A 56537-nucleotide genomic window follows, 5' to 3' on the forward strand; every position below is an offset into this window, starting at 1 on the left:
CTCATTGCCCTGGCCCGACGACGCTGCGACACCCTCTACGCCATGCTCCGCGACGGGACCCTCTACCAATCCCCAACACCCACAACCACTTGACGAAAAACATAGGGACACTCTCACTTCCCTCGGGTTTCCAGCCGGACGCTCGCTCGCTTTCTTGATGAAAGTGAGCGAGCGTCCGGTTGAAGGGCTCGGGATGTGAGAGAGCATCCGGTCTGTCAGGATGGAGCCATGGCTTCGAACTATGACGTGGTAATCGTTGGCGGCGGCATTGGTGGGCTGTCGTTGGCGGCGGCTCTCGCGGGCAAGTGCACTGTGGCCCTCGTCGAGGCCGAACAGTCACTGGCTTTCCACACTTCTTCACGGTCTGCCCGGCAACTGATTCCCAGCTACGGTCCGGCAGTGGTCCAGGACCTGACCATCCGCACACTCGAAATGTTGGCCGCCCGGGACGCGGAGGCAGGAACGCCGATCCTCACTCCCCGGGGCTTCATGCTGGTGGGCGATGAGACCACGGTGAGCGCCGAAGCCAGTGGAAACATGCACCCCATCCCGCACGATGAAGCCATGCGTCTCTGCCCGGCCCTGAATCCCGCATCGTTCACCGCCGCGGGGCTGGACAACGGCTCCTTCGGCTGCAACGCGCCCCTGCTTCTCGAGGAGCACCGCCGGACAGCAGAAACGGCAGGCGTGGACATCATCACCGGAGCCAAAGTGCACTCTGCCCAGCGGCTGGGGAGCGGCTGGCAGCTGGGCGCGGGTACGGAAGGTTTCCAGTCCGGCGTCGTGGTTAACGCCGCAGGTGCCTGGGCGGACGAGCTGGCCGTCATTAGCGGTGTGGAGAAGCTGGGTCTGCAGCCGTACCGCCGAACTGCGGCAATTGTGAACGTTGAGAGTCCACTGACGCCGGAAACGCCCATGGTGTGTGCCGCGGATAACTCGTTCTACTTCCGCGCCGAGGGCAACCAGGTGTTGATTTCGCCGTCGGAAACCGTGCCTAGCGGAGCCGAGGATGCCAAGCCCTACCCCGGGGACGTAGAGACCTTGATCAACAAACTCAACACGGTCACGTCCTTGGGAATCCGCTCCGTGGACCGTTCGTGGACGGGCCTCAGGACAGAAGCGGCGGACGGAATCCCTGTAGTGGGTTTCGACGCCGAAGCGCCGGGTTTCTTTTGGCTCGCCGGTCAAGGGGGCTACGGTTTTCAAACATCCTCTGCCATCGCCGAGCTGGCCGCCGCACTGATCCTCGGCGAGGTAAGGGATGGCAGTCTGGAATCCCGGACAGCGGAGCAGCTCGCGGCCGCGCGCTGGTCCATCCGACGCTGAACAATAGGGTCATGACTGGAATCACGAACGGGAACAAAAACAGCACGGTCATCACCAGCATCGGTGAACTGATGACCCAGGACCTGGAGCGCCGGGTCCTGAAGGACGCCGCCGTCGTGATCGAAGGCGAGCGCATCGCTTGGTTGGGGTCCAGCAAGGACGCGCCCGCCGCGGACGAAAGGATCGACGCGGAGGGTCGCGCCGTCCTGCCCGGTTGGGTGGATTCGCACTCGCATCTTGTTTTCGCAGGAGACCGCACTGCCGAGTTCGAGGCGCGAATGGCCGGCGAAAGCTACAGCGCCGGAGGGATCGCCGTCACCACGGGTGCCACGCGCAGCGTCAGCGATGACGAGCTTACGCGCCTCGTGCGGGATCGGGTGGTTGAGGCAGTTTCGCAAGGGACCACGTACCTGGAGAGCAAAACCGGGTATGGGTTGGACGTGGAGAATGAGGCCCGCAGCGCCCGTATCGCAGCAGCTGAAGTGGACGAGGTCACCTATTTGGGCGCGCACCTGGTTCCCAGCGGCTCCGATCCTGAGGATTACACGGACTTGGTGTGCGGCCCCATGCTGGACGCCGTCCTGCCTTATGTCCGCTGGGCGGATGTCTTCTGCGAGCGTGGTGCGTTCAGTGAGGATCAGTCACGGCGGGTCCTCACTGCTGCCCGTAACGCAGGGCTGGGCCTTAGGGTCCACGGCAACCAGCTCGGGGAGGGCCCCGGTGTGGCGCTGGCTGTTGAGTTTGCGGCTGCGAGCGTGGACCACGTGAACTACATATCGGGCAAGGATGTACAGGCGCTTGCGGAAACGTGGGCCCGCTGGGATGTGGCCTCCGGAACGGGCGTGCGCGGTACCGTGGCCACGTGCCTTCCCGCTTGTGACCTTTCCACCCGGCAGCCGTTGGCGCCCGGCCGTGAACTGATCGACGCGGGCGTACAGATTGCCCTTGCGGCCAACTGCAACCCGGGGACCTCGTACACCAGCTCCATGGCCTTCTGCGTCACCACGGCGGTGCTTCAGATGCACTTGAGCGTCCACGAAGCCGTCCGCGCGGCGACGTATGGCGGCGCTTTGGCGTTGGGCCGGGAGTCAGGGAACGACGTCGACGGCGAACGGGCCGTGGGTTCGCTCGCCGTCGGACATCGCGCAGATTTGCACATGCTGAAGGCTCCGTCGGCCACGCATCTGGCGTACCGTCCCGGTATTCCGTTGACTCATTCGGTGTGGCGGGCAGGTCTACGGGCTGTCTAAGGACGAGTTAAAGAGAATAAAGAGGGGCTGCGTTCCGGTTGGAACGCAGCCCCTCTTTTTTGGGTTTCTCGCTCCCCGCCGATGATGCGCAAGTAATGAGCAGTCTCAGCGCACCGATGATCCTTGTTAGATCGAAAATGATCGTTTAGTGTTTCTATAGATCAGAAAACGTCATCACCATGAGCGGGAGCGATACAACACGATGAGCGAGAACACACTGGGTGCCTTCATGGAAGAAGAGCTGGTTTCCCAACCCGAGGTTTGGCAGCGCGCCGTAGAGCAGGCACGTGGGGAGCAGTTGCTTCCGGCGGACGGCAAGCGCATTGCCGTCATCGGCTGTGGCACATCGTGGTTCATGGCTCAGAGCTACGCCGCTGCCCGCGAATCCGCCGGCAAGGGGGTCACGGATGCCTTCGCCGCGTCGGAGGCTTTCCTGAACAGCAACAGCGCCGATCGCCAGTACGACGCCGTTGTGGCCATCACCCGGTCAGGTACCACCACTGAGGTGCTGGAGATTCTGGCTGAGTTGAAGGGGATTGTCCCCACCGTAGCCATCATTGGCGACATCTCCTCCCCAATCGTCGGGCTGGCAGACGCCGTCGTGGGCCTCCAATACGCCGATGAGCGTTCCGTGGTGCAGACCCGCTTCGCCACCACGGCGTTGGTCTACATGCTGACCAGCCTTGGCATCGACGTGCAGGAGGCAATCAATGATGCCCGTGATGCAGTGACTGCGCCGGTCTCCCAGGAGCTTTTGGACGCCGAGCAATTCACCTTCCTCGGCACCGGCTGGACCGTTGGACTGGCCCACGAAGCCGGCTTGAAAATGCGCGAAGCCGTGCAGGGTTGGACCGAGTCATACCCTGCCATGGAATACCGCCACGGCCCCATCTCCATCGCTGCCCCCGGCCGGGTCACCTGGCTGTTCGGAACCCAGCCCGAGGGTTTGGACAGTGACATGGCCGCCACCGGCGCCCTTTACATCCACACGGACAAGCACCCCCTGGCCGAACTGGCACGTGTTCACAAAGTCACCTTGGAGCGTGCTCGCGTCCGTGGACTGAATCCGGACCTGCCCCGAAACCTGACGCGCTCCGTCATTCTCGACGCCTCGGCCTAGGCAGCCGATTATGGTTCTCGGAGCCGCGGAGTCGCCGGTCCTGTCGTTCGATGTTGGCGGGACAGACATCAAGGCTGGTTTGGTGGATGCCCATGGAACCGTCCTGGGCATGCGCCGCGTCCCTACGCCGTTGGATCCTGCCCGTCCGGGCGAAGCGGTCTTGGACAGGCTTGCAGAACTTAAAGCCGAGTTGGCCTCGGAGTTTCCTGAAGCTCCCGCCAAAGCAGCAGGCATCATCGTCCCTGGAATCGTGGACTCCGTGGCCGGAGTGGGAATCTATTCCGCCAACCTTGGATGGCGTAACTTTCCCTTCACCGCCGAAGCTGAAAAGCGGCTTGGCATCCCTGTCGCGTTCGATCATGATGTCCGGTCCGCTGCAGCTGTGGAACACAGCTTTGGCGGTTCCAAAGAGTTCAACGATGTTGTGGTGATGGTGGTGGGAACGGGCATCGCCGCAGCTGTGTTCTCGGGTGGCAAGGCCGTTACCGCAGGCGGTTTCGCCGGCGAGCTCGGCCACGCCCAGGTTCCGGACCCCGACGCCACAGGCTCCACCATCCTGGAAGCAGTGGGCTCAGCAGGGGCAATTGCCAAGCGTTACCACCGTGCATCGGGAAACCCGGTGAACGGTGCACGTGGGGTGCTGCTCAGGGCAAACGCAGGAGATGTGGTCGCAGCACGTGTTTGGGCCGACGCTGTTGATGCACTGGCCTTCACTATCTGCCAGTGCGTCAACATCATTGGAACAGAAGCCGTGGTGATCGGCGGAGGCCTCGCTGAAGCAGGCGACGAGCTGCTCGAGCCACTCCGTAAGCGGGTTGACGCCATCCTGGACTTCCAGCGCAGGCCCCATCTCATCCGTGCCCAACTGGGGCAGGACGCCGGCTTGCTCGGCGCAGCACTGAACGCCCGGGCACTTTTGGGAGGCACACCATGAAGCGAGCCAACGTGAACCGAATTATTACCGTCACTCCCAATCCGGCCATCGACATGACCTACACCGTCCATGGGATCTCCGAGGGCTCCAGCCACCGGGTACCCACACCCTTAAGCCGCGCGGGAGGCAAGGGCATCAACGTAGCTCGTGTCACTCACCAGCTGGGGTACCCCGTGCTAGCCATTGCCCCCACCGGCGGTGCGGCAGGGCAGACCCTCGCAGCCGAACTGTGGACCAGCGGCGTACCGCACACCCTGGTGGGAGTCGCAGCTGAAACCCGCCGCAGCATCGCGCTGGTGGACACCGTTGCAGGGGAAACGTCCATCTTCAACGAGGAGGGCCAAGCCCTCCTGCCGGATGACTGGCGCTCACTGCGGATCGCCGTAGTGGAGGCCGTGAGCGGGAACCGAAACCTGCCGGCCTCCGTCCTGGTCGGTTCGGGAAGCCTGCCGCCGGGCGCTCCCGCGGATTTCTACCCGGAACTGGTGCGCCTGGCCCACGACGCCGGTATCCCCGCCATCATTGACACCTCCGGTCCGGGCATCATCGCGGCGGCGAAAGCCGGCGCCGACATCCTCAAACCAAACCATCACGAGCTTGCCGAAGCGACGGGGGAGTCCAGCCTGGAAGCTGCCGCCCTCGCCCTGATCGACATGGGTGCCCGCACCGTCCTCGTCAGTGCCGGCGCGGACGGCATGCTCGCCTTCGACCACGCCGCCCCGGGCGGCTACTGGAGCGCCCGCTTACCGGAAGCGCTCAGCGGCAACCCCACAGGGGCAGGCGACGCCGGTGTGGCGGCTGCCGCCGTCTCACTCGCCGAAGGCATCACCGAGCCCCGCGAAATCCTCCGCCGGGCCACCGCATGGTCGGCCGCGGCCGTGCTCATGCCTGCCGCAGGTGAAATTTCGCCGCGATACCAGGAACTCCAGGACCAATTGATCGTGACATGGAAGGAGACCCGGTGACCCTGGTCAACACTCGGGAACTCATGGAAAGGGCCGCCGACGCCGGCACAGGCCAAGGTGCGTTCAACATCATCCACATCGAAACTGCCGAGGGCCTGGTGGCAGGGGCCGAAGCGGCCGGCGTCCCACTGATTCTGCAGATTTCCGAGAACTGCGCCAAGTACCACGGCGGACTCGAACCCATCGCTTCGGCAGCCCTGGCAATCGCGCGCTCCGCCGCTGTACCCGTTGCCCTTCACCTGGACCACGCAGAATCCGAAGACCTCGCGATCGCCGCCGTGGACCTTGGTTTCGGTTCCGTCATGTACGACGGCGCGCACCTGCCGTACGAATGGAATGTGGAAGTCACGCAACGGGTGGCAAAGTATGCCCACGAGCGCGGTGTCTACATGGAGGCCGAGCTTGGAAAAGTGGGTGGCAAGGACGGAGCCCACGCTCCCGGTGTCCGAACAGACCCCGGCGAGGCCCACTCATTCGTTGAGGCAACCGGCGTGGACGCGCTCGCCGTTGCTGTCGGCTCCTCCCACGCAATGACCGAACGCAGCGCCGCGCTGGATCTGCACCTCATCACCAGACTGAAGACCGCGGTGGGAAAACCACTGGTCCTCCACGGCTCCTCCGGTGTGACAGATGACATGCTCATAGCCGCTATCCGCGCGGGTATGACTAAGATCAACGTATCCACACATTTGAACGGGTTCTTTACCCGCGCCGTCCGTGAGTACCTCGATGCCAACCCTGCAGTGGTGGATTCCCGGAAATACGTCAAGGCCGGCCGGGATGCCCTTGTGCTGGAGTCCGCACGTATGCTGACGCTGTTCGCCAAAGCGAATTAGCAGGAAACCCGCGAAAGGCTCGTCATGACCCGCACCGATCGGCTCACTGCCATACTCGACCTCCTGGCCGAGTCCGGCCATGTGGAAGTCGAGGACATCGTGACCCGCCTGGGCGTCTCACCTGCCACGGCCCGCAGGGATCTTGACAGCCTTGCCAAGCAGCGGCTGCTCAGCCGCACCCGCGGCGGCGCCACCACTGGTTCCGTGGCCTATGACCTCCCAGGGCGCTACAACAGGGACGACCACGCCGTGGCCAAGCAGGAAATCGCACTGGCTGCGTCGGCACTGATCCGCCCTGGAGCCGTGATTGGCCTCAGCGGCGGTACCACCAACACTGCTTTGGCCCAGCTTCTGTCCACCCGCGAGGACCTCAACGCGCCTTCAAACCGGCCCACCCTGACTGTGGTGACCAACGCGATCAACATCGCCTCGCAGCTGGCAGTCCGGCCAAACATCAAGATCATGGTCACCGGCGGCATCCTCAACCCGCGCTCCTACGAGCTGGTGGGTCCCTACACAGACGTCATCATGCAAAAAGTTGCCCTGGATATTGCGTTCATCGGCGTCAATGGCGTCGACCCGGACCTCGGCCCCACCATCACCGACGAGGGCGAAGCCATGGTCAACACGGTGATGGCACGCCGTGCCACCGAGTCCTACGTCGTAGCTGACTCTTCCAAAGTGGGCCGCCGCTCCTTTGCCGCCATGGCAGGCTACGACTTCAGGCACCTCATCACGGACTCCGGCATCAGTGCCGAGCATAAAGCTGCGTTCGAGGCCAAGGGCACCGAAGTCATCGTCGCACCTGCAGGTTGATCAGGTCACGCTAGAAGCGCATCCTCGGTGCGTGCAGCACTGAGTCGTCTACCTCCCTGGGCACCCACTGGCTGAACGGTATATCCAGGCTGTACTGGTCGTCGTCGTTCTTAACCAGGGTCCGCAGCTCGGCGTTGTCCGGGTTGTTGAGCGACTCGAAGTACTCCACCGTCCAGTGGAACCAACGCATGCAGAAAAGGCGCATGGTCAGCCCATGCGTGACCAGGAGCGTGTTTGGTGCGTAAGTAGGCTTCTGCCAGTGCCGGTACAGCGTCTCCATGAAGGATGACACCCGGTCATAAACATCTGAACCGGACTCGCCCTCGCGGAACCGATAGAAGAAATGGCCGTAGAGGTTGCGCAGTTCTTTTTGGTCCTCGATCTCCCCTGCGATCTGGAAGTTGGCCCAGTCCTGCTCGCGAAGCCTGGGTTCCTCAATCACCCGTTCGATCAAGGGGCCGAGGTCCATGGCTTCGAGGGTCTGGTACGCGCGAAGGTAGGGGGAGACGTAGACGCAGACCTGCTCTCCATCGAGCTTCCGGCGCAGGTCTTCGCCGGCGATCCGTGCCTGCTCCACTCCGCGATCCGTCAGCGGGATCCGGTAGTCCGGCACGCGGTTGTAGATGGACGTGTCGGCATTCGCGGCAGACTGGCCGTGCCGGATCATGAAGATTCTCTCAGGGGCACCCATCCCACCAAGCATAGGGTGGGTACATGTTCCTTGCTTCCCGCCGTCGGCTGCGCGCCGAAGTACTTATTGTGCTGGGCCTGTCCTTGGGCCAGTCGGCTGTCTACTCCATAGTTCAGCTGCTGGACAAGATGACGAGGGCACCATTGGCTGATGCCACGTCAACCCTGAACAGGTCACAGAGCACGCGCGAGTACTTTGACCTGACCTACCAACTCCTGGACATTGTGTTCGCGCTGGTGCCCGTGGCCTTGGTGTTCTACTTTCTGTCCACCCATGCACCCGGCGGCAAGGAAGGCGTGGGCGGCTCGGCATTCGCCCGGCTCGGCTTCAACTTTGCCCGGCCCGGCAAGGACCTGCTCCAGGGTGTTGGCTTGGCCGCTGCGATTGGCATACCCTCGCTCGGCCTGTACGCGGCCGGTCGTGCGCTGGGAATTACCACTGCAATTGTGCCTAGCGGCTTGGACGCTTACTGGTGGACGGTGCCGGTGCTGGTCCTTTCGGCCATGCGCCATGCGATCGTGGAAGAAGTGATCGTGGTGGGGTACCTCATGGACCGCTTCGGTAAGTTCGGGTGGAGCATGCCGGCGGCCATTGTGGTCAGTGCCGTCCTTCGTGGAAGCTACCACCTGTACCAAGGCTTTGGACCCTTCATAGGGAACGTGGTCATGGGCCTGCTGTTCGCATGGATCTACACCAAGACCAAGCGGGTAATGCCCTTGGTGATTGCCCACGCGTTGCTGGACATTGTGGCGTTCGTTGGATTTAGCTTGTTCGGAAAGGCAATCGGCCTGGGATAGCGGTCCGTTAAAGGTATTCGGCCGCCATCGGTGGGTGACGTCATTGGCACCCGCTGATGGCGGCCGAAGCTTAGCCCGGACATGACTGACCGGGGCCGGGACAAGCCCGTATGGATGGATCGGTCAGATGGTGACGGCTCCGGAGGCGGTTTCGAAAGTTACAGCGAGAATGCCAGGAGTGCCGTGCGGTGCCATCCACTGGACGGCGACATCCTCCAGCGGCTTCTCCACCGGTTCGCCCAACCATTCGGTGACGCGTTCAGCCGAGCCCGCTATGGTGAGGCTGGACATCTTGACGTCGCTCTCGTAAATCCTGGACGGGTGCAGCGAGGGGTCGCCCTCCCATTTGAGCAGGTAGGGCACCTGGGGATCGGCGATCAGGCCGAGGATGCCAATCTGCTGCCACACCAGTTCGCGCCCGTCGGGGAACTTGCGGTTGCCCGGAACGGCCGAGCGGCCAAGGCGGTCTTCGAACGGTGCAAGGTCGTCAACGGCGACGCACCAGCCCATCCATCCACCACCGGCAGCCGAGCGGGCACGGACGGCCTGGCCAAAGGGTGCTTTGTCGGAAGCGGGGTGATCCAGGACCTCCACCACTTCCAGGTACTTGTTATCCGCAAGGGGAATGATCATGTTCCGGGTACCGAAGCGCGGGTGCACTCCGCCCCGGACAGCGTCCACTCCCAATGCCGCGGAAATTCGTTCGGTAGTGGCCAAAAGGCCATCTCGTTCACAGGCGTAAGAGACGTGATCCATGCGCATGGCTTCATCTTGGCACTTTGTGATCGGGGTCTCAGCTAAGTCAAGCCTAACTAAGGTGGGATGTGTATAACCGTTCGGCGGCGGGCGTCATGGAGGCACTCGGGAAGTCCGAAAGATTCCTCTGGCGTCACAAAGCTGTCTTCGCCTCCGGACAGTTCTTAGACTGGCCCCAGCTCACACCGTTTCACATTGCCTGCTAATCCCATGCGTCACGAACAGGAGAACTCCATGTCCCAAGGATGGTCTTTCGAAACCCGCCAGATCCACGCAGGCCAGGAGCCTGATGCCGCCACCGGAGCGCGCTCGCTTCCGATCTACCAGACCACGTCCTTCGTGTTTCCCAGTGCCGAGAGTGCCGCAAATCGCTTTGCCCTGGCCGAGCTCGCCCCCATCTACACCCGGATCGGCAACCCGACGCAGGATGCAGTGGAACAGCGCGTCGCGAGCCTTGAAGGCGGACTGGGTGCCCTCTTGCTCAGTTCGGGACAGGCTGCGGAGACGTTCGCCATCCTGAATATCGCAGAGGCGGGCGAGCATATCGTAGCAAGCCCCAGCCTGTACGGCGGCACGTACAACCTGCTGGCGCACACGCTGAAGAAGTTTGGCATTTCGGTCACGTTCGTGGAGGATCCGGACAACCTGGACCAGTGGCGTGACGCAGTCCAGCCGAACACCAAACTGTTCTTCGGTGAGGTCGTGTCCAACCCCCGCCAGGATGTGCTGGACATCGAGGGCATCGCCCGCACCGCCCACGAGGCCGGCGTGCCGCTCATCGTCGACAACACGCTGTCCACGCCCTACCTGATCCGTCCCATCGAGTGGGGAGCGGACATCGTGGTCCACTCGGCAACCAAATACCTGGGTGGTCACGGTTCCGCAATCGCCGGTGTGATTGTGGACTCCGGCAACTTCGACTTCGGCAAGGACCCGGAGCGCTTCCCTGGATTCAATACCCCTGACCCCAGCTACAACGGTCTGGTCTACGCCAGGGACCTCGGCAAAGACGGTGCGCTGGGCGCCAACCTCTCCTACATCCTCAAGGCCCGCGTCCAGTTGCTTCGCGACCTAGGCTCTGCCGTATCCCCGTTCAACGCCTTCCTTATTGCGCAGGGCCTGGAGACCTTGAGCCTGCGCGTGGAACGTCATGTTGCCAACGCCACCAAGGTGGCGGAATGGCTTGAAAACCACGACGACGTCGAATCGGTCGCGTATGCGGGCTTGCCGTCCAGCCCGTGGTATGACCGTGGCCGGAAGTACGGTCCCAAGGGCACAGGCGCCATTGTGGCCTTCAATATCAAGGGCGGCGTAGAAGCGGGCAAGCGCTTCGTGGACGGCCTGGAGCTGCACTCACACGTGGCAAACATCGGTGATGTCCGCTCGCTGGTCATCCACCCGGCGTCGACCACGCACAGCCAATTGACAGTGGAACAGCAGGTGGCCGCAGGCGTCAACCCTGGCCTTGTGCGCTTGTCCGTGGGCATCGAGCACGTCGATGACATCATCGCCGACCTCGAAGCCGGCTTCCGGGCCGCCAAGGGCGCCTAACGCCGCGGCTTAAGAGTTTCAGCCCGACTGCCGCCCGCGTCGACGATTATTCGCCGGGCGGCAGTTCCGGGTGCTCGTTCGTGAACGAAGTCACCCCAAACCGTCACACTGTTGTCACATTCTTCGCCAGAACCGCCCTGCGTTTCCTAGACTCTTCGTATTAGGTCATGAGTGCCAGCACACAGCCCCGGCTTGCTGGCCGGCAACCCTCCTCCGCGGTGGGGTGCCCCGGGTGAAGACCTGGCCTGTTCGCACGCAAGGCGACGGGCAAGCGCGAGGTTAAGGTGTCAAAGGAATGACCATTACTGCTACAGCCCTTCCAAAATCCGGAGAAGCAGACGGAACCGTCAAGTACGCCGGCATCGGACCGCTGGAACTTGAAGCGGGCGGATTCCTCCCCGACGTTGTCCTGGCGTATGAGACCTGGGGGCAGCTGAACGCCGATGCCTCCAATGCCGTACTCATCCAGCATGCGCTCACGGGCAGCACTCACGTAGCCCGTGGAGCCACTGACGAGGAGGGTTGGTGGGAGCAACTCGTTGGGCCGGGTGCCACGATCGACACCAACAAGTTCTTCGTCATCTCCATCAACATCGTGGGCGGCTGTTACGGTAGCACCGGCCCATCATCAGAGGCACCGGATGGACGCCCTTGGGGCTCACGTTTTCCGTTGGTCACGCTGCGCGACAGCACGGAGGCTGAGGCGCGCCTCGCCGATGCCCTGGGAATCGATGCCTGGCATGCCGTGTTGGGCGGTTCAATGGGCGGTGCCAGGGCCCTTGAATGGGCTGCCACGTTCCCCGACAGGGTTAAACGCTGCGCCGTAATTTCGGTGGGTGCCTACAGCACGGCCGAGCAGATTGCTTTTGCCCAGGCCCAAACCTTGGCCATCAGGCAGGACCCGAACTTCAATAATGGCGACTATTACGGTGGCGCTGCCCCTGAACATGGTTTGGCGCTGGCCCGACGCATCGCCCACATCACTTACCGCTCAGCCTTGGAGCTGGATTTCCGCTTCGGCAGGGAAGCCCAGCATCAGGAGAAACCGCTCGCCGCTGCGGTGTTGGGGGAGCGTGGCCGTTACCAGGTGGAAAGCTACTTGGACCACCAGGGAACAAAGCTGGTCCGCCGTTTTGATGCCAATAGCTACATCGCCATCACCGAAGCTTTGATGTCCCACGACGTCACGCGTGGCCGCGGCTCCTTGGAACAGGCGTTGTCGCGCACCACGGCTGAGTTCTTCGTGGCGGCCGTGGACAGTGACAGGCTCTACTTCCCTGCGCAGTCGCGGGAACTTGCCGCGGCGCTACCCGGGGATGTACTGGTCCACCTCATAGAGGCGCCGATTGGTCACGATGGCTTCCTCACTGAGATTGGCCAGCTCTCGGCGCAACTCCGCGAATCATTCTTCGCCTAAGGCTCAGCCGTTCATGATTTCGCCGCGCTGCTTCATGTAGTCCTCCATGGCGATCTCGCCGTTGCTGAACTTCGTGTCCAGCTCGGCGAGTTTGCGCGCCCGGTAGCCCTGCGGTTCCGAACCACCCGTTGAGGGGAACGGTGCCGGGGATGACGGGTTCGACGGCGGACCGGCCTGCGGTGTCGTATCCGCGGGGCGGATGACGGTTGGTTCGGGCGGGTACCCGGGGTAATTCGGCGTCGGGTATCCCTGACTCGGATAACCCTGGTCCGGGTATCCCTGACCTGGATAGTTCTGCGGCGGGTAGCCGGGGCTGCGGAAGTTATTATCCTGAATCCGACGCGCCCGGGATCGGTTGTACATGCGGATCCCGAGTGGAATCAGCCACGAGCAGACGATGATCCAGAAGATCAGATTGTTCACAGTGCAGGCCTCCTAGGTCTCCTACCAGCTTAGTCCTGCCCCGCGAAAGCAAAACGGCTACCTCAGACCAGCTTGGTCTCCATACCGAGGGAACGGCCGTAGCGATCCACCTCGGACTGCAAGGCCTCCTGCTCTTCCGCAGTGGGGGGACGGTTCATTCGGACGTCCAGTTCGCAGGCCCCGCCGGAGAATCCGTGGCGCCACCATCCGGCCAACCTGCCGTCCAGCAGGACCACGTGCATGGGCCCGCTGTCCTCGGGGAAGTACGGCGCCGTTCCACCAAGGAAATGACGCGACTGTGAGTAGCCCATCACGTATTCGTCGTAGCACTGGATGAGGTCCATGCGGGGAACCACGGGATCTTCCGCGGGCGAAGGTTGAACACCACTCGCCAGAGCTTCCACCTCCTCCGAGGCCAGATGGAACTCGAGACCCTCCAACTCGATAACGCCCAAACTCCCGGGAGACATCTCACCTGCCACCTCGATTCCCCGCTTTACGTCCTTCATGGTCAACCCGGACCACGCCGCGCAGTCTTTGACGGTGGCGGGTCCCCGGCTGGTGAAGTAACGGAGTGCCAACCGTCCAAGAGCCTGTTCGCGGCCTTCTGCGGTCAGCGGTGAAAGAACCCGGTCCGGTACGCGTTCGTCGAACAGGGCATAGGTCTGTTTCAGGGCGCCTCCTGCGGAGCGTACGGGTGAGCCGCTGACCAGGACACCGCGGATCTCCGCGTGCATGAGGTGGTAAATGAGGCCCAGGCCCTTGCTGGGAAATCCTGACTGTCCCAAGACTCCCGCCAGCTCCTCGCGCGTCTTGTGAGTTCCGTCCGCCACGGCAGCGGCCAGGATCCGGCCACTCTTGGCGGCAGACTCCTCATCGATTCCTGTTTGGCGGTACATGCCCTTGTTGCCTTGGTGAAGGCGGTCTGCGGACAATGCCATCAACCAGCCGAGATCGTCCCGGTGCACAAAGTGCCACGTAGGCCGGAGGATATGCGTCCGCAGGATGGTCCCGTCGGCTACGGCCTGCTCAACGTCTGCCGCCGTGACCATCGATGAAGCGCTGGAGCTTCTCTGCGCAAGAGTCCACCTGGCATAGGGAAACTCCTGTGACTGGACGGCCAGGAGGTTGCGGACCACATCCCCGGGACTTCCGGCGTAGGGAGCCCGCAACTGCTGCCGCCGTAACCGGATCCTCCGGACTGTCTCCGTGGAGAGAGAGCTGTCACCCGGCACGGCGGACCTCATGAAGCATGTACATCACAGCAGCCGACGTCACGTCAGCGGCGCGGCAGCAAGGTGCCGGTGGAGCCAAAGACGGGTCCCGGCGTCGGACGCTTTGGCATGATTCCGTCGCCGGAGGACTGGTGCCGAAGCCGCCGGATCACCCATGGGACAAAGTACTCACGTGCCCAGACAAGGTCGGAAGACCGGGCTTCACGCCATGTGCGCGGCGGAAGGGTCTTGGGCATCAGGGGCTCAAGCGTGTGCTGGACGTTCAACGCCTCCAAAACCATCATGGCGATGGTGTGGTGGCCCAGCGGCGAGAAGTGAAGGCGGTCAACGTCCCACATCTGGGGATCGGCCAACTGCCGCAAGGACCACATGTCCGCGATGATGGCATCGTGCCGTGCAGCTACCGTCCTGAGGTTCTCGTTGTAAATGGCCACCTTGCCACGGATACGCCCCAGTACTGATGCTGCCGTGTCCGGGCCATTAAAAAGCACCACGGTAGCGCCACCCGAACTCAGCTCCGCGACTGCGGCGTCGAGCTTTTCGGCCAGCAGATCGGGATCGCCGCCGGGACGGATGAGGTCGTTTCCACCAGCTGAAATGGACACGAGGTCAGGCTGCAGTTCCAAACAGGGGCCCACCTGTTCATTAATGATTTGCTGCAGCAGCCTGCCACGGATTGCAAGGTTGGCATAGGCGAAGTCTTCCTGGCTGCGGCCCAGTTCCTCGGCAACCCGATCCGCCCAACCACGGTGACCGCCGGGGTTTCGGGGTTCGGGGTCGCCGATGCCCTCCGTGAAGGAGTCACCCAGGGCCACATAACGGGTCCAGGGGTGCTTTTGGACCGGCTCGCCCGGCTTCAGTAAAGGATTGTTCTCACTCACGCTCATATCCTGCACCGTGACGCCGACCCTACGCCACCGTAGGTTGTTACTGGTGGGTAACTGCAAGAATGGACCCATGACTGAAGCACCCGCGTTTCCCGCCCCTGTTGTCCTGTGGTCCCACGACGAATCAGAGCGTGCAGGCAAGCCGCTCCTGGTCCTGTTGCACGGTTACGGCTCCAACGAGGACGACTTGTTCAGCTTGGCCGGATTGCTGCCCGACGGCTTTGTGGTGGCCGCCCTTCGGGCGCCGATGCCTATGGGGCCGGGCTTCACGTGGTTCCCCCTTACGGCGTCCATCGACTATTCGTTGGAAGCTGTAAAGCAGGCAGCCGAGTATGCCCTTGAGTGGCTGGACACAGTCAAAGCCAACCACTCCTCCGTGACGTTGCTGGGCTTCTCCATGGGCATGGCGATGGCCACCACCATGCTCCGCTACCGTCCCGCGGACTTCGCTGCCGTCGTCGGACTTTCAGGCTTTGTGATCGACGCCGGCGCTGACGCCGCCTTCCGGGACGACGAATTGGATGGAACGCTACCGATGTTCTGGGGCCGCGACCAGCAGGATCCAGTCATTACCCAAGACAAGATCGAATACACCATGGGCTGGGTGCGCAAGCACGTTGACCTCACCAAAGTGCTTTACACGGGGATGTGGCACGGCATCAACCAGCAGGAGATCGGACATGTGGGCGAATTCCTCACCCACAAGGTGCTCACCGACTGAGGTTCCGGTGTGTCAGGCGGCGGTGATCCGGACCGTCTGGCCATTGACTGTCACGGTATCGCCAACGTGGAGCTGGCGTCCGCGGCGGTCGTCGATTTCGTTGTTGACCTTGACCAAGCCGTTCTTGATGAGCTCCGTGGCTTCAACGCCGTCCTCCACCAAGTTGGCGAGCTTCAGCAACTGGCCAAGTCGGATCATGTCGTCGCGGATGGGGATCTCTTCAATTTCGGGGTTGCTCATACAGCAATGATGCCTGAAGTAGTGTGGTGACGGTGCCGCAGTCTTCTCCCCGTCCCGCCCTTCCGCTGGTCATTGGCCTTCCCATAGCAGTAGCGACTGGCCTGGTCATCCCGCTTCAAGGGAGGATCAACGGGGCCCTCGGCGCCAAACTGGACGACGGCATTGCCGCGGCTGTGGTGAGCTTCACCACAGGACTGATCCTGATCAGTGCCATCTCACTTGCCACATCCAAGGGCAGGGCAGGGCTCCAGCGCATCATTCCTGCCGTCCGGAACCGCAGCTTTCCCCGGTTCTATGTCATGGCCGGTGCCATCGGGGCGCTGTTCGTCTTTGCCCAGTCGTTCACGGTTGCCCTGTTGGGTGTGGCGTTGTTCACAGTCGCAGCGGTGACCGGCCAGACGTTGAGCGGACTGCTCGTGGACCGAATGGGCATCGGCCCGGGAGGAAAACGTGCCATCACGGGAGTCCGGGTCCTGGGCAGTGTCCTGACGGTGGCCGCCGTCGCCTGGGCAGTTTCCCCGCGGTTCAGCGGCGACACCGACATCGCCTCGCTTGTGTTGCCCGTCCTCCTGCCGCTGGCCGCCGGGTTCTTCATGAGCTTCCAGCAGGCAATGAACGGGACTGCCACAGTTCATTACGGGACGCCCATCGCTGCCACGCTGGTCAACTTCATTGCAGGAGCGCTCATTCTTTGGATCGCGTGGACTATCAAGTTGGCTGTGGCCGGGCCGGGAAATCCGCTTCCCAGCGAGTGGTGGTACTATCTTGGCGGCCCCATGGGCTGCCTGTTCATCGGTCTGGCGGCGCTGCTGGTCCGTAGCCTTGGGGTCCTGATCACCGGTTTGGGCATGATCGCCGGGCAGCTGGTGGGGTCGCTGGTGCTCGACGTCGTGATCCCCAGTCCCGGCGCAGTGGTCGCCTTGCCCACGGTGCTGGGTACGGTCCTGACGCTCGCCGCGATCATCGTGGCCACATTGCCCTGGCCGAAGGGAGCTTTCGCACGAAGAGTCCCTTCCAAAGGCCGGTAGGGTAGGAATCAACAAACTTTCCCCACACCCCGCCCGACAACCCTGTCTGGATTCCGGGGCAAACCACCGCGGACCGCACCCAGCGGCCCTGTAGAACAAATGGAGTTACCCATGGCAGCAAAATCCGTCCTTGACCAGGTCATTTCCCTCTCCAAGCGGAGGGGCTTTGTCTTCCAGGCCGGTGAAATCTATGGTGGCTCCCGTTCTGCATGGGATTACGGTCCCCTCGGCGCTGAACTGAAGGAAAACATCAAGCGCCAGTGGTGGCAGAGCATGGTCCGCGGCCGTGAGGACGTTGTAGGCCTGGATTCCTCCGTCATCCTTCCCCGCCAGGTATGGGAAGCATCCGGCCATGTGGAGGTCTTCTCCGACCCCTTGGTTGAATGCCTTTCCTGCCACAAGCGTTACCGTGCCGACCACCTCGAAGAAGAGTACGAGGAAAAGAAGGGCCGCCCGGCAGAAAACGGCCTGGCGGACATCGCCTGCGCAAACTGCGGCACCCGCGGCCAGTGGACCGAGCCCCAGGAATTCTCCGGCCTGCTCAAGACGTTCCTCGGCCCGGTGGCCAGCGACGAAGGCATGCACTACCTGCGTCCGGAAACCGCCCAGGGCATCTTTGTGAACTTCAACAACGTCCTCACCACCTCGCGGAAGAAGCCGCCGTTCGGCATTGGCCAGATCGGCAAGTCGTTCCGCAACGAAATCACCCCGGGCAACTTCATCTTCCGTACCCGCGAATTCGAGCAGATGGAGATGGAGTTCTTCGTCGAGCCCGGAACCGATGAAGAGTGGCACCAGTACTGGATGAAGGAGCGCATGTCCTGGTACACGGACCTGGGCATCCGTGAAGACAACCTCCGTTTCTTCGAGCACCCGCTGGAGAAGCTCAGCCACTACTCCAAGGGCACCACGGACATCGAGTACCGCTTCGGTTTCCAAGGCTCGGAATGGGGCGAGCTTGAGGGCATCGCCAACCGCACCGACTTCGACCTTTCCACGCATGCCAAGGCTTCCGGCACGGACCTGAGCTACTTCAACCAGGCCACCAACGAGCGCTACACCCCGTACGTGATCGAGCCCGCTGCCGGCCTGACCCGTTCCTTCATGGCCTTCCTCATCGATGCGTACACCGAAGACGAGGCACCCAACGCCAAGGGCGGCGTCGATGTCCGTACAGTGCTGAAGCTGGATCCGCGCCTGGCGCCGGTCAAGGCCGCCGTCCTGCCGCTGAGCCGCAACGAGGACCTGTCCCCGAAGGCCAAGGCGTTGGGCGCCCAGCTGCGCAAGAACTGGAACATCGACTTTGACGACGCCGGCGCCATCGGCCGCCGCTACCGTCGCCAGGACGAGATTGGTACCCCGTTCTGCATCACGGTGGACTTCGACACCCTTGAGGACCAGGCCGTCACCATTCGTGAGCGCGACACCATGAGCCAGGAACGCGTGTCCCTGGACAAGGTTGAGGGCTACCTGGCCGCCCGCCTGATCGGCGCCTAGCCGTGGCTTTGGAGTACCGCGAATGGAAGGAGGGCGACGACCTCGCCCTCTTGGAGATCTGGGGTGGCCCGGAGACCCTTCCTGCTGAGCAGTTCCGCGCAGCCCTTGCGCCATCCAGCAACCAGCCCTGGCGCCGCTGCATCGTGGCCGAGGACGTGGTGGATGGCGTGCGGATTCCCGTTGCCGCGGGCGTGGTCCACGAAGCGTCCTTGCACCCGGAGCGACTCTGGGCGTACATCGAGGTTGCCAAGGACCATCGCCGAGAAGGCGTGGGCGCGACTCTCCTGACCATGCTTCGCCGCGAAGCCGGGAACTCGCCGTCGGGCGTTTCCAAGCTGCGCAGCAAGGTGGAGCCGGATACCGCCGGCGCGGCCTTCGCAGCGGCAGCGGGACTTGCGCCCATTCAGCGTTCGCAGTTGGTGGTGGTGGAACCTGAACCCTTGTCATTGCCGCGCTTTGGCGACGGTTCCGAGGAAGCCGCTTCCGAGCGTGTGGAGGACCTGGCCACGGGTTCGGTGGAGCTGAGCGATGTGGTGGGCAAGTACTACTCGCACGTCCACCATTGGGACAGCCCGGGGGAGCTCAGCATTCCCACGGTGCAGCGCTTGTTCCTGCATGACCTGACCGGTGCCCACGGCGCAATCGTCCTGCGGGCGCCCAAGGCCAGTGCCTTTGGCCAAGGCATTCCGGCGAGCCGCAAGGGTAAAATCCAGGCGTTCGCCATCAGCTACGCCCAGGGCGACTCCGATGAGCCTTCGGATGTCTTCCTTGGACACGACCCCCAGCTCTCCGCCGAGGAGGCAGCTTTCGCAGTGCGGGACCTCTTGGCGCTCATTGCGTACCAACACCCCGTGCTGCTGGAAGTCGATGAGTCCATGAAGGCGCTGCGCGCAGTTCTGGAGCCGCTGCTGGAATCCGGAAAAGCCCACGTGCGGGGTGCGGACACCTTGATCGTTAGCGACTGATTGTATTTTGCGTATCAGGATCCCACTCCGCCCGTGATCCGCGGGCCGCGTGGGATCCTGTGTTTTTAAGCCTGCTGTGGTTTAAGTCCGGCCGTGCGACACCCATGTTCGCCAGGGCCGCCGCAGAGGGCCAGCGCCACCCACATATGGGTGGCCAATGGCGGTCTCGGCGGCTTCACGGAACTTGCGCGTCCTGAGTATGCGGGGGGATTGAGTCCTCGGGGGCACTGACTCGGCAGGTGTCGTGGTCCCGCGTAGGGTTAAGGGCATGAGGTTTTGCTGCTGATGGGCCACTCCCACGGTCATTCTGAAAATTCCGAGCCAACGCCGCAGGCTCTTGCATCGCGGAAGAGAGCCAACTGGATTCTGGCGGCCATACTTGTTCCGCTGGGCGTCCTGACGCTCGTGGCCATGATAATCATGTGGCCCTCAGGCAGCCGGGAAGGGATCTCGTTCTCGAGCCCGTACCAGGCTGCCCCGGGGGTCACGTTCGATACCGGCCGGATTCAAAGCGTGGTGGTGGAAAGCTGCACTCAGACGGGCCAAAGCACCACGGGCCAGCCCAACACCGGCCAGAGTGATACCGGACAAAACAATCAGTCCGGCGGATCCCAATGCACTTTCGCGTTCACCGAGCCGGACAAGGGCGGGGACGTGGTCAAGGTTGTCATTAACCCTGACGTCGCCATGTCCCACGGCGTGGACGTGGGGGACTCCATCCGGTACCTCAACCTTTCCGCGGTTCAAGGTACGAACGCCGGAAATGGTGCTCCTGCCTACGTTTTCGTGGACTTCGTCCGCAGCATCCCCATCGCGCTCCTGGCCGTCCTGTACGCAGCGGTTGTCATCGCTGTGGCCCGTTGGCGAGGCTTCCGGGCACTTCTTGGTTTGGTGGGTGCCTACTTCGTCCTGGTCAGCTTCATCCTGCCGGGTTTGGTGGAGGGCAAGCCGCCACTGCTGCTGGCCCTCGTGGGATCCACGGTGATAATGATCGGGGTCCTGTACTTCGCGCACGGATTCTCGGCGCGGACGTCCACGGCCTTGTTGGGCACAATTTTTGGGCTCAGTATCACTGCCCTGCTGGCAGCGTGGGCTACGGACGCAGCCAATCTGGCCGGAGTGGGAAACCACGACGCCTCCACGCTGGTGAACATGTCACCCCAGATCTCGATCTCAGGAATCATCCTCTGCGGTCTCATCATCTCCGGCCTGGGCGTTCTCAATGACGTGACCATCACGCAGTCCTCCGCGGTGTGGGAACTCTACGAACTCGCCCCCGATACCAGTGCCCGCAAGCTGTTCTCATCAGCCATGCGAATTGGTCGGGACCATATCGCTTCCACGGTCTACACCATCGCCTTTGCCTACGCAGGGGCCGCGCTTCCAATCCTCATCATCGTGATGCTCTATGACCGCCCTCTGGATGAAGCGCTGACCAGTGCGGAGCTTTCCGAGGAAGTCATTCGTACCCTGGTAGGCTCCATCGGCCTTGTCCTCGCCATCCCTGTCACTACGCTGATTGCCGTCCTGGTGGTCAAGGCCACCGGCATGAAGCGTCTCGCGGCAGCGGGCGGGCCTGCTGTAACTGCGGATGAGCTCCACGACACCGGTTCCTTGGCAGCAGCAGCCGCCGTCGTGGGTTCCGGTGCGCACGACAAGCACGACGCCGGTAGGCGCGTTGACGATTCCGGCAAGCCATCGCGGCCAGGCAGTCGCCGCGCCCAGCGGGAAGCTGAGCGGCGCGGAGGGTCTAGAGGCGGAGCCAGCTAACGTTGGTTTCGCCGGGCTGTCCGCCGATTTGCCTCACTTTGCAACAATGGATAGGTGACTGTAGTAGCGACGCCCCCAGCACCAAAGCTCGAGCTCCCGCCTTTGAAGCTTGGTGGGATCACCGTGGACACCCCGGTAATCCTTGCCCCCATGGCGGGCATCACCAACTCTGCCTTCCGCAGGCTCTGCCGTGAATACGGTGGCGGCATGTACGTGGCTGAGATGGTGACCTCGCGTGCCTTGGTGGAGCGCACGCCGGAGTCGTTGCGCATCATCTCGCATGATGAGGACGAGAAAGTCCGTTCTGTGCAGCTCTACGGTGTTGATCCCGTGACGGTAGGCGCCGCGGTGCGGATGCTCGTGGAAGAAGACCGTGCGGATCACATCGACCTTAACTTCGGCTGCCCGGTGCCCAAGGTCACCCGTCGTGGCGGAGGCTCGGCCCTGCCCTGGAAGATCGATCTGTTCACATCGATCGTCCAGACCGCGGTCAAGGAAGCGTCCAAGGGCGATATTCCACTGACCATCAAGATGCGGAAAGGCATCGACGAGGACCACCTGACGTACCTCGACGCCGGTCGCATCGCCCGCGACGCCGGAGTGGCCGCTGTTGCCCTCCACGGCCGGACCGCAGCCCAGTTCTATTCCGGCCAGGCCGACTGGTCCGCCATTGCCAGGCTTCGTGAGGCGCTCCCTGACATTCCGGTGTTGGGTAACGGTGACATCTGGTCAGCTGAGGACGCTGTCCGCATGGTGCGGGAGACCGGCGTTGACGGCGTGGTGGTGGGCCGTGGCTGCCAAGGCAGGCCGTGGCTGTTCGGTGATCTGCAGGCGGCCTTCGAAGGCAGCGACCAGCGGCATCGTCCGGGCCTCCGCGAAGTTGCTGAAGGCGTCTATCGTCACGCTGAGCTCATGGTGGAAACGTTCGGGAACGATGAATATAAAGCGCTCCGCGAGATCCGCAAGCACATGGCCTGGTACTTCAAGGGCTACGTCGTGGGCGGCGAGCTCCGGGCCAAGCTGGCAACCGTACCCACCCTTGAGGTGCTGCGCGAATACCTTGATGAACTGGACATGGACTCGCCTTACCCGGGAGTCGATTCCGAAGGCCCCCGCGGCCGCGCCGGCTCGCCCAAGAAGCCTGCTTTGCCCAAGGATTGGCTGGTGAGCCGTCAGCTGAACGCTGAACAGAGCGCGGATATCTCAGCCGCGGAGCTGGACGTTTCGGGCGGCTAGCCTCACACGTGTAAGACTGACTCAAGAAGCTCCACACCCCGGCGCTTGAAGGAGGCAGATACCCATGGGAACCGAAGCGATAATTGGCCAGGACGGGACGGCTCACGACTTTGTGCTGGCCATCCCCGGTTACGCCGAGGCAGATTCCGCGCGGTGGGTCGAAGAGCCGCGCAAGAGCAACTATCGCTCGGATTTTGAACGGGACCGCGCAAGGGTCCTGCACTCCTCCGCGTTACGCAGGCTCGGTGCCAAAACCCAGGTAGTTGCCCCGGACACGGACGACTTTGTCCGCACCCGGCTCACACACAGCCTTGAGGTAGCCCAGGTGGGCCGCGAACTGGGCCGCTCCCTCGGCTGCGATCCGGACGTAGTGGACACTGCGTGCCTGAGCCACGATCTTGGGCATCCACCCTTCGGCCACAACGGTGAGTCCGCCCTGAACGAAGTAGCCCACACCATTGGTGGTTTCGAGGGCAACGCCCAGACCCTGCGGCTGCTGACGCGCCTCGAACCCAAGGTACTCGCCGAGGACGGCAGGCCGGCAGGACTTAACCTGACCCGCGCCAGCTTGGATGCTGCGTCCAAATACCCGTGGTCCGCCGTCGACGCCCCCGTTATCCATGGCCACCGCACCAGTAAATTCGGCGCGTACGAAGACGATCTTCCGGTGTTCGAATGGCTCCGGGAAGGCGCCCCGGGCAACCGTTCGTGCATCGAAGCCCAGGTGATGGACCTTGCCGACGACATCTCGTACTCGGTCCACGACGTCGAGGATGCGATCGTCGCCGGCCATTTCCAGCTCAAATGGATGGAAAACCCGGACCACCGGGCACGCGTAGTGGGCTACACCAAGCAGTGGTACCTGCCGCACAACGACCCCGCCGAAATTGATGCTGCCCTGGCCCGGCTGGAGGCGACCAAGGTCTGGGTCCGCGAAGCTGATGGCAGCCGAAAATCCATGGCTGCCTTGAAGGACATGACCAGCCAGCTGATCGGCCGGTTCTGCCAAAGCGCCATGGAAACAACGCGTGCCCACTTCGGACCAGCTAATCTGACCCGCTACGACGCGGAACTCATGGTCCCCGAGGACACCGTCACGGAAATTGCGGTCCTCAAGGGATTGGCCACCACCTTCGTGATTTCCACCGATCACCGTCAGCCGGTGTACGAGCGCCAACGTGAAGTGCTGCATGCACTGGTAGGTGTTTTGAACGCCACTGGCGACCGTCACCTGGAGCCGATGTTCGCCGCGGACTGGCGTGACGCCGTCGACGACGGTGCGCGGCTGCGCGTAGTGATCGACCAAGTGGCGTCGCTGACGGACGTGTCTGCGCTGGCCATGTATGAGCGTCTCGTGGGCAGCCTTCCGTCACTCTGGTAACCCTTCCTGCATTCCGTTAACGGCGGGGACTCTTGGGGCAAGCGACTAGGATGGTCACGTGGCTGGCCTGATCAAACGTGAAGATATCGACGAAGTACGCCAGCGCACGGATATCAAGGAAGTCGTTGACGGTTACGTCACCCTCAAGGGCGCCGGGCTGGGTAGTTTCAAGGGATTGTGCCCCTTCCACGACGAACGCTCGCCCTCCTTCACTGTCCGCCCGCAGGTCGGCAGGTACCACTGCTTCGGCTGCGGCGAGGACGGCGACGCCATCTCTTTCGTCCAAAAAATGGACCACAGTTCCTTCCACGAGGCCGTTGAGAAACTTGCCGCCAGAATCGGCTACGAGCTGCGCTACGAGGACGGCGGCACCGGCCCCAGCCGCGAGGAAGTGGGCAAACGCCAGCGCTTGCTGGATGCCCACAAGATCGCAGATGAGTTCTTCCGCGCCCAGCTTCTGACCCCCGGGGCGGCTGAGGGGCGCAACTTCCTGGATGGCCGCGGGTTTGACCGTGCTGCCGCCGAACATTTCGGCGTCGGATACGCCCCCCAGGGCTGGGACGCCCTGCTGAAGCATCTGCGCGGCCGGGGGTTCACGGACGCTGAGTTGAAGCTCACAGGCATGTTCTCGGAAGGAAACCGCGGAATTTACGATCGCTTCCGCGGCAGGCTGATCTGGCCCATCCGGGACATTGCGGGCGACACCATCGGCTTCGGTGCACGCAAACTCTTTGAAGACGACCAAGGTCCAAAATACCTGAACACCCCTGAGACCACGCTCTATAAGAAGTCCCAGGTCCTCTACGGGATCGACATCGCCAAGCGGAACATCGCCAAGGAACGGCAACTGGTAGTGGTCGAGGGATATACCGACGTTATGGCCTGCCACCTCGCAGGAGTCACGACGGCGGTGGCCACCTGCGGTACTGCTTTCGGTACCGAGCACATCAAGGTTGCCCGTCGCCTGCTTTCGGATGATGGCAGCGGGGGAGAGGTCATTTTCACCTTCGACGGCGACGCCGCAGGACAAAAGGCAGCTCTCCGGGCTTTCGAGGAAGACCAGCGCTTTACCGCCCAGACTTACGTCGCGGTGGAGCCCTCCGGCGCTGACCCCTGTGATCTTCGCCAACTCAAGGGCGACGCCGCGGTGCGCGAACTCATCAGCACCCGTAAGCCGCTCTTCGAGTTCGCCATCCGGGCAACTCTCCGACGGCACAACCTGGACACTGTGGAAGGCCGTGTAGCTGCCCTGCGCGAAGCTGCCCCAGTGGTGGCGCAGATCAGGGATTCCGCCACCAGGCCTGGCTACACGCGCAACCTGGCCGGCTGGTTGGGTATGCCCATTGAGGAAGTCAGCGGCTACGTCGGGGCAGCTGCCAAGCGGGCGGCTTCCGGCGGCAGCGCCGCCGGCACTGCAGGCCCCGCAGGACAGTCGACGACGGCGGCAGCACCGCCGTCGAACGGCCCGGTCTTCCAACGGCCTGATCCCAGGGACCCCATTGCCGGTATGGAACGCCAAGCGCTTGAGGTTGTCCTTCAGGAGCCAGGAGTGCTGGGCGGGGGAGCCTGGGAACGCTTCGAGGCCTCACGCTTCACCACGCCCGCTTATTCGGCCGTTCACACTGCCATGCGCGCTGCGGGCCTCGCCCACTCGGATGACCCCGTGGCTTGGGTGGAACAGGTCCGCCAGGAAGTCCCTGAGCCGCTACGGCCTTTGGTGTCGGAGCTGGCAGTGACGCCCTTGCCAGCGAGTACGCCCGAGGCCATGCAACGGTACTGTCGCGACATTTTGGCCCGCCTCTTCGAACTGCAGATCACCCGGATCAAAGCGGACAAGATGGGGCAGCTGCAGCGCCTGGATGCGGGAGCCAACCCGGAGGAATTCCAACGTCTGAACCGGGAGCTGATGCAGCTAGAAATGGAGCGCAGGGCACTGCGCTCCGATGGTTGAAAGCGCCGATTTCGTTTTCCGGCGGGCCCCTGTTAAGCTAGTAACCGCTTCATTCCTCCGTAGCTCAATTGGCAGAGCATTCGACTGTTAATCGAAGGGTTACTGGTTCAAGTCCAGTCGGAGGAGCGCACAATACCCCCGCTCCGATCCTTCGGAGCGGGGGTATTTTTATACCCCCTGGGGGTATGCGTGGCCGATTTCGCATTCCGGTAGAACCTTTGCTAAAGTCATAAACGCTTCATTCCTCCGTAGCTCAATTGGCAGAGCATTCGACTGTTAATCGAAGGGTTACTGGTTCAAGTCCAGTCGGAGGAGCATAAGGACCCCGTACCGGCTTCGCTGCTGGTGCGGGGTCCGTCTTTTATCAGACGAAATCCATCTCCACTTGCAGAAAGCGGGCTGCCTCGGCCACTGCGGCCAGGAACGAATCCTGCTCAGTAGGGGGTGTCCTGGGCTCGCGGGGATGCCACTCGTGGGGCGCAGAGTAGACGCGGGTAAAGCCACCATCTGGTGGGGCATAAAAGATACCGAAGCGCTGGACCGGCCATTCAGGAGAGGTCTCAGGTGCGACCAGGAGTGCGGCGTCCGTTTCGGGGTTGTACCACTGGGCAATGGGGCGGCGACGGTCCTCTGTAAAGAGCCCGGCGGCGTAGAGGGCGGCCGACTGGGGACTGGTCACCGAGCACAGCCTGTCCCACCACAGCGGCAGGATGCGTTCATCCCGACGCTGCCACGGTGCCGGTAGCGGCTGCGGCTCTTGCCAATGTGGCACATCTCAACTTTATCGCCCGGGCGCGGACCGGAAAAGGGTAAGACCTACCGGGACAGGCCCAGCCTCGGATAAAGAACCTCGAAACCTTTCGTGAGTCCCGCATTCAGCGCCAGGCCCACGTGACCGCCGTTGGGCACCTCGTAGTACGTCACCGCCATCCCCGCGTCCCGGGCGGCTGCGGAGACTGCCTTGGCCGCCGCCACGTACGTAGTATCGTCCGAACCTACGGTGAAAACTGCCGTGGTGTTGGGGAACTGCTTCCCCTTCATGATGTTGATGGGCTTCTGGGCGTCATATGCGGCTTGGCTGCCGCCGAAGATGCTTGCGAGGTTGTCGGCCGGATCCTCTGCGCCGGGGAATTCTTCGCCGGAGATGTCCACTACGTTGCCCCATATCTCCGGGTATTTGACCGCGAAGGAGATGGCACATTGGCCGCCGTTGGAGTACCCGGCAATGGCCCAGTGCTCGCGGTCGGGGAGGATGTTCAAATTGGCTTTGGCCCAGTTCACCACGTCCTCGTTGATGTACTTCTCCACATTGCCGTACTTGGCGGTGTCAAGGCAGAGGGTGTCATTCTGGTCCGGGCCGATCTGGTCTGCGACGATCGCGATAGGTGCCAGACCGTTGTTCTTGGCCGCGAACCCGTCCAGGGCGGCGGAAACGTATTGCGGATCCGGGAGCCCCGGCTGGCCCATCATGAGGACGAACAAGGGCAGCTTGGGCGGATCGGCGGTCAGGGCGGCAGGGGGCAAATAGATGCCCGCGGGTCTGGCATCGAAACCGGAGGCGGTGGCTGGAATGACCTGGGTGCCCGCTTCGCCCTTCGCGTGCAGATTGGCAGGGGCCTTCCAGCTTTGCCACAGGGGACCCACCGGAATGGAGGCGTCCGGGTCCGGTTTGGCCAGTTGGATGGCATCCTCCGTGGAGATTCCCAATGCCGAGCCCAACGTCTTGTTCAGTCCGAATTCCGTGTTGATACCAAGGGCAGCGACCACCACGAACACTGGAATGGACACTGCAGCCACCGCTTTCCGCCACCGCGGGCTGTGGCGGAAGCTGACCGCGGCCAGACCCAGGGCGGCGAAGCAGGAAATCGCCCAGAACCACACCCGCGGTGTCAGCCCTACGTGGAAGACGTCCATCACGTCTTCCACGATCCACACCGTCAACCATCCCACCAGGGCTGCGACCATGACGGCCGTGATCGCGGTGAGTGCCCAGCGCGCTGACGGTCTGAGGAACAGCAACAGGAAGAACCCGACGGCGATCACCCCGGCAACGGTCATGACCAGGGGGCCGCTGATCTCGAGCTTCAGGACGTCGTTCATGGCTGGGAGACCCGGTCCGGCGTCATGCGGCGGGCTCCTTGGCTACCATCTGCCGCAACAACCCGGCGCTTTGCGCGGGGGAGAGCCCGGGCAGGTAGGCGGAACCCACAGCGATACCGATGGACGGCAAGGCCAACGGATCCTGGTAGTACATGTACAAGGTCCGGTGCTCAGGCTGGAACCGGGACTTGAAGGCTGCCAACGACTTGAAGCCGTACATGGGCTCCAGTGCGTTCCCGAGAAGCGCAAGGACGCGGTCCAGGGTGCTGTGGTCCACGGTGCTGTGATCTCCCACGCCGGCATGGGCTCCAGTATTGGCGAGCGGAGAGCCGGACAACGAGATTTGGGGCACTTCCTCCTTGAAATGGGTTACAGCAGAAGCGATCAGGAACTCCATGACCCCCTTGAAGCCTGTGGTGCGGCGGCGCATGAAGTCCAGCGTCCACCCCGAGATGACACCGTCCCTGAAGACGGGAAGCCAGCTGGTGACTCCATGGACCAGGCCGTCATCATCCACGGCCACACAGCAGAGCACCTCGGGGTCTTTTAGTTCGTTCAGGCCACCCAAGGTGAAACCCATCTCAGGAAGTGCTTTGTCAGCCACCCACTCTTCGGAGATCTCTGCTAGCTGTGCTCTGATTCCCGGCGGCATTGCGGGGTAGCTGTACCAGTGATCCTTGATGGAGAGCTTGTCTGCTCGGTTCAGGGCCGTGCGGACGTTCTGCCATTCCTTCCCCTTGAACGTCATGGCCTGGACGTTGAGGAGAGTCTCTTCCGCCACTTCCAGCTTCCTGAAGCCATGGGGGAGCAGCGCAGCATCGAGCTCTGCCGTGGCTGAGTAGAAGCACGGAATCAGCCCAAGGCTGGAGCAGTGCTTCACGAAACCCGTGGCTGCCTCAGCATGGAGTTCGTCCGCGCCGAAGGGCCCCGCAACTGTGAGGGCCACGCCGTTGTGGACCTGATACGCAACACCGGCCTTCCGGTCCGGAGTAAACCAGTACTGGTTGTTGTCCCATAGGACCATCCAGGACAGTGTTCCGCCGCCATCATGCAACAGTTCCCTGGCGTGGCCCAGGTCTGCTGCCGGATCAGTGGCGAGCATCCGGAACCGACGGAAGTTATTCAGGACAAGTACCAGGATGCAGAGCCAAATGATGTCCCCGCCCAGTCCGTATACCACCGTGCTTAGCAAGCCTTGCGGGAGTGCCACCACAAACGGGACAGGGAAGGGAACCAGAATGTGTGTCAGCTGCCCGGCAAGATCCAACAGCGTGGAGCGGCCCGGGTTGCCTTCAATGAACCAGAACACGACGTAGAAGATCACTGCAGCAACGGCGAGGAGGAGCGAAGTTCGGCCAAGGACCCGATATCCGGCGTCGCTCGACTCGACCCGGAACTTATGCCGGTTTACCAGCAGCAGCGCCCCGATGATGACAGGGGCGAGGACCGCGGGGACCGCGTATAGGAGGAGGTACGCGAAGTCGTCGTCGCCTACGGTGACGTCCGGATCTGTCACGTACTGGACGATGGACAGGACGGTCACGGCAGCCAGGTACAGCTGGATGATGAGCGTCAGCCGGTACGCGAGCCGGCGGCCACGCCGGAGCCCTTCGGCGCAGACGAGCAGCAGGAGAACCGGAATCAGTGTAAGGATCGCCGCTCCGAAGCTCTGGACTCCGACGATGCTCTGCAAGGTGACACAGTTGTTGTCGTTGTTGCACGCTTCCTGCACCTCATCGGCGTTGGGACTGGCCTGGAGCATGACCTCGGATACGACGGACAGGGGCCCGATTTCCCACGTTCCGGTTAGTTGCGTGAGTAAAGGTCCGACGGCGAAGACGCCCACCACGGTGCCCACCAGGAAACGCGTCTCTCGGAGGCTTGAGGAGTGGAGTGATCCTGCCCGGTGGCGCAGCACCAGCGCCTGGATGATCCAACCGGCCAGGATGCCGATCACGGCTCCGGCAAGTGCTTGCAAGGTTTGGGCGACCCCTACGAAGAGGGCAAACATCAGCGTGGCGGCCAGCAGCCATGTCCTCAGGCGGCGACGCCACAGTGCCTCGAGCGCCGCCGTCGAGCATCCCAAAGCAGCGGCGGCGCCACCATAGGCACCTACAACGTATTCGCCGCCCAGGAAACTGAGCCATTGGTCGCTGGCATCCGTTCCGAAGGTTACGAGTGCTACAAGCACAAGGGCGCTGAGGGCTGAACCGGCTACGAAGGCAGCCAAAGCAAACCAGGGGCCCATAACGCGTTCGGCGATGCCCACACCCACTAGGATCGCGGCGGTACAGGCCAGGTAGTCCAGCAAGGAAGAGGCGAAGAATGCTGACGTGAAGATCGACCACCACGGTCCGGGCTCCACGGCCAGGCCGATTCCCACTTGATCCAACAAGACTTGGCCGGGGCCGTTGACGAGGCTACCGGAGACGGCACCCAGCACCCAGAAGAGCACTACGAGAACCAGCGTCAGTGGCAACCTCCGCACGGTTGCCAGCCCGCGCATGTTGCCCCGAAATCCAACAGCCGTGCTCATGTGATGTCCCCTTCACCGGTTGCAGCACCGGTAACCCCGGCTGGCCACCATTCTGCCCTGCAGCAGGCGGTTAGGGGAGGGTTTGGTAACTCTCGACGGCGGCGGGTCGCCGGTGGCAGTTAGCCTAGTCCCGCTTCCAAGGGCCGGGGTTCACGCGGTACAGCACAGCCGCGCCGATCACGGCACCCAGGATGGCGCCAAACAGCGCACTGCCGGCGGCGCGACCGAGAAGGGCACCGGCGACGGCGCCGAGCAAAGCACCGAGGAACAAGCCCCTGCCGTTGCGGTGCGGTTTATTAGTCATGGTCACAGCCTAAGGGGCTGCTGCTAGTGGATGGAGGGAACAGAGCGGGGCCGGACGACCAGCCATAGCGCGGCGATCGCGCCGGTGATGCAGGCGGCCATGACGGCACCCATGGGGACGGCGGAACTGACGCCCAACCAACCGACGACAGGCGGGACAACTCCGGCCATCATGAACTGGGACGCGCCCAGCAGGGATGCAGCAGTGCCTGCTTGTGCTCCGTGATTGGCCAAGGACAGGACCTGAACGCACGGGAACATGAAGCCAGTGGCGCAAATGTAGAACCACAACGGAATGAGGATTCCCCACAGCCCCACTTGGAACAGGTCAAGCACCACGATCAGCAGAGCGGTGAACAGCATGAAGACCGTGGCTCCCGCCACGATCCACTGTGGTGCCACTCGCCGGATCAGGCGTGAGCTGATCTGCACACCTGCCACGATGCCCAGGGAGTTGATGCCAAAGAGGAGGCCGTATTCCTGCGGCGAAAAGCCGTAGACGTTCTGGAAGAGGAACGTAGAAGCCGAGAGGTAGGCAAAAAGCCCACCGAAGTTGAGGCTTCCCACGAGCACCATGCCTACGAAAATCCTGTCTGTCAGGACGGTCTTGTAGCGTTGCCTCACTGTGACGGTGGACTTTCCGCGCTGGGCTGCCGGAAGTGTCTCCCGAATGAAGAAGATGGAGGCAAGGATCACCAGCAGGCCATAACCGGCCAGGAAGTAGAAGATGCCCGGCCAAGGGAACGCCAGCAGCAGTTGGGATCCGATGACCGGTGCCAGGATCGGTGCCAGGCCGTTGACCAGTGACATCCTTGAAAACATCCGGACCATGGAGTAGCCGTGAAAGAGGTCCCGGACCATGGCCATGGCCACCACCCCACCTCCGGCAGCACCGATTCCCATGAGCACGCGGAAGAGGGAGAGCATCCCGATGTCCGTGGCCAGCGCTGCGCCGAGCGAGGAGCCGATGTGCACAGCGGTGGCAAGAATCAAAGGCAGCCGACGCCCCACCTTGTCACTGAAGGGCCCCACGAGTAACTGGCCGAGCCCGAAGCCAACCGTTGTCCCGGTCAGCGTAAGTTGGATTGCTGCTGCCGAGACATCAAAGCTCTCTTCCAAGGCGGGGAACGCCGGAAGATACAGGTCGATGGTGAAAGGACCCAGGGCAGTCAGTGCGCCCAGCAGGAGAATGTAGACAAGTTTTTCGCGTCGGCTCAGAGAATCACCCGGAGCAATGGGAGAGGTCACGATCATCAATCCTATGGCCTGGATCATATTTATTGGACGCATGACAGGCGCGCCACGGCGTGATCCCGAAAGTTCAGCAGGAACCTGAATGATAGCTTTGAGGACAGGTGTCCGCGACGATAGTTTTCCGCCGCGTTCGCCCTACACGATGCCCAGAGGAAGCAGTTAGGCGGAACCCATGAGTGGACGTCACACCGGCCGGCCCAGTCAAGGACCAGCCATTCGTACTTTGCCGAAGACCCTCAAGCTCGTAGCAAGGCTGGCTCCGAGGCAACTCAACGACGAAATCGCCCTGGCGAAGGTAGAACTCAAGCGTAAGGCCACGCAAGTTGGCATCGCTGGTGCCTTCTTCGGAGTGGCGCTCGTCTTCCTGGCGCTTCTGGTGATTGCGCTGGTTGTCGCGGCGATCCTTGGTTTGGCCACCATCATGCCCGGCTGGCTCGCGGCACTGATTGTTGCCGCCTTCTTTCTGGTGATTGTGGCAATCGCATCCCTGATCGGCATAGCCAAATTCAAGAAGGCCATGCCCTTGGTCCCCGAAGACACCATCCGCGGGATCAAGCACGATCTCGGAATAGCCAAGGAAGGTTCCGACTTCGACGAGTCGATCCTGGATCCCGATTCGCCTGCTGCCAAGGCTGCCAAGGCTGAAAAGGAAGCAGCCGCAGAGAAGGCCAAGGCAGAAAAAGCTGCAAAGGAAGCCGCCAAGGAAGCAGACGCCGTCAAGGCGCCCACTGAAGCCGAGCTTCGCTCCCGGTTGAAGCGGCGCCGTGAACACCTGACCGGCGTCCGCGACGAGCTCGGCGAACAGCTGGACGTCAAGAAGCAGGGCCAGGCCTTGCTGGAGAGCGCCAACGGAAAGTTCCAAGAGGGCAAGGAGTTCGCTGCCGTGAAGTTTACCGAGCTCGGAGACTCTGTACCCGATAGTCTCACCGAACGGTTCGCCGCCCGGTGGAAGGACCTCGCGGCGTTCGCCACTGCTGCGGTGGTCTTCGTTTTTGCGCTGCGGAAGCTGCTGAAGAAGTAGCAGCGGCCAGCGGCACCAAACACTGAAGACGAGGAAGGGGGACAGGATGAGATTGATCGGAGCTGGGTCGCACCCCGACCGGCCGCAGGTTGATCATGACGTCATCGTCACTGTCCCCAACATCCTCACGGTCCTTCGCTTCATGGGTGTGCCGCTGTTTGTCTGGCTCGTGTTGTCGGAGCAGGAGTACGGCTTCGCGGTGCTGGTGCTGGTGATCATGGGCAGCACCGACTGGGTAGATGGCTACATCGCCAGACGCTTCGACCAGACGTCCAGACTTGGGCGCATACTGGATCCGATGGCCGACCGGGCCGCCCTCCTGGCCGTCGCGTTCACGCTGGCGATTGCCGGCGTCGTGCAGTGGTGGTACCTGGCCGCGCTGCTGGTGCCTGACGCCGTCCTGGCCATCGCATCTTTGATTTATTTCCGCAGCCACCCGGACCTACCGGTGAGCATCATCGGAAAAATCCGCACAGCGCTGCTGCTGGTCGGCACGCCATTGCTTGTCCTGTCCAAGCTGCCCATTGCTTTCACGGAGGTCTACTTCGTGGCTGCATGGACGTTCCTGGGCTTCGGCCTGATCGGCCACTGGATTGCGGCCTACAACTATTTTTGGGCCATCTTGCGTAAGGGTAAAGAATTGAAAACCGACGACGGCGGACGAGGCTGATGGTCTGGCTGGCGGTTTTTCTCGCGGTAGTTGGTGCCTTCTTCCTCGCCATCGGCGCCCAGCGGCAAGGCAGCGCGGTGAAAGCCGACACCGGTGGCTTGGCACTCAGCTCCAATGGTTTCCTGCGGCTCCTGCGTAACCCCCGCTGGATGCTCGGACTTTTGTTCCTTGTCCTGGGAATGGTGCTGAACGCAATCGCCCTGGTGTCCGCACCCCTCACAGTGGTGCAGCCCATCGGTGCCATCGCCCTGGTCATCACCACAGTAGTTAACGCCAAGGACCAGGGCCTGAGCATCAACCGCGCCACCGTGGTGGCCATCAGCGCCTGTGTTACGGGTTCAGCGCTCTTTGTGCTGCTGGCGGTCAACGTCACCCAGGAGAACCATCACGTAAATAGTGACGACGAGCTGACTATTGTCCTCCTTCTGGCTCTTGCCGTGGGTATTTTTGGCCCCTTGGCCGTGATGTTCAAACACCGGATGAGTGCCTTTATTTACATCCTGGGGGCCGGTGTCCTGTTCGGCTTTGTTGCCGTCCTCACCCGCATCATCGGCAAGCACTTGCTCGACCCCAACGGCCTCTTCCTGCTCAACGTTCAGTGGTACACCCTCATTGCCATAGTGGCCGCCGGGGGACTGGGCTCCTGGTTCGTCCAGAGTGCGTACTCAGGGGGACCGCCGGACCTGGTCATCGCAGGCCTGACGGTTATCGATCCGATGGTGGGCATCGCAATTGGCATCATAATCCTTGGTGAACTTCGTCCCGATGTCCACGCCGTGATGGCCATCGCCATGGCCACGGCCGCTACGCTTGCTATCGTGGGGGTTATTGCCCTGAGCCGGCACCATCCGGAAGTCACCAAACGCAAGAAGGACGCGAAGGCGGCTGCCAACCGGAAGGCTTAGGTCAGAGCTACACCTTGCGCCACCGCTATTGCGGGCGGCAAACCGGCGACACCGCAGCATTGCCACAAGCAACGCTGTCCGCACCGTGACCATCAGGAGTTCTCCACGTGACCATTCCCGACACCAACAAGCCCCTCACTATTCTGATCGCCGCGGATACCTACCCGCCGCACGTCAACGGTGCCGCCCAGTTCGGCTACCGCCTGGCCAAGGGGATGACCGCACGTGGGCACAACGTGCACGTGTTGGCCTGCCGGCCGGATACGGGCAAGAGTTACACCGAGTTCCGCGATGAAGCCACCGTTCACCGGCTCCGCTCCCATGGCGTCTTCACCCACGAGTATTTCCGGATCTGCTTCCCGTGGGAAATCAAGAAGGAAATCAGCCTTCTTTTCGACAAGGTCCAGCCGGATGTCGTCCATATACAGAGCCACTACATGATCGGCGAGCACGTCCTCTATGAGGCTGTTAAGCGCGGAATCCGGATTGTGGCGACCAACCACTTCATGCCCGAGAACCTCAACCCGTTCCTTCCGTTCCCACAGTGGTTCAAGGACATCGTTGGCCGGATTTCCTGGAAGGATATGGGCAAAGTCATGGGCCAGGCGGATGTTGTCACCACGCCCACGCCGCTCGCCGCCAAGGCGATGCATCAGCACGCCTTCCTGCATAAGGTCCTGCCCCTTTCCAACGGCATCGACTCCTCGGCCTACGAGCTCCAGCCCGGCGAGTTCATCGAGCCGCACGCCAACCCCACCGTCCTGTTCGTGGGCCGCCTGGCCGAAGAGAAGCACATCAACGTGCTGATCGACGCCGTGGCCAAGACCCCGCGCGAACTGAACGTGAACCTGGAAATCGTGGGTGGTGGCGAGGTCCGGCCAGCCCTTGAAGCCCAGGTCGCGAAACTTGGGCTGGGGGACCGGGTAAGGTTCCTCGGGCTGGCGAGCGACGACGACCTCCGTGAGGCGTACATCAAAGCCGATATCTTCTGCATGCCCGGTACGGCCGAGCTTCAGTCACTGGTGACATTGGAGGCCATGTCTGCTTCCACTCCTGTGCTGCTGGCCAACGCCATGGCGCTTCCGCACCTTGTTCGTGACGGGGAGAACGGCTATCTCTTCACCCCCAACGACGCCAATGAGCTCTCTGCAAAGATTACCCGGCTGGTGGAGCTGCCCAAGGACGAACTTGAGGCCATGGGCAAGCTGAGCCGCGAGATGGTGGAACCGCACAGCATCAACGGCACCCTCCAGACATTCGAGGACCTCTACAGGGGCGCATGCTACGAGGACATGGTGGTGTGACAAAAGCACTCCCCGGCACCTATTAGAATTGCTGGAGTGCTTTGCCCGGTATAGCTGTTTTCAGCGGCCGGACCGGGCATCAAGGGGCTATAGCTCAGCTGGTTAGAGCGCGGGACTCATAATCCTAAGGTCCTCGGTTCAAGTCCGAGTAGCCCTACAGTTCACACGGGAGCCGTGGGCGACGTTCATTCTCGTCGCCCACGGCTCTTTGGCTGGCCGTTTAACTCATAGCCGCAGCCAATTCGGAGCGTATACGGGCTTCCTCCCCGCTTCCCGTGGTCGGTAACCGCAGAAGGCGGATCTTATGCGCGCGGCAGATGGCATCTTTGAGCTCGTCCCGGACTTGTTGCGCGGGATTGTTTTCGTGGAAAGCGAAACCGTCAACTTCAATCGCCAGAACCGGCATGTTGGTGACGCGGTTGTAGACCACGAAGTCCAGGCTTGCCCGGTTCTGGACAAAGGAAGCCTGTTGGGAGGTGAGTGTCGCACGATCGCGAAGCAGATTTCTCAGCAGGACCTGTGGCGCCACAGCTAAGTCGGAAAACGGCGCGTCCTCAAGGACCTCCGATAGGAGAGTCCAAATAATATTCTCCGATGTGTACGTGGAGCCATTCCGGAGTCTGGCGGCCAAGGGGCGCAGCAGTGCTGAGTATTCTCTGTACAGGAGGTCGAAGACTGACACGACGTTGCTGTCGAAAACACTCTCCTCCGGATTTCGGTAGCGAATGAAGTGCACCAGATCTCGAAGGTGTCGACTTCTTGGCAGCATCTCATTGTTGGTCACAAGTACGAACCGCTTCACTGCACGGGAGACGGCGACATTTACGAGGTGCGGGTCATCGACGAAGTTGACGCCTTGGTGTCCGCTGTTTGTCTCGTCCAGGACTGTGCTCATGATGATCACGTCCTTCTGCCGTCCTTGGAATTTATGGACTGTATCGGCGTGGATGCTATTGAGCAGGGCGTCGGCAACTTTATCCACTTGCCGTCGATACGGTGTCACCACGCCGATCTGCTCGTTGCTGATCCCTGAGCAGAATCGCCCGAGGACCTCCTTGGCAATGACGTCCGCCTCACGCTGATTGGTTCGGCCTCCGCTGTTGTGCTGCCGCATGTGGTTCCCCTCGGCGGTCCGGACAACCACCAACGGCTGACCGCCCGACCCGCTGGAGGTGTAGGGGACCAGCCTCCCGCCGTAGAACTTCCTGTTACAAAAGTCGATGATCGCTGGATCGCAGCGGTAATGTTCCCGAAGCATGGTGCGGGGAAGGTCATCGCCGAACCGTTCGATGATTGAGGACAGAATATTGTGCTTCTTGTAGTCCACGCTGGCGGACGGGGCCTTCGTGGAGTTCCTTGATGCTCCTTCATCGGCGATGTGCTGCAGTTGCTGAAGGTCGCCGACCACAATGATGTTCCGGGCGCGCGAGAGTGCCAGGCCAGCGGCGAGCAGATCAACTTGGGAGGCCTCGTCGATGATCAGGTAGTCGAGGAGCTGTCCTGTAGGAACACTTCGTCGCAGGGAGTGGCACGTGCTCAGAATCACCGGGTAGTCAGCGGTAAAGTCCGCGAAGTTTGTCCTGTACGTGGCTTCTACGTGGATCCGCCTGCGCATGCGGGCGTAGCGGCGATGGAGAGATGTTTCGAGCGTCTGCCTGGAAGCCCGCCGATGCTCCTTCTCAAGACGTCTGTAGTCCTCATTTGCCAGCAGCCACTCCGCTTGATCGATGAGCTTTTCAAGCTCCTTGATCTTGTTGTCGTAGTAGGCGCCCTGCAGTCGCAGAACGACGTCAGTGTCGTGAGGATCGACTCGTCCGAGTTCTCCATATCGGAGGCGAAGCCTCAGGCGGCGGAATAGTTTTCGGAGCGGTCCCGCTTCGACGGGCATGAATGCGGTGTCGGCCAGGAATTCAAGGATCCGAGCGGACGGAGCACGCAATAGCGGGGCGCCTTCCAGCGCGGGCAACTCACGAGTGTCTGCCTGGAGCAGGAAATGACGCCTCTCGAGTTGGTAGGCGTCGAGCTCTTGCTTCCACATGGCCAGTTGTCTTGCGGTCCCTTGCAGGGTCTGCAGGCGACTGTCGAGTTCGGCCACATATTCTGCCGGGGGTGCCTCGGCGGGTGGCATGCCGACGAATTGATCGACGGCGGCGTTCCTGGCTTCCTGCCTGCCGAAGAATTCGGTGATTTTCTCCTTCCGACCGAGGTCGGCCACGATGTGTCCGTAGCCTTCCTCGACAAGTTTGTCCCGGACATTTTCCACGGCGGCGTTGTTGAAAGACACGATCCCAACCTTTTGGCCTGGAACAGTGACGATGTTGGCCACAAGGTTCAGTATGGTTTGGGTCTTGCCCGTGCCGGGTGGACCGTCGATCACCGAAATTCGATTGCTGAGTCCTTTCAGGAGAGCCTCGCGTTGACTGATGTTTGACGAGAAAGGCAGTATCGGATGCCGTTGAATCTCTTCCGGGGAATTTAAGGGTTGGCGCTGGAGCAGGACTTCCAGGGCGCTTCCTGTTGGGACGCGCCTGAAATCCTCGTACTGCCGGCGTAGCGGATCGTCCTCCCTAAGCTTCGAGGCGACCTCACGCCAGTAATCCAACACGACCTGGGCATTTATTTCTTCCTCGGACGGCTGGGAAATTGTTATCTCGGTGTCACGACAGGTTTCATATCCGGGTCCTGCGTCACCCGTGTGAAAAACACGCAACCATGTCCCGTGAGGCGAGTCGAAACGGAGGACCTCGGTGACGGCCTCAAGCACCTTGGCGCGCACGGTTACCGTGTCCCGCGGTCTTAGGAGTATGGGCGCTGGATTCTGGAGAACAACGACCTTGTCGGCCGAGTATTTGTATGTCTTTCCGGAACTGAAGGTGATATGCGTGAAAGCACCGGCAGCACGGTACTCCGTCACGTCCGGAGTCTTGTCATCAAGGCCATTCTGGTGACGACTGCGGACCAGAATCGCCTCGTAACGTGGATTGATCACTGTAAGTCCCCCAAATTCTTGTGCAGCGTTGCACTAACGACGTTACAGAACTGTCCGCTGCCACCAGATGCTTCGGGAGCCGAAAGGACACCTCAAGCGTTGCGGGGAACCAAGAAATTGAGGTATGTTACTGATCAGTAACTTACTACTCGCCGGTAACTTCTCTGCCCTGCCACTTCAGCCCGTGGGTTCAGCGCAGTTGGCCCGGACCTGACGTGGTCGCAGGTGACCACCCTTGAAGGAGCGAATATGTCCAACGCTGCATTCGACGCCACCACCCTTCCGTATGCCGATGGTGACTTCTACGCCTTTGAGCAGATGCTGACGGGAAAAGAGCAGGACCGACTGGCGGAGGTCCGTGAATTTCTCGCCCGCGAGGTCAAGCCCATCGCGGTGGATTGCTGGAACCGCGGCGAGTTCCCGATGGACCTTATTCCCAAGCTCGGCGAACTGGACCTTGTCAGTCCTGTCCGCCGCCAGGGGTACTCAAACCTGTTTGCAGGCATGCTCCATGCTGAAGTGACCCGCGCGGACGCTTCGATTGCCACCTTTATGGGCGTCCACGACGGACTCTTCACAGGCTCCATCGAGGCCCTCGCGTCGCAGGAGCAGAAGGATGCCTGGCTGCCGGATATCTATTCACTGAAGAAGATCGGCGCCTTCGGGCTGACCGAACCCTTGGGTGGCTCGGATGTCGCAGGCGGAACGCGCACGACCGCCCGGCGCGATGGTGACAACTGGATCCTCAACGGCGCCAAGCGCTGGATTGGCAACGCCACCTTCTCCGATTGGGTGGTCATCTACGCCAAGGACATGGCAGACAACCAGGTCAAGGCATTCCTGGTGGACACTTCGTTGCCCGGCTACTCGGCCACCAAGATTGAAAACAAAATCTCCCTGCGTACCGTGCAGAATGCGGACATTATTCTTGACAATGTGGTGGTGCCGGACTTCTTCAAGCTCGCCAACGGCAACAGCTTCCGCGACACAAACAAGGTCTTGAAAGTAACGCGCCTGGCCGTCGCGTGGCAGGCCGTGGGGCTGCAAATGGCCGCCTTCGATGTCGCCCGCAGTTACGCCGTGGAGCGCCAGCAGTTCGGACGCCCACTGGCCGCGTTCCAGTTGGTGCAAAACCAACTGGTTCAAATCCTCGGAAACACCGTGGCCTCAATGGGCATGATGGTCCGTCTGGCCCAACTCGAAGACGCCGGTGTGGCCAAGGATGAGCAGTCAGCTTTGGCAAAGGCCTTCACTACGGCACGTATGCGCGAAAGCGTTGCCCTGGGACGCAGCATCCTGGGTGGAAACGGCATCGTCACGGACTACGGCATGGCCAAGATCTTCTCGGATGCCGAGGCCATCTACTCTTACGAGGGCACGCATGAGATCAACACCCTGGTGACCGGCCGGGCCATCACGGGCGTTTCGGCCATCGTGTAGAACGCCCGCTGGCGTGGGGGAGACGCGGCGGGGACTTTGGCGATGCTGGGACTCACTTGAGCGGCAGTAGTATGGACGGCCGCATGTCCGTCACAAAGCCCAACGGATTGACGTAGTCCTCGCCCCTCCTCACGCCCCAATGGAGGCAGGTGGCACTGCCGCAGTGACCGGGTTCCATCGTGCCGATGACCTGACCTTTGCGGACAGCGTCACCTGTTTTCAGTTCGCTGATCACGGGCTCGAAACTGCTCTTGAGGCCATCGCCTTGATCAATGGTCAGTACCGGGCGATCAACCACGACGCCGGCAAAGGTCACCACGCCATCAGACGGCGCGGTGACGGGTGCGCCGTCGTGAGTTGGTCCCAAGTCCACACCCCGATGCCCGCTGAGCCACGGTTTGTCCGGTGGGTCGAACGTTCGCAGGACGGAAGGCTCGGGGGAGAGTGGCCAACTCCACTGCCCCTGTGTCGACTGTGTCATCGTCGGATCCGGACTGGCCGGTGTAGCTGCGCTTGCGCTGCCGACAACGATGGCCGAGGCAGCAAACGTGGTCAATATGAGCTTGAAAACGGTCATGGAACCAGCCTTCCCGGACAGCCCCGGTGGCGCGACAGGTTGGCTTCCGTATGTGGATAACGGCTGGCTTCCCGCGGTCAAATCAGTGGGGTCGCTGTAGTACACTTGGTGGAGCAGTTTGCTGTGCCCTCAAGCTTGTTCAGGGACATGTCTCATTCAGATGTGTGAGGGTCCCAGGCTGACTACGCGTATCCAGCCCTCCACCAGCTAAGCCTCATGGCTTTATGCTGCGGAGGATTGCGCCTCTTGCGGTCCGGCCGAGCTCAGGCTCCGTGCCGGATGAGAAGTGCAATGGATGCCAGGAGCCACGCCCAACCGGGCAAAGGCTAAACAACCGTCAACTATTGGCAGGGTAAGAGCAGCCCCATGGGCTCTCTCATGAATGACCTGCCGGAAGGAGCGTCGGCATGCCCGTCGTAACTATGCGCCAGCTGCTTGACAGCGGCGTCCACTTTGGACACCAGACCCGTCGTTGGAACCCGAAGATGAAGCGCTTCATCTTCACGGAGCGCAACGGCATCTACATCATTGACCTCCAGCAGTCGCTGTCCTACATCGACCGCGCCTACGAGTTCGTCAAGGCTACTGTCGCCCACGGCGGCACCGTCCTGTTCGTTGGCACCAAGAAGCAGGCTCAGGAAGCAATTGCCGAGCAGGCTACCCGCGTTGGCCAGCCGTACGTCAACCAGCGTTGGTTGGGCGGTATGCTCACCAACTTCCAGACCGTCGCCAAGCGTATCCAGCGCATGAAGGAACTCGAAGAGATCAACTTCGACGACGTCGCCGGTTCGGCTTACACCAAGAAGGAGCTCCTGCTCCTCAAGCGTGAACTCACCAAGCTTGAGTCCAACCTCGGTGGTATCCGCAACCTGACCAAGGCTCCCTCGGTTCTCTGGGTTGTTGACACCAAGAAGGAACACCTTGCTGTTGACGAAGCCAAGAAGCTGAACATCCCTGTTGTAGCCATCCTGGACACCAACTGCGACCCCGACGAAGTTGACTTCCCGATCCCGGGTAACGACGACGCCATTCGCTCCGTCAACCTCCTCACCCGCGTTGTTGCCGACGCCGTAGCTGAGGGCCTCATCGCCCGCAACCAGCGCGCAACGGGCACCACCGAAGCTCCGGAAGAGCCGCTGGCTGAGTGGGAGCGCGAGCTCCTCGAAGGCAGCAAGGCTGAAGAAGCAGCAGCAGCTGAGGCTCCGGCCGCAGAAGCTCCCGCAGCAGAAGCTCCCGAAGCAACTGAAGCTGCAGCCGGCGAAGCCGAAGCAGCCAAGTAAATCTGGACCTTCCCTGATGCTGGATACAGCGTCGGGGGCAACTGACAGGATGGCGGCTCACACGGTGGGCTGCCGTCCTGTCAGTCCGTAAACACACAAATTTCTAGACAGAGGGGTTCACATGGCGAACTACACTGCTGCTGACATCAAGGCCCTGCGCGAGCGCACGGGCGCCGGCATGATGGACGTCAAGAAGGCTCTTGACGAAGCCAACGGTGACGCTGAGAAGGCCATCGAGATCATCCGCATCAAGGGCCTCAAGGGTGCTACCAAGCGCGAAGGCCGTTCCACTGCTGAAGGCCTGGTTGCCGCCAAGGTCAACGGCGGCGTCGGCGTAATGATCGAGGTCAACTGCGAGACTGACTTCGTCGCCAAGGCTGACAAGTTCATCCAGCTGGCCGACAAGGTCCTCAACGTTGCAGTCGAGTCCGGCGCAGCCGACCTCGAGACCCTGCTGGCCACCGAGGTCGACGGCAAGCCGTTGTCCGAGGTTGTTGTCGAAGAAGGCGCAGTCCTCGGCGAGAAGGTTGTTGTCCGCCGTATCTCCCGCGTTGAGGGCACCACGGTTGACGCTTACCTGCACAAGACGTCCAAGGACCTCCCGGCCCAGGTCGGCGTGCTGTTTGCAGTCGACGGTGAGGGCGAAGCCGCTGCCACCGCCGCACACGACATCGCTGTCCACGTTGCAGCCATGGCTCCGAACTACCTGACCCGCGAGGATGTCCCGGCCGAACTGGTCGAGTCCGAGCGCCGTATCGCAGAAGAGACCGCAAAGGCTGAAGGCAAGCCCGAAGCTGCTCTTTCCAAGATCGTTGAAGGCCGCGTGACGGGCTTCTACAAGGGTGAAGTTCTGGTTGACCAGGCATTCGCCAAGGACTCCAAGAAGACTGTTGCACAGGTCCTCGAAGAAGCCGGCGTCAAGGCAACCGCAGTAACCCGTTTCCGCGTCGGAAACTAGTAATTCATGAAAAGGGGTGGTCACTTCGGTGGCCGCCCCTTTTTCATGCACCCGTCCGGGTAGTACCTGCGCGGACCCACAGCACGATAATCTAGCCAGAGTCCACCAACGGGAAGGCACCATGGAAACCGTCAACACTGCTATCCAGCCCGAGAAGACCCGTCGACGTGTACTTCTGAAACTCTCCGGCGAGGTCATAGGCGGAGGCAAGCTCGGCGTCGATCCGGAGACGGTCCGCGCCATTGCCAAGCAAATCGCGGCAGCAGTCACCGAGGTAGAGGTGGCAATTGTTGTCGGCGGCGGTAACTTCTTCCGCGGCGCCGAACTGTCGCAAAGCGGTATGGACCGCTCCCGGGCCGACTACATGGGCATGCTGGGCACTGTGATGAACTGCCTGGCGCTGCAGGACTTCCTGGAGCAAGCCGGTGTGGAGACCAGGGTCCAGAGCGCCATCACCATGGGCCAGGTCGCGGAGGCCTACATTCCCCGCCGCGCCATCCGCCACATGGAAAAGGGCCGCGTGGTCATTTTCGGCGCAGGCGCCGGATTGCCCTACTTCTCCACAGACACCGTTGCGGCGCAGCGGGCCCTCGAAGTGCACGCAGACGTGGTCCTCATGGCCAAGAGCGGTGTGGACGGTGTTTACACCGCGGATCCCAAGAAGGACCCCACAGCCGAGAAATTGGATGTGCTCAGCTACGATGACGCCTTGCGCCGTGACATCCGGGTCATGGACCAGACCGCAATGACCATGTGCAAGGACAACAGCCTCTCCATGGTGGTCTTCGGCATGGAAGGTGAGGGCAACGTTACCCGCGCCATCCTTGGCGAAACGCTGGGAACCCTGGTTACTCCCTAGCAAGGGCTAGGATATTTCTAGGACCGTCCGCCCTTGGTGGCGGATCTTTACTGTGCATTGATTTACTGTGCATTGCCGCCTGAAGTTGGGCAGCAACTATTTCTGAGGAGAAACCCGTGATCGAAGAGACCTTGCTCGAAGCCGGCGAGAAGATGGATAAGGCGGTGGAGGTAGCCAAGGACGATTTCGCGTCGATCCGCACTGGCCGGGCGAACCCCGCCCTCTACAATAAGGTGATCGTCGAGTACTACGGCACGCCGACTCCGCTCCAGCAGCTGGCCTCATTCGGTGTGCCGGATGCCCGGACCATCCTGATCACCCCTTACGACAAGACAGCCTTGCGTGACATCGAGAAGGCACTGAGCGACTCTGAGGTTGGCGCCAACCCTTCCAACGACGGCAATGTCATCCGCGTGACCATCCCGGAGCTCACCAAGGAGCGCCGCAAGGAATACGTGAAGATCGTCAAGGGCAAGGGTGAGGACGCCAAGGTTTCCATCCGAAGCATCCGCCGTAAGGCCAAGGACTCCCTGGACAAGCTCGTCAAAGACGGCGAAGCCGGAGAGGACGAGGGCGCACGCGCTGAGAAGGAACTCGACGCCCTGACCAAGCAGCATGTGGACAGCATCGACGAACTGCTCAAGCGCAAGGAAGCCGAGCTGCTCGAGGTCTGATGAACCAGGCTGAGCCGGCGCCCGCCGAGCGGGTCCCGACACGCGATACCCCCAAGCGCGTCAGGCGCGTGCGGAAGAACCCCACACCCAAGGCCGGCCGGAATCTTCCGGCGGCCATCGGCGTCGGGCTTGCCATGCTTTTGGCCGTTTTGGGAGGATTGCTTTTCCTCCCGCTGGGATTTGTCCTGCTCACTACTGCTTTCGCGGTACTGGGTGTTTGGGAGGTTTTCAGGGCCCTTGAAGCGCAGGGTACCCGGATGCCGATCATCCCTGTGATGGTAGGCAGTCTGGTGATGCCGGTTTCGGCCTACTTTGGCGGACTTGAGGGTTTGCTTTTCACTATGACGGCGAGCTCCGTAGCCGTTTTGCTGTGGCGGTCCATCGAGAGCGCTGCCGGGGCGCCCCGCAGTGTGTTTGCCGGCGTTTTCACACTGGCTTGGGTTCCGTTCCTCATCAGCTTCGCAGCTTTGCCACTCCACGCCACCGGTGGTGCCACCCCCTTCGGCTTCTGGCCGAACGGAATCCCCGACGGCGCGTGGCAGATAGCCACTTTGTTGCTGTTGGTGGTCTCGAATGACACATTCGGCTACATCGTTGGTGCCACCTTTGGTAAGCACCCCATGGCCCCCAAGATCAGCCCCAAGAAGTCCTGGGAGGGCTTTGCGGGCTCCGTGGGTGGGGCCATGGTCATTGGGGTCCTCGCCTGTATCTTCCTGCTCGACAAGCCCTGGTGGGTGGGCCTGGTGCTGGCCGTTGGGATGGTGGCCGCATCAACCGCAGGGGACCTCGCAGAGTCCATGGTCAAACGCGAACTTGGCGTTAAGGACATGAGCAGCATCCTGCCCGGCCATGGTGGCGTGATGGACCGCCTGGACTCCATCGTGTTCGCAGCCCCTGTAGCCTATGTTCTGTTCGCGCTGCTGAGCGGCGTCTGACAACCAATGAAGGAAAATTAGTGGCCTTGGATATTCGACGCCAGATTCCCGCAACGTTCGATCGCGTGGAGCGCAGCAAGTACGGCTATAACGCCAAGCAAGTGGATGAGTTCCTCCAGCGAGCCAGGACGTCGTTTGAGAACCCTGTGGGTACGGCCGACCAGGTGGCCAGCGTAGATGTAAGGGCTGTGGCTTTTGACCCGGTCAAGGGTGGTTACGACGCCAACAGCGTAGATGCTGCGCTGGACCGGCTGGAGGACGCGTTTGCGCGTCGGGAAAGGGACGAGCTCATCAGCCAGCAGGGCGAAGAGGCTTGGTTGCGTGAGATCGGCAAGCTCTCCGGCATACTGCGCGGCAGGCTGCACCGGCCCGACGGCGAGCGCTTCCGGCGCCCCTCGGGGAAAAGGACCCGCAGCTACAACGTCCAGGATGTCGACGCCTTGTGCGCCGAGCTTATTGGGTACCTCGAGCACGACCAGGCTTTGAGCGTCGACACTGTGCGGCGTGCTGTTTTCCGCGCGGCCAAGGGCGCGGATGGCTACGAAGAGGCACAGGTAGATGCCTTTCTCGCGCGTGTTGTAGAGCTTATGGCGGCCATCGACTAAGGATCGGGCACCGACCAGGACCAAGAAATCAAGCCTGCGGGGGAGTGGGCGAGATTGGCGGATTGTTCTTGTAGGCCTGGTCATAGGCCCGCTTACCCACGAGCATTGAAGCGGCGAAGAACGCCAGTGCCACGAATACGGCGACCGAAACGAATGCGGCCATGGGAAGCCCCAACGCCAAGAGCACGGATCCGGACCATAATGCCAACAGTGCCGAGTTTGCCGTGATCATGAACATCATGCTGCTGCCTGCCAGCTGGCTGAGGGATGTCCGGGGACCAAGGAAGTAGTAGGTCCGGTCTGACCCCGCCACGTCGTCGTGGTAGCCGGCCATCAGGTAGCGGGCTATGCCAGGATCCATGTCCACATATGCCGCGCGAAGCCTGTTCATGGCGATGACATACATTAGATCCTCCATGCCCACGTTCAGCACCCGGACCTGTGTGAGTAGGCCCACCACGACATCGATACTGAAAATGGTCAGCGCGAACGCACGGAACGCATCAGAAAATTGGGTGGCGTTACCGACGAGTGCCACACTGAGCAGGCTTGCCGAAGTGAACGTCAGGAACATGCTGATGCGGGTAAGGACTTCGCTTTGGGTGGTACTCCTTGAAGCAAGCAGGCTCCAGTGTTCCGTGGCCAGCAATTGCGCCCGGACGCTGGGAGACAGCTCCGTTGTGGGCGCCGGCGGTTCCGGGCTCGCGGCACCCGCTTCATCGGACATGGCGCCATTGTCCACCCCGTGGGGCCCGCGGACAACGGCTTGCTGCCGCTATCTCTCCGTAACTACCGGCCGCTCCGGCACATGCAGGCGTGACATCACCCGATTCACTGAGGCCGGCACACGGTTCTTCGTCATGACTGACACTGTCACGGTCACCGCGAACGCGGCCGGGACGCTCCACGCTGCAGGCTGGGCCAACCATGCGGGTGCGTTGCCCGGGCCCATGAGGGTGCCTACCACCATGGCTCCGCCACAAAGAAACGCACCGATCAGCATCCCTGCGATAGCGCCCGCATCCGTCAGCCCACGCCACCAGATCCCCAGTAACAGCACCGGGCAGATGGTGGACGCCGTGAAGGCAAAAACCAAGCCAACGCTTCCAGCCAGTGCAAGTGTGTCAGTCATCAAGGCAAAACCCAAAGGCACGACGGCGGCGAGCAACGCCGCGAGGCGGAAGCCCTTTACGCTTCCTCCAAAGAGGTCCTGGCTGATGACACCGGAAAGGGAAACCACCAGCCCGGACGTCGTGGACAGGAAGGCAGCGAAGGCGCCGGCCACCACCAGGGCGGACAGCATGTCACCGGCTACGCCGCCCACAAACCTCCCGGGCAGCAACAAGACCAGGGCATCGGCCTGGCCGGATTGCGCGAGGTCGGGTGCGAACATCCTCCCCAAGGCACCCGATAGTGTGGGAAACACATAGAAGACCGAGAGCAGCCCCAATACGATCAGCGTTGTCCGGCGGGCCGATTGACCGTCCGGGTTGGTATAGAACCTCACAAGGACGTGCGGTAGGCCCAGGGTTCCAAAAAGCAACGCCACCAGGAGCGATATGTGTTGGTAAGCCCCGGCAGCACTTTGGCCGGTGGGGTTGAGCGGCAGGGGCGCCTGTGGCTGTGTGCCGTTGCCTGCCAGCACCAGAAGAACGAACGCCACAGGCACAGCCAAAGCGGTCAATTTCAGCCAGTACTGAAAGGCCTGAACAAAGGTAATGGAGCGCATTCCACCTGCCACCACCGTGAGGCACACAACCAGTACCACCGCCGTCGAACCTACCCACGACGGCAGTCCCGTGGTGATCCGGATGGTGAGCGCGGCGCCATGGAGTTGGGGGACGATGTACAGCCAACCTACGGCCACTACCACCAGGCTCGTCACCCGGCGGACCAGCCTGGAGTCAAGCCGGGCTTCGGTGAAATCGGGAATGGTGTAGGCGCCGGAGCGGCGCAGGGGAGCGGCCACGAAGAGCAGCAGCATCAGGTAACCGGCGGTGTACCCCACGGGAAACCAAAGTGCGTCGGTTCCCGAAAGCAGGATCAGCCCCGCGACGCCCAGGAAGCTGGCGGCGGACAAGTACTCGCCACCGATTGCGGATGCGTTCCACCACGGCGGGACAGTCCGGGAGGCGACGTAGAAGTCGCCGGTGGTGCGTGAGATGCGCAAGCCGTAGAAGCCAATAACCGCCGTCGCGATGGAAACGGCCAGAAAAGCGGACAGACCAACGGCAGGGTTCACTTATCCTCCACAAGGTCCTGGTAACGCGCCTCATTGCGGGCCGCGGCACGATTGTAGAGCCAAGCGCTCAGTCCAATGACGGGGTAGATGCCCGCGCCCAGAACCAGCCAATCCAAGGGAATGCCGAAGATGCGGGTCTCCGCCACCCCTGGTCCATAGACAAGGAATACTGCGATCACGGCAAGAATGACCAGGAACCCGCAAGCCACCACCAAGGCTAACCGCAGTTGCGAGCGTATGAGCGAGCGGATGAAAATCCGGCCGGCATCGGAGTCCTCGGCAAGTTCTTTTGGGTACGGCAAATTTCCCGAGGGTCCCGGTGCCGCCGTGGCTGATTGGCGGGGCGCGGTGACGCGGACGCGTGTCATCCTTGCGGCCGGATGCGGGTTGACTGCAGCTTGTCCCTTACCGATGGCAAGTGCCTGCGGCTGATGGGCAGCTCGGCGCCGGCCACTGCCACGCTCGGTCCCGTTGCCGAAAGCTTGAGGTGTTGCACGTGGTTCAACGCGATGAGATACGAACGATGAATCCGGATAAAGCCTGCATCCGCCCATTTCTGTTCAAGATCGCTGAGGGGGACACGGATCAGATAGCTGGCCTCCGCTGTGTGTAGCCGTGCATAGTCGCCCTGGGCCTGCACGTAAGTGACGTCGTCGCGGCGGATCATGCGGGTTGTGCTGCCCAGGTCCACAGTGATCATCTCCGGCGCGGGGGTTCCGTCCTTGATGAGCTCACTGATGCGGTCCACTGAACGGGAAAGCCGTTCAGCGCGCAAGGGTTTCAGCAGGTAGTCGATTGCTGCGAGGTCGAAGGCTTCAAGCGCGCAGTCTTCGTCTGCGGTGACAAACACGACGGCGGGCGGACTGCTGCTGCGGGATATGGCACGTGCGATGTCCAAACCGGAGAGGGCCGGCATATGGATATCGAGGAAAACGGCGTCCACTGACTCCGTTTCCAGTGTCCGTAGCGCCTCTGCGCCGGACGATGCCCGGTGGATGGCGCCAATCCGCTCATCCCGGCCCAACAGGAAGGCGAGCTCCTCCACTGCGGGTAGTTCGTCATCAGCGACGAGCACGTTGATCATGATTAAAGACTAACCGCCGCCTCAGGCATCGTGTCCGGGCTGCGATTTCGGCACCCGCATCGTGATCATGGTTCCTTCTCCCGGGGCCGTGTCGATGACAAGTCCGTGCTCGTCGCCGTAGACCTGTCGCAGGCGGGCGTCTACATTGCGAAGCCCCACGTGGACCCCGTCAGTGTGCCCGGCGAGCACGGACCGCAGGTGCTCCGGGTCCATGCCCACGCCGTCGTCCTCGATGGTCACCTCGGCGAACGCTCCGGAATCATTCGCGCAAATGGTGATGTGTCCGGGTCCTTCCTTGGCCTCCAAGCCGTGCCGGACGGCGTTTTCCACCAGCGGTTGGAGGCTGAGGAACGGGATGACCGTGCTGAGGACCTCCGGAGCGATCCGCAGGCTTACTTGGACCCGCTCGCCGAACCTGGCCCGCTCCAGCAAGAGGTAGCGATCAATGCAGCGGAGTTCCTCCGCCACTGTTGTGAAGTCGCCGTGGCGTCGGAACGAGTACCGGGTGAAATCGGCGAATTCCACCACGAGCTCCCTGGCACGGGCCGGATCGGTGTTGATGAACGAGGCAATGGCATTCAAGGAGTTGTAGATGAAGTGTGGGCTGATCTGGGCTCGCAGCGCCCGGACCTCGGCCTCCATCAGGAGGGTGCGCGATGATTCCAGTTCCGCCAGCTCCAGCTGCGCCGCAATCCAGTCGGCTACCTCGCTTGTGGCCCGCACCAAACCGGCGCCGGCCGCGGGAGCAAGTGCGGCAACTGAGCCAACCACCCTGGTTCCAGCCCGGATCGGTGCGATAACAGCACTGAAGTCGTGGTTGCCGTGATCCGGCTTAGCAGCTGAGGGGTAACCGACAGCCACCACCACCGTCCGGCCAGTGGTTAACACTTCCTCCGCGAGCCGCATCAGCGATGGCCGGAGTTCCTCGGCTGCACCATCCCACGCGAGCACGGCGTCCGTGTCCGTGATGGCCAACGCATCGCAGCCCAGCAGGGCCCGTAATTGCTTGCTGGCCTTGGCTGCGCCAGCGGGGTGGAGACCACCGCGAAGGTGCTGCCCTGCCCTGGAGGCTGCGTGGAGTGTGTTGTAGGTGGCACGTTCGGCGTCCGTGCCAAGGTCGCGGAATGAGCGGATCACTTTGAGGCCAACGCCCACGACGACGGCGACTGCCAGCATGATCACGGCGATCGCGGCTGCGGTGAAAAGCGGTGAATCGGGCATAAGGCCAGCGTAGCCCGACGCACTGGCGCGGTCCGCCCGCGTGTCCTGATGCTCCCTTACGGTCGCCGTTTAGCGCAACGTCGCAACCGTTGGGCGACGGCAGTGGACGATTCTCTGGAACAGTTACCGCAGAGCGTTCGATAGTGATTGCAGTCACATTGGCAATGCGTGTGGAGCTGATGTGGACACATCACAATCAGGAGGAACCATGGGTAATGAGGCCCAACCCCAGGACGCAACGGCGTCCGTGGACTTCCAGGAAGTCCAACAGACGGAACGGTTCAAGACACTGCGCAAGCGGCACCGCAGCTTTGTCTTTCCAATGGCAGTGGTATTCCTGCTCTGGTATTTCGCATACGTTCTCTTGGCCGACTACGCAGTCGGCTTCATGTCCATCAAGGTTTGGGGCAACATCAACGTCGGCTTGATTCTCGGCCTGCTGCAATTCGTCACCACCTTCGGCATCACGGCTTGGTACGTGAGCTACTCCAACAGGAAACTGGACCCCATCGCTGCTGAAATCCGCAACGAGATTGAGGGCCACGAATTCGATAAGGACGGCAATGTGATCAGCGGGGCAGCCAAATGAACACCATGGTCCCGGCAGCAGTCAACGTCGAAGCTCTGAAAGACACCACCCTGCTAAACATGGGCATCTTCGCCCTCTTCGTAGCGGTCACCATGGTGATCGTCTTCCGGGCCAGCCGGAACAATAAGACGGCGGCTGACTACTACGCAGCCGGTCGATCCTTCACCGGCTCCCAAAACGGCACGGCCATCGCCGGCGACTATCTTTCGGCGGCATCATTCCTCGGTATCACCGGTGCTATCGCCATCAACGGCTACGACGGATTCCTGTACTCCATCGGCTTCCTTGTCGCTTGGCTTGTCGCCCTGCTCCTGGTGGCTGAACTGCTCCGCAACACCGGCAAGTTCACCATGGCAGACGTTCTGTCCTTCCGCCTGCGCCAGCGTCCGGTACGTATCGCGGCGGCACTGTCCACATTGGCTGTTTGTTTTTTCTACCTCCTCGCCCAGATGGCCGGTGCAGGCAGCCTGATTTCGCTCCTGCTGGGAATCAGCGACTGGGGTGGCCAAGCCTTGGTGATCATCGTCGTCGGTGCCTTGATGATCATGTACGTATTGATCGGCGGTATGAAAGGCACCACCTGGGTACAGATCATCAAAGCCATCCTGCTGATTGCCGGTGCCGGCGTCATGACGGCCATGGTGCTTGCGATCTATGGCTTCAACCTGTCCAGCCTGTTGGGCTCTGCAGCCGAGGCCGCCAACAACCCGGCCATCCTGAACCCGGGCCTGCAGTATGGCAAGACCGAAACGTCCAAGCTTGACTTCATGTCCTTGGGCCTTGCGCTGGTCCTTGGAACCGCGGCGCTCCCGCACGTCCTGATGCGCTTCTACACCGTCCCCACGGCTAAGGAAGCCCGGAAGTCCGTGGTGTGGGCGATCTGGCTGATCGGTCTTTTCTACCTCTTCACCTTGGTATTGGGCTACGGAGCAGCAGCCCTGGTGGGTGCAGAAACCATCAAATCCGCACCTGGGGGCGTCAACTCCGCCGCACCGCTGCTGGCCTTCCACCTTGGTGGGCCGCTGCTCCTGGGCTTCATTTCGGCGGTCGCCTTCGCCACCATCCTGGCGGTGGTGGCCGGCCTGACCATCACGGCGGCAGCATCTTTCGCCCATGACATCTACGCCAATGTCATTGCCAAGGACAAAGCCGACGCAACTACCGAAGTGAAGGTGGCCCGTCGCACGGTACTCGTGATCGGAGTCCTGGCCATCTTGGGTGGCATCTTTGCCAACGGCCAGAACGTGGCCTTCCTGGTGGCTTTGGCCTTCGCGGTTGCAGCCTCAGCGAACCTGCCCACCATCGTCTACTCCCTGTTCTGGAGGAAATTCACCACCCAGGGTGCGGTCTGGAGCATGTATGGCGGCTTGGCTGCGGCCATCTTGCTGATCACGTTCTCGCCAGTGGTTTCGGGTGCCACGACCTCCATGATCCCGGGAGCGAACTTCGCGCTCTTCCCGCTGAGCAACCCGGGCATCGTTTCCATCCCTTTGGCCTTCTTCCTCGGCTGGCTCGGTACAGTCCTGGACAAGCGGCGCGAAGATCCGGCCAAGCAGGCGGAAATGGAAGTGCGCTCGCTAACCGGTGTCGTTGCTGAGAAGGCAGTAGACCACTAGACCCCGCCAACACAAAGCCAACACAGTAGAAGGCTCCTCCTGCGAATAGCCGCAGGAGGAGCCTTCTACTGTGCGGATCTGTTACTTCTTCAGGCTCAGCCACTCCTTCAATTGCTCCAACGGCCACGTGGTGACAATTCGTTCTTTCGGCACGCCGAGGGCTTCGGCCCGCTCCGCCCCGTACTGCAGGAAATCGAGCTGCCCGGGAGCGTGGGCGTCGCTGTCGATGCTGAACAGGCAGCCGGCGTCAAGGGCCATCCTGATGAGGTTGTCCGGTGGATCCTGCCGCTCTGGCCGTGAGTTGATTTCAACCGCCACGCCCCATTCGGCGCACTCTTTGAAAACCTTGGCGGCATCGAACTCAGACTCAGGCCTGGTACCCCGCGAGCCTTGGACAAGGCGGCCCGTGCAATGTCCCAGGACGTTGGTATGTGGATCACTGATGCCGCCCAGCATTCGTGTGGTCATGGTCTTCTTGTCTGACCGAAGCTTGGAGTGGACGCTAGCCACCACAACATCCAGGCGGTCCAGCATGTCCGGGGTCTGGTCCAGGGTTCCGTCCTCAAGGATGTCCACCTCGATGCCTTTGAGCAATCGGACGCCGTCCTGTGAGGCATTGATGTCTTCCACCACGCCCAGTTGTTTCTCAAGCCGTTCGACGCTGAGGCCATTGGCGATAGTGAGGTTGGGGGAGTGGTCCGTCAGGGCAAGATACTCCCGGCCGAGAGTGCGGGCTGCGGCAACCATGGTTTCGATGGGTGAGCCACCGTCGGACCAGTTGCTGTGGCTGTGAAGGTCGCCACGCAAGGCGGCCCGCAGGGTGTCACCACCGGAGGCAAGTGATTCTGTTCCGCGTTCACGCAGATCGGCCAAATAGTCCGGGATGAGGTCCTCCAAGGCCTGCGTTATCACTTCCGCGCTTCGGCTTCCGACGCCTTTTAGGCTGGTCAGCCGCCCGCTGCTGACCAGTCTTGCCAACTCTTCCGGCGGAAGCTTCCGGACGGCGTCGGCTGCCTTGCGGAAGGCTTGGACCTTGAAAGTGGGTGCTTGGCTTCGTTCCAGCCAGAAGGAAATTTCGTCGAGCGCCTCGATGGGATCCATGGCTCCATGATCCACGAACCAGGCGCACCATCAACAGTGGGCATTGTTAATGGTGCGCCGGTCCAGCCGCCGCCTAGTGGTGGCGACCCGGGTCCAGGGCTGGATTGAAGCCCTGGCCGTTCTTTCCGTCCGGTGACTGGCCGTGTTCGCCATGGGGGACGGCGTGCTGTCCGGCCATTGAGGCTGCCAGGCCGGGTGTTGCCACAGTTGCAACAACGACGGCGGCTCCGAACGCGGCTGCCAGAAGCCGCCCGGTCCTTGGCTGGCCGTGGGTGCCGCCGTCGTTGGTCTTGTACTGCCGCCTCAACCAGCCCGCTCCGGCAAGTGCCATGAGCGTCAGGCCGAGGGCGGCAAGGTGGCTCACGTCCAGTAAGCGCTGGGTGGAGATGCCAGCCGCCATGACTGCGACGTGGGCCGCGGCGGCCGCTGCCAAGGCTGGAACGGCGTAGCGGGTGACAACGAGTGAGTTGCGATGCAGGCCCCACAAAGACCACCCCAGGAAAGCCAGTCCACCCAGAAGGGTAGCCAAACCTGAAACCACCAAGCCGCTTGTCATGGTGGTGGCTCCGACCAGATACCCGGCGGCCAAGGAAAGCTCAACCATCCCGGCCGCCATGGCAGCGAAGTACACGAATAGCAGGGTGGCTGCTTTCAGCGTGGGATGGCTGCTGCTTTCCATGGCTCGTGCCGTCCTTTCACTCTCTGTGGCGTAGTTGGTGATCAGGCGCGGGCGGAAGCTACTGCGGCCTTGTCCTGCGACAGTGCGACGCCCAAAAGGACCACTGCGCTGGCAAGGTGCAGGACGTTGTCTGCTCCGTTGAGGGCGATGATGTTCAGCGAGGAGCCCACCAGGAAGAGCCCCAGGATACCTACCAGAAGGTAGACGCCTCCTACGGCCGTGTTAACGGACTTGGACAGCGCCACGCTGTTCATGCCGGCATACAGAAGGGCGGCGCCAATGGCCAAGTGGATGATGTTGTGAAGCGGGTTGACTGCAAAGATGATCAAGGTGGCGCCCTCGGTGGCGAAGAAGCCTATTCCCGAGGTGACAAAGAATCCGAGCACGCCTACCAAGAGGTAAACGGCTCCGAAGATGGTGGCGATCAAGCGATTGGGCGAAGTACGCATTGGTCCGAACCTTCCGGTGATGGCCGGATATCCCGGCCGTCCTGCTGAGCCCCGGGTGGGGCTCTCAGGAAGTGATTCGGACCATTAGCGCAGGTGGATGGGTGGTGGGCAGGATTTTTTTTGCTTCCGCTTAGGGGCGCAGGCGGATACTGCTCATCTTGAGGTCGTTGGTGCCCTCGAAGATGTATTGGAGATCGATGGTCTTGCCGTCACATTGGAGCTTGCCGGCAAGGTCTGCCTTGTTGTTTCCGTTCTCCGAGTTCACGCTCACGGAGTTGTAGTTTGGTTTGCATGAGCTGTCCAGCTCCAAGCTGGCAATGCCATCCACGAACGATTGTTTGTCCAACTCGTCCTTCAATGGCTGGCTGAGGTAGTTGTCGTAGGCCTGCTCCGTTTGGCCTGACACCACCAGATTAGTGAATTCATCTGCCAAGGATCTCGCCTTGGACGTCGCGTTGCCCACCACGTTGACGAGCACCAATATGCCCACCACGGCCAACACGATAACTCCCGCCACAATGCTCAGGACGATCCACAGCAATTTCCGGCTCTTCTTCGGTGGCTGCTGGCCGTATTGGCCGGGTGGGTATTGGCCGGGCGGGTATTGGCCCTGAGGTGCGTACTGCGGGTTGCCTTGCGGAGAAGCGGACGACGGCGGCTGCTGCCACTGCGGTGAACCGCCACTCTGCGGGGGGTACTCGGGTCCAGGCGGAACCGGCGGCGGGTTGTACCCGGGTTGGTGATCTGGCTTATTGGGTTCTTGCGGATTGCTCACGGTAGTGCCCCTTTCGGCAGCCTTCGGCAGCGCCACCACCTGGCCGGGAACCTCTGGACGGTCCCCGATGCGTCCTCTTGCATCAAATCGCAAGTCCGCTTCCCCGGGCAAGGGTTCGCCGGGAATAACTGCAGGTAGAAAGGGAAAATCATGTATCCGTGCGACGCCCCAGCAATGGCTGCACCCGGTAGGGGATCATCTCCCGCATGGCCAGTGCCGTATCGGTCCGGTCCACACCTTCGCAGCCGAGGATCTTCCCGTTGATGCGGTAAAGGTCCTCCGCGTCCAGGGCTACAACCCGCAGCAACAGGTCCGCGGAGCCCGTTAGGCCGAAGCCTTCCAGGATCTCCGGAATGTCGGCCAGGTCTTGGGCAAGTGAGGCCAGTTTCTGCTGCTGTACATGGACGGTGATGAATGCCGTCAGCGGATAACCGAGGGCCACTGGATTGATCCTCCGCTCGAAGGAGAGGAACGCGTGCTTCTTCTCGAGCTGGGCCATGCGGGCCTGCACTGTGTTGCGGGACAATCCCAGCTTTTGCGCCAGCGCCACCACCGTCCCGCGGGGGTCCTTGGCCATG

The 56537-nt window shown here is 61.9% G+C and carries 54 protein-coding genes, 3 tRNA genes and 1 riboswitch (1 of these 58 running past the window's edge); of the genes, 34 read left to right on the top strand and 23 right to left on the bottom strand.

All coding sequences use genetic code 11. The features are described 5' to 3' along the window. The first annotated feature begins 228 nt into the window (after positions 1 to 228). From RIF72_RS03545 to RIF72_RS03575, 7 genes are all read left to right on the top strand, one after another. The gene (locus tag RIF72_RS03545; protein ID WP_309073490.1) at positions 229 to 1326 is read left to right on the top strand and encodes an FAD-dependent oxidoreductase; all 1098 of its coding nucleotides are present in this window, start codon (positions 229 to 231) and stop codon (positions 1324 to 1326) included. Between the two features lie 11 nt (positions 1327 to 1337). Beyond that, positions 1338 to 2576, top strand: coding sequence for an imidazolonepropionase (gene hutI, locus RIF72_RS03550; protein ID WP_309073491.1), 1239 nt, complete (start codon positions 1338 to 1340; stop codon positions 2574 to 2576). A gap of 202 nt (positions 2577 to 2778) precedes the next feature. Further along, the gene (locus tag RIF72_RS03555; protein ID WP_309073492.1) at positions 2779 to 3696 is read left to right on the top strand and encodes an SIS domain-containing protein; all 918 of its coding nucleotides are present in this window, start codon (positions 2779 to 2781) and stop codon (positions 3694 to 3696) included. Positions 3697 to 3706: 10 nt separating this feature from the next. Further along, positions 3707 to 4630 (top strand): ROK family protein, encoded by a 924-nt coding sequence (locus tag RIF72_RS03560; RefSeq protein ID WP_309073493.1) that lies wholly within the window; start codon positions 3707 to 3709, stop codon positions 4628 to 4630. Then, positions 4627 to 5595: a hexose kinase gene (locus RIF72_RS03565; protein WP_309073494.1), complete on the top strand. Its 969-nt coding sequence runs from the start codon at positions 4627 to 4629 to the stop codon at positions 5593 to 5595. Before RIF72_RS03560 ends, RIF72_RS03565 begins: the two co-directional genes overlap by 4 nt. Further along, complete coding sequence (locus tag RIF72_RS03570) at positions 5577 to 6431, top strand: class II fructose-bisphosphate aldolase (RefSeq protein WP_309073495.1); 855 nt, start codon at positions 5577 to 5579, stop codon at positions 6429 to 6431. The genes RIF72_RS03565 and RIF72_RS03570 overlap by 19 nt, the downstream gene beginning before the upstream one ends. 24 nt (positions 6432 to 6455) lie before the next feature. After that, positions 6456 to 7247, top strand: a complete 792-nt coding sequence (locus RIF72_RS03575; RefSeq protein ID WP_309073496.1) for a DeoR/GlpR family DNA-binding transcription regulator — start codon at positions 6456 to 6458, stop codon at positions 7245 to 7247. Positions 7248 to 7257: 10 nt separating this feature from the next. Here RIF72_RS03575 and RIF72_RS03580 read toward each other — a convergent pair whose 3' ends face one another. Further along, complete coding sequence (locus RIF72_RS03580; RefSeq protein WP_309073497.1) at positions 7258 to 7938, bottom strand: histidine phosphatase family protein; 681 nt, start codon at positions 7936 to 7938, stop codon at positions 7258 to 7260. A 23-nt stretch (positions 7939 to 7961) separates the two neighbouring features. On the opposite strand from RIF72_RS03580, the gene RIF72_RS03585 reads away from it, so the two are divergent. Continuing rightward, positions 7962 to 8735, top strand: coding sequence for a type II CAAX endopeptidase family protein (locus RIF72_RS03585; protein WP_309073498.1), 774 nt, complete (start codon positions 7962 to 7964; stop codon positions 8733 to 8735). A 123-nt stretch (positions 8736 to 8858) separates the two neighbouring features. Here the strand turns inward: RIF72_RS03585 and RIF72_RS03590 are convergent, their stop codons facing one another. Continuing rightward, complete coding sequence (locus tag RIF72_RS03590) at positions 8859 to 9497, bottom strand: VOC family protein (RefSeq protein ID WP_026005588.1); 639 nt, start codon at positions 9495 to 9497, stop codon at positions 8859 to 8861. Between the two features lie 204 nt (positions 9498 to 9701). On the opposite strand from RIF72_RS03590, the gene RIF72_RS03595 reads away from it, so the two are divergent. Beyond that, positions 9702 to 11042, top strand: coding sequence for a bifunctional o-acetylhomoserine/o-acetylserine sulfhydrylase (locus RIF72_RS03595; protein ID WP_309073499.1), 1341 nt, complete (start codon positions 9702 to 9704; stop codon positions 11040 to 11042). 163 nt (positions 11043 to 11205) lie between these two features. Then, a riboswitch (SAM riboswitch) is annotated at positions 11206 to 11322 on the top strand. Between the two features lie 15 nt (positions 11323 to 11337). Beyond that, a complete protein-coding gene (locus RIF72_RS03600) occupies positions 11338 to 12459 on the top strand; it encodes a homoserine O-acetyltransferase (protein WP_309073500.1) in 1122 nt (373 codons plus the stop codon). A 3-nt stretch (positions 12460 to 12462) separates the two neighbouring features. On the opposite strand, the gene RIF72_RS03605 is transcribed toward RIF72_RS03600, so the two are convergent. The 3 genes from RIF72_RS03605 to RIF72_RS03615 all read right to left on the bottom strand — a co-directional run bounded on the left by RIF72_RS03605 (position 12463) and on the right by RIF72_RS03615 (position 15004). Next, a complete protein-coding gene (locus RIF72_RS03605; protein ID WP_309073501.1) occupies positions 12463 to 12882 on the bottom strand; it encodes a hypothetical protein in 420 nt (139 codons plus the stop codon). Positions 12883 to 12944: 62 nt separating this feature from the next. Beyond that, the gene (locus RIF72_RS03610) at positions 12945 to 14117 is read right to left on the bottom strand and encodes a winged helix DNA-binding domain-containing protein (protein WP_309073502.1); all 1173 of its coding nucleotides are present in this window, start codon (positions 14115 to 14117) and stop codon (positions 12945 to 12947) included. Between the two features lie 44 nt (positions 14118 to 14161). After that, the gene (locus RIF72_RS03615) at positions 14162 to 15004 is read right to left on the bottom strand and encodes an SGNH/GDSL hydrolase family protein (protein WP_309073503.1); all 843 of its coding nucleotides are present in this window, start codon (positions 15002 to 15004) and stop codon (positions 14162 to 14164) included. A gap of 70 nt (positions 15005 to 15074) precedes the next feature. On the opposite strand from RIF72_RS03615, the gene RIF72_RS03620 reads away from it, so the two are divergent. Beyond that, positions 15075 to 15725, top strand: coding sequence for an alpha/beta fold hydrolase (locus tag RIF72_RS03620; RefSeq protein WP_309073504.1), 651 nt, complete (start codon positions 15075 to 15077; stop codon positions 15723 to 15725). A gap of 12 nt (positions 15726 to 15737) precedes the next feature. On the opposite strand, the gene RIF72_RS03625 is transcribed toward RIF72_RS03620, so the two are convergent. Beyond that, positions 15738 to 15965: an RNA-binding S4 domain-containing protein gene (locus RIF72_RS03625; protein ID WP_062067368.1), complete on the bottom strand. Its 228-nt coding sequence runs from the start codon at positions 15963 to 15965 to the stop codon at positions 15738 to 15740. Positions 15966 to 15988: 23 nt separating this feature from the next. Here RIF72_RS03625 and RIF72_RS03630 point away from each other — a divergent pair, with 23 nt between their 5' ends. The 9 genes from RIF72_RS03630 to RIF72_RS03670 all read left to right on the top strand — a co-directional run bounded on the left by RIF72_RS03630 (position 15989) and on the right by RIF72_RS03670 (position 26108). After that, entirely contained in the window at positions 15989 to 16993 is a 1005-nt protein-coding gene (locus RIF72_RS03630) for a DMT family transporter (RefSeq protein ID WP_309073505.1), read from the top strand. 111 nt (positions 16994 to 17104) lie between these two features. Further along, complete coding sequence (locus tag RIF72_RS03635) at positions 17105 to 18490, top strand: glycine--tRNA ligase (RefSeq protein ID WP_309073506.1); 1386 nt, start codon at positions 17105 to 17107, stop codon at positions 18488 to 18490. A gap of 2 nt (positions 18491 to 18492) precedes the next feature. Further along, complete coding sequence (locus RIF72_RS03640; RefSeq protein WP_309073507.1) at positions 18493 to 19455, top strand: GNAT family N-acetyltransferase; 963 nt, start codon at positions 18493 to 18495, stop codon at positions 19453 to 19455. Between the two features lie 285 nt (positions 19456 to 19740). After that, entirely contained in the window at positions 19741 to 21225 is a 1485-nt protein-coding gene (locus RIF72_RS03645; RefSeq protein ID WP_309073508.1) for a YibE/F family protein, read from the top strand. 54 nt (positions 21226 to 21279) lie between these two features. Continuing rightward, entirely contained in the window at positions 21280 to 22461 is a 1182-nt protein-coding gene (gene dusB / locus RIF72_RS03650) for a tRNA dihydrouridine synthase DusB (protein WP_309073509.1), read from the top strand. A 64-nt stretch (positions 22462 to 22525) separates the two neighbouring features. Continuing rightward, positions 22526 to 23842, top strand: coding sequence for a deoxyguanosinetriphosphate triphosphohydrolase (locus RIF72_RS03655; RefSeq protein WP_309073510.1), 1317 nt, complete (start codon positions 22526 to 22528; stop codon positions 23840 to 23842). A gap of 58 nt (positions 23843 to 23900) precedes the next feature. Next, complete coding sequence (gene dnaG, locus RIF72_RS03660; protein WP_309073511.1) at positions 23901 to 25793, top strand: DNA primase; 1893 nt, start codon at positions 23901 to 23903, stop codon at positions 25791 to 25793. Positions 25794 to 25846: 53 nt separating this feature from the next. Further along, a tRNA-Asn gene (locus RIF72_RS03665) sits at positions 25847 to 25919 on the top strand. 116 nt (positions 25920 to 26035) lie between these two features. Continuing rightward, positions 26036 to 26108 (top strand) — tRNA-Asn (locus RIF72_RS03670). 49 nt (positions 26109 to 26157) lie between these two features. Here RIF72_RS03670 and RIF72_RS03675 read toward each other — a convergent pair. From RIF72_RS03675 to RIF72_RS03695, 5 genes are all read right to left on the bottom strand, one after another. Beyond that, positions 26158 to 26565, bottom strand: a complete 408-nt coding sequence (locus RIF72_RS03675; RefSeq protein ID WP_309073512.1) for a hypothetical protein — start codon at positions 26563 to 26565, stop codon at positions 26158 to 26160. 44 nt (positions 26566 to 26609) lie between these two features. After that, positions 26610 to 27893 carry an alpha/beta hydrolase-fold protein gene (locus tag RIF72_RS03680; protein WP_309073513.1) on the bottom strand — a complete coding sequence of 428 codons (1284 nt, stop codon included), beginning with the start codon at positions 27891 to 27893 and terminating at the stop codon, positions 26610 to 26612. A 22-nt stretch (positions 27894 to 27915) separates the two neighbouring features. Continuing rightward, positions 27916 to 30429 carry a DUF2156 domain-containing protein gene (locus RIF72_RS03685; protein WP_309073514.1) on the bottom strand — a complete coding sequence of 838 codons (2514 nt, stop codon included), beginning with the start codon at positions 30427 to 30429 and terminating at the stop codon, positions 27916 to 27918. 124 nt (positions 30430 to 30553) lie between these two features. Beyond that, complete coding sequence (locus RIF72_RS03690; protein ID WP_017199401.1) at positions 30554 to 30733, bottom strand: glycine zipper domain-containing protein; 180 nt, start codon at positions 30731 to 30733, stop codon at positions 30554 to 30556. Between the two features lie 23 nt (positions 30734 to 30756). Continuing rightward, positions 30757 to 31986: a multidrug effflux MFS transporter gene (locus RIF72_RS03695; RefSeq protein ID WP_309073515.1), complete on the bottom strand. Its 1230-nt coding sequence runs from the start codon at positions 31984 to 31986 to the stop codon at positions 30757 to 30759. Between the two features lie 172 nt (positions 31987 to 32158). Between RIF72_RS03695 and RIF72_RS03700 the strand changes: the two genes are divergently transcribed. The 5 genes from RIF72_RS03700 to RIF72_RS03720 all read left to right on the top strand — a co-directional run bounded on the left by RIF72_RS03700 (position 32159) and on the right by RIF72_RS03720 (position 36043). Next, positions 32159 to 33007 (top strand): phage holin family protein, encoded by an 849-nt coding sequence (locus RIF72_RS03700; RefSeq protein WP_309073516.1) that lies wholly within the window; start codon positions 32159 to 32161, stop codon positions 33005 to 33007. A 46-nt stretch (positions 33008 to 33053) separates the two neighbouring features. Next, a complete protein-coding gene (locus tag RIF72_RS03705; RefSeq protein WP_309073517.1) occupies positions 33054 to 33677 on the top strand; it encodes a CDP-alcohol phosphatidyltransferase family protein in 624 nt (207 codons plus the stop codon). After that, positions 33677 to 34582: a DMT family transporter gene (locus RIF72_RS03710; RefSeq protein WP_309073518.1), complete on the top strand. Its 906-nt coding sequence runs from the start codon at positions 33677 to 33679 to the stop codon at positions 34580 to 34582. Before RIF72_RS03705 ends, RIF72_RS03710 begins: the two co-directional genes overlap by 1 nt. Positions 34583 to 34689: 107 nt before the next feature. Beyond that, the gene (locus RIF72_RS03715; protein WP_309073519.1) at positions 34690 to 35886 is read left to right on the top strand and encodes a glycosyltransferase; all 1197 of its coding nucleotides are present in this window, start codon (positions 34690 to 34692) and stop codon (positions 35884 to 35886) included. Positions 35887 to 35969: 83 nt separating this feature from the next. After that, positions 35970 to 36043: transfer RNA gene (locus tag RIF72_RS03720), tRNA-Ile, on the top strand. A gap of 63 nt (positions 36044 to 36106) precedes the next feature. Here the strand turns inward: RIF72_RS03720 and RIF72_RS03725 are convergent. Next, positions 36107 to 38875: an AAA domain-containing protein gene (locus RIF72_RS03725; RefSeq protein WP_309073520.1), complete on the bottom strand. Its 2769-nt coding sequence runs from the start codon at positions 38873 to 38875 to the stop codon at positions 36107 to 36109. A 249-nt stretch (positions 38876 to 39124) separates the two neighbouring features. On the opposite strand from RIF72_RS03725, the gene RIF72_RS03730 reads away from it, so the two are divergent. After that, positions 39125 to 40315, top strand: coding sequence for an acyl-CoA dehydrogenase family protein (locus RIF72_RS03730; RefSeq protein ID WP_309073521.1), 1191 nt, complete (start codon positions 39125 to 39127; stop codon positions 40313 to 40315). Between the two features lie 52 nt (positions 40316 to 40367). On the opposite strand, the gene RIF72_RS03735 is transcribed toward RIF72_RS03730, so the two are convergent. Continuing rightward, positions 40368 to 40892: a M23 family metallopeptidase gene (locus RIF72_RS03735; RefSeq protein ID WP_309073522.1), complete on the bottom strand. Its 525-nt coding sequence runs from the start codon at positions 40890 to 40892 to the stop codon at positions 40368 to 40370. A gap of 407 nt (positions 40893 to 41299) precedes the next feature. Between RIF72_RS03735 and rpsB the strand changes: the two genes are divergently transcribed. The 6 genes from rpsB to RIF72_RS03765 all read left to right on the top strand — a co-directional run bounded on the left by rpsB (position 41300) and on the right by RIF72_RS03765 (position 46203). After that, a complete protein-coding gene (gene rpsB / locus RIF72_RS03740) occupies positions 41300 to 42172 on the top strand; it encodes a 30S ribosomal protein S2 (RefSeq protein WP_207596960.1) in 873 nt (290 codons plus the stop codon). Between the two features lie 121 nt (positions 42173 to 42293). Further along, positions 42294 to 43130, top strand: a complete 837-nt coding sequence (gene tsf / locus RIF72_RS03745) for a translation elongation factor Ts (protein WP_011774217.1) — start codon at positions 42294 to 42296, stop codon at positions 43128 to 43130. Positions 43131 to 43251: 121 nt separating this feature from the next. Beyond that, complete coding sequence (gene pyrH / locus RIF72_RS03750) at positions 43252 to 43989, top strand: UMP kinase (RefSeq protein ID WP_014921238.1); 738 nt, start codon at positions 43252 to 43254, stop codon at positions 43987 to 43989. A 116-nt stretch (positions 43990 to 44105) separates the two neighbouring features. Next, positions 44106 to 44663, top strand: a complete 558-nt coding sequence (gene frr, locus RIF72_RS03755) for a ribosome recycling factor (RefSeq protein WP_011774219.1) — start codon at positions 44106 to 44108, stop codon at positions 44661 to 44663. Beyond that, complete coding sequence (locus tag RIF72_RS03760) at positions 44663 to 45598, top strand: phosphatidate cytidylyltransferase (protein WP_309073523.1); 936 nt, start codon at positions 44663 to 44665, stop codon at positions 45596 to 45598. The genes frr and RIF72_RS03760 overlap by 1 nt, the downstream gene beginning before the upstream one ends. Positions 45599 to 45618: 20 nt before the next feature. Beyond that, complete coding sequence (locus RIF72_RS03765) at positions 45619 to 46203, top strand: DivIVA domain-containing protein (RefSeq protein ID WP_179019056.1); 585 nt, start codon at positions 45619 to 45621, stop codon at positions 46201 to 46203. 28 nt (positions 46204 to 46231) lie between these two features. Here the strand turns inward: RIF72_RS03765 and RIF72_RS03770 are convergent, their stop codons facing one another. From RIF72_RS03770 to RIF72_RS03790, 5 genes are read right to left on the bottom strand one after another with little or no spacing between them, the layout of a single operon-like run. Then, positions 46232 to 46930, bottom strand: coding sequence for a hypothetical protein (locus RIF72_RS03770; RefSeq protein ID WP_309073524.1), 699 nt, complete (start codon positions 46928 to 46930; stop codon positions 46232 to 46234). A 48-nt stretch (positions 46931 to 46978) separates the two neighbouring features. Continuing rightward, positions 46979 to 48445, bottom strand: a complete 1467-nt coding sequence (locus tag RIF72_RS03775) for a cation acetate symporter (RefSeq protein ID WP_309073525.1) — start codon at positions 48443 to 48445, stop codon at positions 46979 to 46981. Further along, complete coding sequence (locus tag RIF72_RS03780) at positions 48442 to 48813, bottom strand: hypothetical protein (RefSeq protein ID WP_309073526.1); 372 nt, start codon at positions 48811 to 48813, stop codon at positions 48442 to 48444. Before RIF72_RS03780 ends, RIF72_RS03775 begins: the two co-directional genes overlap by 4 nt. Continuing rightward, positions 48810 to 49529, bottom strand: a complete 720-nt coding sequence (locus tag RIF72_RS03785) for a LytTR family DNA-binding domain-containing protein (RefSeq protein WP_091466370.1) — start codon at positions 49527 to 49529, stop codon at positions 48810 to 48812. The genes RIF72_RS03780 and RIF72_RS03785 overlap by 4 nt, the downstream gene beginning before the upstream one ends. Positions 49530 to 49550: 21 nt before the next feature. Beyond that, a complete protein-coding gene (locus RIF72_RS03790) occupies positions 49551 to 50750 on the bottom strand; it encodes a histidine kinase (RefSeq protein WP_309073527.1) in 1200 nt (399 codons plus the stop codon). A 208-nt stretch (positions 50751 to 50958) separates the two neighbouring features. Between RIF72_RS03790 and RIF72_RS03795 the strand changes: the two genes are divergently transcribed. Then, positions 50959 to 51339 carry a DUF485 domain-containing protein gene (locus RIF72_RS03795; protein ID WP_017199418.1) on the top strand — a complete coding sequence of 127 codons (381 nt, stop codon included), beginning with the start codon at positions 50959 to 50961 and terminating at the stop codon, positions 51337 to 51339. Further along, positions 51336 to 52955 (top strand): cation acetate symporter, encoded by a 1620-nt coding sequence (locus RIF72_RS03800; protein WP_309073528.1) that lies wholly within the window; start codon positions 51336 to 51338, stop codon positions 52953 to 52955. The genes RIF72_RS03795 and RIF72_RS03800 overlap by 4 nt, the downstream gene beginning before the upstream one ends. Positions 52956 to 53036: 81 nt before the next feature. Here the strand turns inward: RIF72_RS03800 and RIF72_RS03805 are convergent, their stop codons facing one another. From RIF72_RS03805 to RIF72_RS03825, 5 genes are all read right to left on the bottom strand, one after another. Continuing rightward, complete coding sequence (locus tag RIF72_RS03805) at positions 53037 to 54056, bottom strand: PHP domain-containing protein (RefSeq protein WP_309073529.1); 1020 nt, start codon at positions 54054 to 54056, stop codon at positions 53037 to 53039. A gap of 73 nt (positions 54057 to 54129) precedes the next feature. Continuing rightward, the gene (locus RIF72_RS03810) at positions 54130 to 54735 is read right to left on the bottom strand and encodes a hypothetical protein (RefSeq protein ID WP_309073530.1); all 606 of its coding nucleotides are present in this window, start codon (positions 54733 to 54735) and stop codon (positions 54130 to 54132) included. Between the two features lie 41 nt (positions 54736 to 54776). Then, positions 54777 to 55184, bottom strand: a complete 408-nt coding sequence (locus RIF72_RS03815; protein WP_309073531.1) for a DUF4383 domain-containing protein — start codon at positions 55182 to 55184, stop codon at positions 54777 to 54779. 130 nt (positions 55185 to 55314) lie between these two features. Further along, entirely contained in the window at positions 55315 to 55959 is a 645-nt protein-coding gene (locus tag RIF72_RS03820) for a hypothetical protein (protein WP_309073532.1), read from the bottom strand. Between the two features lie 148 nt (positions 55960 to 56107). Further along, a protein-coding gene (locus RIF72_RS03825) for an Lrp/AsnC family transcriptional regulator (RefSeq protein ID WP_309073645.1) crosses the window boundary here: on the bottom strand, positions 56108 to 56537 show its 3' portion. 41 nt of this gene lie beyond the right edge of the window; the window shows 430 of its 471 coding nt (coding positions 42-471); the start codon falls outside the window, past its right edge; its stop codon occupies positions 56108 to 56110.

The sequence above is a fragment of the Paenarthrobacter sp. genome (genome assembly GCF_031180005.1).
Taxonomy (GTDB): Bacteria; Actinomycetota; Actinomycetes; order Actinomycetales; family Micrococcaceae; genus Arthrobacter.

Coding starts and splice junctions, on each gene's coding strand:
- RIF72_RS03545 (WP_309073490.1), top strand. CDS start 229: ATGGCTTCGAACTATGACGTGGTAATCGTTGGCGGCGGCATTGGTGGG.
- RIF72_RS03680 (WP_309073513.1), bottom strand. CDS start 27,893: ATGAACGACGTCCTGAAGCTCGAGATCAGCGGCCCCCTGGTCATGACC.
- RIF72_RS03805 (WP_309073529.1), bottom strand. CDS start 54,056: ATGGATCCCATCGAGGCGCTCGACGAAATTTCCTTCTGGCTGGAACGA.
- RIF72_RS03620 (WP_309073504.1), top strand. CDS start 15,075: ATGACTGAAGCACCCGCGTTTCCCGCCCCTGTTGTCCTGTGGTCCCAC.
- RIF72_RS03700 (WP_309073516.1), top strand. CDS start 32,159: ATGAGTGGACGTCACACCGGCCGGCCCAGTCAAGGACCAGCCATTCGT.
- RIF72_RS03645 (WP_309073508.1), top strand. CDS start 19,741: ATGGGCCACTCCCACGGTCATTCTGAAAATTCCGAGCCAACGCCGCAG.
- RIF72_RS03655 (WP_309073510.1), top strand. CDS start 22,526: ATGGGAACCGAAGCGATAATTGGCCAGGACGGGACGGCTCACGACTTT.
- RIF72_RS03625 (WP_062067368.1), bottom strand. CDS start 15,965: ATGAGCAACCCCGAAATTGAAGAGATCCCCATCCGCGACGACATGATC.
- RIF72_RS03690 (WP_017199401.1), bottom strand. CDS start 30,733: ATGACTAATAAACCGCACCGCAACGGCAGGGGCTTGTTCCTCGGTGCT.
- RIF72_RS03705 (WP_309073517.1), top strand. CDS start 33,054: ATGAGATTGATCGGAGCTGGGTCGCACCCCGACCGGCCGCAGGTTGAT.
- tsf (WP_011774217.1), top strand. CDS start 42,294: ATGGCGAACTACACTGCTGCTGACATCAAGGCCCTGCGCGAGCGCACG.
- RIF72_RS03560 (WP_309073493.1), top strand. CDS start 3,707: ATGGTTCTCGGAGCCGCGGAGTCGCCGGTCCTGTCGTTCGATGTTGGC.
- RIF72_RS03555 (WP_309073492.1), top strand. CDS start 2,779: ATGAGCGAGAACACACTGGGTGCCTTCATGGAAGAAGAGCTGGTTTCC.
- RIF72_RS03615 (WP_309073503.1), bottom strand. CDS start 15,004: ATGAGCGTGAGTGAGAACAATCCTTTACTGAAGCCGGGCGAGCCGGTC.
- RIF72_RS03815 (WP_309073531.1), bottom strand. CDS start 55,184: ATGCGTACTTCGCCCAATCGCTTGATCGCCACCATCTTCGGAGCCGTT.
- RIF72_RS03735 (WP_309073522.1), bottom strand. CDS start 40,892: ATGACCGTTTTCAAGCTCATATTGACCACGTTTGCTGCCTCGGCCATC.
- RIF72_RS03780 (WP_309073526.1), bottom strand. CDS start 48,813: ATGACACGCGTCCGCGTCACCGCGCCCCGCCAATCAGCCACGGCGGCA.
- RIF72_RS03695 (WP_309073515.1), bottom strand. CDS start 31,986: ATGATCGTGACCTCTCCCATTGCTCCGGGTGATTCTCTGAGCCGACGC.
- RIF72_RS03570 (WP_309073495.1), top strand. CDS start 5,577: ATGGAAGGAGACCCGGTGACCCTGGTCAACACTCGGGAACTCATGGAA.
- RIF72_RS03730 (WP_309073521.1), top strand. CDS start 39,125: ATGTCCAACGCTGCATTCGACGCCACCACCCTTCCGTATGCCGATGGT.
- RIF72_RS03565 (WP_309073494.1), top strand. CDS start 4,627: ATGAAGCGAGCCAACGTGAACCGAATTATTACCGTCACTCCCAATCCG.
- RIF72_RS03590 (WP_026005588.1), bottom strand. CDS start 9,497: ATGCGCATGGATCACGTCTCTTACGCCTGTGAACGAGATGGCCTTTTG.
- RIF72_RS03810 (WP_309073530.1), bottom strand. CDS start 54,735: ATGGAAAGCAGCAGCCATCCCACGCTGAAAGCAGCCACCCTGCTATTC.
- RIF72_RS03760 (WP_309073523.1), top strand. CDS start 44,663: ATGAACCAGGCTGAGCCGGCGCCCGCCGAGCGGGTCCCGACACGCGAT.
- RIF72_RS03770 (WP_309073524.1), bottom strand. CDS start 46,930: ATGTCCGATGAAGCGGGTGCCGCGAGCCCGGAACCGCCGGCGCCCACA.
- RIF72_RS03685 (WP_309073514.1), bottom strand. CDS start 30,429: ATGAGCACGGCTGTTGGATTTCGGGGCAACATGCGCGGGCTGGCAACC.
- rpsB (WP_207596960.1), top strand. CDS start 41,300: ATGCCCGTCGTAACTATGCGCCAGCTGCTTGACAGCGGCGTCCACTTT.
- pyrH (WP_014921238.1), top strand. CDS start 43,252: ATGGAAACCGTCAACACTGCTATCCAGCCCGAGAAGACCCGTCGACGT.
- RIF72_RS03580 (WP_309073497.1), bottom strand. CDS start 7,938: ATGGGTGCCCCTGAGAGAATCTTCATGATCCGGCACGGCCAGTCTGCC.
- RIF72_RS03595 (WP_309073499.1), top strand. CDS start 9,702: ATGCGTCACGAACAGGAGAACTCCATGTCCCAAGGATGGTCTTTCGAA.
- RIF72_RS03575 (WP_309073496.1), top strand. CDS start 6,456: ATGACCCGCACCGATCGGCTCACTGCCATACTCGACCTCCTGGCCGAG.
- RIF72_RS03635 (WP_309073506.1), top strand. CDS start 17,105: ATGGCAGCAAAATCCGTCCTTGACCAGGTCATTTCCCTCTCCAAGCGG.
- RIF72_RS03710 (WP_309073518.1), top strand. CDS start 33,677: ATGGTCTGGCTGGCGGTTTTTCTCGCGGTAGTTGGTGCCTTCTTCCTC.
- RIF72_RS03600 (WP_309073500.1), top strand. CDS start 11,338: ATGACCATTACTGCTACAGCCCTTCCAAAATCCGGAGAAGCAGACGGA.
- hutI (WP_309073491.1), top strand. CDS start 1,338: ATGACTGGAATCACGAACGGGAACAAAAACAGCACGGTCATCACCAGC.
- RIF72_RS03800 (WP_309073528.1), top strand. CDS start 51,336: ATGAACACCATGGTCCCGGCAGCAGTCAACGTCGAAGCTCTGAAAGAC.
- RIF72_RS03585 (WP_309073498.1), top strand. CDS start 7,962: ATGTTCCTTGCTTCCCGCCGTCGGCTGCGCGCCGAAGTACTTATTGTG.
- RIF72_RS03790 (WP_309073527.1), bottom strand. CDS start 50,750: ATGCCCGATTCACCGCTTTTCACCGCAGCCGCGATCGCCGTGATCATG.
- RIF72_RS03795 (WP_017199418.1), top strand. CDS start 50,959: ATGGGTAATGAGGCCCAACCCCAGGACGCAACGGCGTCCGTGGACTTC.
- RIF72_RS03785 (WP_091466370.1), bottom strand. CDS start 49,529: ATGATCAACGTGCTCGTCGCTGATGACGAACTACCCGCAGTGGAGGAG.